Origin of the sequence: Rahnella contaminans (assembly GCF_011065485.1) — a bacterium.
GTDB classification, from domain to species: Bacteria; Pseudomonadota; Gammaproteobacteria; order Enterobacterales; family Enterobacteriaceae; genus Rahnella; species Rahnella contaminans.
Window position 1 is genome coordinate 14,779 of record NZ_JAADJS010000003.1, and the last position, 57,505, is coordinate 72,283.

Below are 57,505 nucleotides of genomic sequence, written 5' to 3' on the forward strand. Positions count from 1 at the left end.
GTCAGCCCGGTACCCATAACGTTATTGACCGTTTTGTTTTAAACTGGGCAATATTTTATATCGAGCCTCAGCGCCAGTTATGGAGCCACTGCTGCCAGTATATGCAACACCAGCCCGTGATAATGGATCCTATTGAACCTGGCCGCCCTGACAACTGGAAACCGCGAAAAAGTATGTGCTGGCCGGTAGATCTGGAAATGAAATCAACAACCGATCCAGATACCACGCAAGGATAAATCAGAACGAAGAAGCATCAAATAAGTATGAGCCTCATACCCATCATCTGAATAATATTTAACTCAACTTTTTATATTTAAGTTCACCCATTGTTATTACATCTTAATGTAAAACAGCGGCTGCAATTATTACCTATCAATCCGAGCCTCTAATGTCCGTAAAATTAAATACCATTCCAGGCCTGTCATTACGTACCGCCCCGCCCAAACCATTACGCTGGCTTGGTGTGCTGGTGGGTTTCGTTGCGTCGGGAATATTGCTCATGCGGTTTTTGGGGAAGCTGATAGGCGAAACTTCTTTCTGGTGGTTTGCTATCGGGATCCCTGCCCTATTTTGGGTTGTACTCATGGGGTTACGCCTGGCGGTGTACATGATGCAACAAATCCATGCTAACGCCTGGGACAAACGGCGTGAACAGGTCATTTTGCAGGAAGTGCGGCGGGGCCGGCGAGCGTTTCAAATACTGGCGTCGGTATCCAGTACGGCGCACGCAGGTATCCGGGATTTCTCTGACATCAGTGAGTCTTTGCTGCGTAATGAAAACAAAATCGTTCCCCAAACTTCCTGGAATAGCGGAACCAACATCCGCCATAGCCGGTTACCCGTGATGGAAGGGGTTTCTGCTGAAGCGCAAATTCTTTCCGCGTTTTCGGGCCTGCTGAATACACTCTCAAAGACCTTGATTCAGCTGCCGCCTGACAAGCCCGTTGCTGTTTTGCTGGAATCTACCTCCTCGGAATCGGGATCGCGAATTCGTGAACTCTGGCTTCAGGCCTGGCAGAAATCCGCTTTTCCGCATCCGACACAGTTTCTGGATAATCATGGTCTTGCAGTACTTGATCACTGGCTCGATTACCGCATTAAAGACAACGCAGTGTTACTGGTGGTTGCCTTGCAATTAGCCCCGGAAGAGCCTGCCATGACCGGCGAAGCTGTCGTTGGGGTACTACTCGGCAACCGCCTGACACAACATGATCTGCAACCACAGGCTCTGTTGCACCGCCCCGAACGCAGTTTGCCAGAAGAAGACGCATTGCACTCAGGCGTTCTGCAGGCGGCCGACTGGGTACCGTTGCATGATGATGCCATTAAGCACCTCTGGCTGACCGGCATTCCCACGGGGTCCGAGGCTGACCAAAGTATCATCACCGCTCAGGGCAAGCCTCCGTTGACCAGCATTACCGCAGGTCCGGCACTCCACAATATTAATGAATTCCTGGGAGACCCCGGCCTTTCAGCCCCCTGGCTGGCCATTGCTACTGCCGCACAGGCTATCAGCCGGTCTCCCGCACCACACATGATCATCAGTGGCGAACCAGACAGTAACGCTGTCTGGTGTACCGTCGTCTCCCCCCTCGCTTCTCACAAGGAGAATACAGCGTGAAGCGCATTGCCTTACCCGTTAAAAAACCAGAGGTCTGGTTCTGGATAATTACCCTGCTGTTGCTACTTGCCGGTGTCGTTCTGTGCTGGCTGGTCTGGCAACACCCTGAAGCGGTGGGTTTAATCCGGGAAACGCCAGAGCGTGACCGCTGGCTGACCGGGCTGGTGGTGGGTACCAGCGTTGTGACTCTCTGCGCCCTGCTCTCTTTTGTTAGTCTGCGGTTGTCCGGCAAGAAAGGGTTTGACGAGACGCGTCAGCACGCCGAAGGCGATGACGCCCCTGCTCCGGTAAAAATGGAAAAAGCCGAGGATAAATCGCAGACGGAAGTGAGGCTGCTTAAAACCCGCCTTCGCCGCCGCTACGGCCTGTTCTGGCGCTACAAAGTTCGTCTGCTGATGGTCGTCGGTGAAACACCAGAGATTACCGCGCTGGCTCCCCGTCTGGCGGAACAGGGCTGGCTGGAAGGTCAGCGTACCGTGCTGTTGCACGGCGGCAGTTTGCACCAACCGGCGGATGCAACCCGTCTGGCTGAGCTGCGTAAGCTGCGCCGCAGTCGTCCGCTGGACGGCGTGGTCTGGGCACTGACGCAGTCACAAAGCCGGGGGGCACAGTGGATGGATGACGGCCTGCGCTCGCTGGAAAAATCCGGTGAGGCGTTACGTTATCAGCCGCCGGTGTATCTGTGGCAGGTCTGCGACAGCCGCTGGGGGCAGGACGGCCGCGTCACGCAGCCGGTCGGTGCCATATTGGCCGCAAGCGCCGGTCCGGACACCCTCGAACGCCAGCTGCTATCCCTGCTGCCTGCCCTGCGCGAACAGGGGATGCAGCAGGTGTTCGCCGAACAGCGACACGATTTTTTGCTGCGACTGGCGCACTCACTGGAAACGACTGAAGCCATGCGCTGGCGTCAGGTATTAACACCCTGGTTTGCCGATTACGCCTCACGTATTCCGCTGCGCGGGCTGATGTTCAGCCTGCCGGAAACTTCCGCAACGGCGGAAGGGGTGCATGAAAAAACCTGGACGGCACCGGCCAGCTGGCAGGGCGTACTGGATGACTGTCTGGCTGCACGCGGCCGCCGCGTGGGTCTGCCGTGGGAGCAAGGTGTGTGTTACAGCCTGCTGGCCCTGATTGTGCTGTGGGGCGCGGGCAGCGTGGTGTCTTTTGCGGTCAACCGCCACCAGATGGTGAGCGCGGCTGAGCAGGCGCAATTGCTTTCAAAGCCAGAACCTGTCTCGGATGAACAGCTGATTGCCCTGCAGGCGCTGCGTAATAATATCGGCCGTCTGCAAACGCGAATTGCCCGCGGTGCGCCGTGGTATCAGCGTTTCGGGTTAGACCACAACCGGGAGCTTCTGACAACATTGATGCCGTGGTATGGCAACGCCAGTAACCGTTTGATCCGTGATGCGGCCGTGCAGAGTTTGCAGCAAAAACTCAACGCACTGGCGAACCTGCCGGCCAACAGCCCGCAGCGCGCCGTGCTGGCAAAACCGGGCTATGACCAGCTCAAAGCCTATCTGATGATGGCGCGTCCGGAAAAAGCTGACGCTGCATTTTACGCGCAGGTGATGAAAACCGCCGAACCGCAGCGGCCCGGTGTGTCTCCGGGCTTGTGGCAAAGTCTGGCACCAGACCTGTGGCAGTTTTATGCCACCAACCTCCCTGCCCAGCCCGCGTGGAAAATCACACCGGATACGCAGCTGGTCTCGCAGAGCAGGCAGGTATTGCTGGGTGAAATCGGTCAGCGCAATGCCGAAAGCACCTTGTATGAAAACATGCTGCTGTCGGTACGTCGCAACTATGCCGATATGACGCTGGTAGACATGACCGGCGATACCGATGCGCAGCGTCTGTTCCACACCGACGAAGTAGTACCGGGGATGTTCACCCGTAAGGCGTGGGATGAGCAAATCCAGCACGCCATCGACAAAGCGGTCACCTCCCGCCGTGAGGAAATTGACTGGGTACTGAGCGACAGCCGCCGGGCAATCTCCGATGACATCTCGCCGGAGGCACTGAAAAAACGCCTGACCGAGCGTTACTTCACCGACTTCGCTGGCAGCTGGCTGAACTTCCTCAACAGCCTGCGCTGGAATGAGGCGAAAAATCTCTCCGACGTGATCGACCAGCTGACGCTGATGAGTGACGTGCGACAGTCACCGTTAATCGCGCTGATGAACACGCTGGCATGGCAGGGGCAGGCCGGACAACATGATGAAGCATTATCGGACTCGCTGGTGAAATCCGCCAAAGCGCTGATGAACAAGGACGCGCAACCGGCCATCGACCAGCACGCCAACGGACCGGTCGGCCCGCTCGATGAAACCTTCGGACCGTTGCTGGCCCTGATGGGCAAAGGTAGTGCGCAGAACATGATGTCGTCAGACAGTTCGCTCAGCCTGCAAACGCTGCTCACCCGCGTGACCCGCGTGCGCCTGAAACTTCAGCAGGTGGCTAACGCCAATGACCCGCAGGAAATGACGCAGGTACTGGCGCAGACCGTGTTCCAGGGCAAAAGTGTTGACCTGACCGATACCCAGGAATACGGCAGCCTGATTGCCGCCAGCCTCGGTGAAGAGTGGAGCGGCTTCGGGCAGACGATGTTTGTGCAGCCGCTGACGCAGGCGTGGGAAACGGTGTTACAACCGTCTTCTGCCAGCCTCAACGACCAGTGGAAAAACGCCATTGTCGCCAACTGGAAATCCGCTTTTGATGGCCGTTATCCGTTTGCCATTAGCAAGAGCGACGCTTCCCTGCCGATGCTGGCGGAATTTATCCGTAAGGACAGCGGGCGTATCGACAGCTTCCTGACCCGCGAACTGAACGGCGTGCTGCATAAAGAAGGCACGCGCTGGGTGCCGGACAAAGTGAACGGCCAGGGGCTGACCTTTAATCCGGCCTTCCTGGATGCGATCAATCAGCTGAGCCAGATATCTGACATCTTGTTTACCGACGGGAGCCAGGGGATGCGCTTCGAACTGCTGGCCCGGCCGGTGCCGGACGTGGTGGAAACCAATCTGTCGATTGACGGACAAAAACTGCATTACTTCAATCAGATGGAAAGCTGGCAGAGTTTCCGCTGGCCGGGCGAGACGTATAAGCCGGGCACAATGCTGACCTGGACGTCCACCAATGCGGGTGCCCGCCTGTACGGCGATTATCAGGGCACCTGGGGGCTTATCCGCTGGCTGGAACAGTCGAAGCAACAAAAACTCGATGAGGGTCGTTATCAGCTGACCTTTACCACGCCAGACAAACAACCGCTGCAGTGGATATTGCGTACTGAGCTCGGCAAAGGCCCGCTTGGCCTTCTGCAACTGCGCAACTTTACGCTGCCGGCGCAAATTTTCCTGATTCAGGATACGCCGGTACCGGCTGAAAAACCTTTTGATCCCGATGCAATCGCCGAGGAGCCGTAATGGCCACATTAACTACCCTGCTCACCGCCTGTACGACTGAGCCTGACGCACTTTTACAGCAGGCGCAGCAACAGGCCGCACTCTGGGATAACTGGCTGCAACCGGTGTCAGCAGACACACCGGCCGGGACAGATCCCGGCTACGACGATGACTTCCAGCAGATGCGCGAAGAGGTCAATAAGCTTTCCGGCGCGGATACCGCACTGACCTGCGAACTGGCAGAAAAACTGCTGACCGCGCACTGCAAGGATGTGCGCGTTGCCACGTACTACGTCTGGGCGCGTCTGCACCGCGACGGTGAGGCGGGACTTGCCGACGGCCTGTCCCTGCTTGCCGGACTCATTACCCGCTTTGGTGAAACCCTGCATCCGCAGCGTGCCACCAGCCGCAAGGCCGCGCTGGAATGGCTCTCCGGTTCACGCGTACTGGACAGCCTGTCGCTGTACCCGGAAGTTGATACGACGGATTTTTCCCGGATTGCCGGGGCACTGGCGTTAATCGAGCAAGGGTTAAGCGCCTGGGATGCGGCGTCCCGTCCGGGCCTCGGCGCCCTTTACGCCGCGCTGGAAAACCGTCTCGCACAGTCAGGCGGTATGGGCGCTGTCGTGCCGCAAAACAGCAGCACGTCTTCCCCCTCCTCCGCGTCAGAAAGCACCAACACATCGCCGACATTGCGCCCGGTGCAGTCAGGCCGCGACCTGCTTGATCAGGCGAAAACACTGGCAAAGTACCTCCGCGACCAGCCTTCGGGCTGGCTCTCAGGCCACCATCTCATCAAAAGTATCCGCTGGGACACGGTGCATGAATTGCCACCGCTCGATGCCACCGGACGCACCCGTCTCCTGCCCCCGCGTCCGGAATATCGGGCCCAGCTCAAGCGTCTTTATCTGCAGCAAAGCTGGACTGAACTGCTTGAACAGGCGGAATCGATGTTCTCCGAGGGTGTAAACCACTTCTGGCTGGACGTGCAATGGTATTTGCATCAGGCGCTGACGAAGGCCGGTGCGCCATTTGACGGCTGGGCAATGTGCGTCACGCAGGATTTAAGCCTGCTGCTTTCGCGCCTGCCGGGGCTGGAAACCCTCTCCTGGAGCGACGGCACACCGTTTGCCGATGAAGTCACATTGGGCTGGATAAACCAGCAGGTGTTGGAATCCTCTTCCGGCTGGGGTAGTGAACCGTCTGCCGCCGTCGCCTCCGGCGAGGACGATATCCTGCAGCTTGAGGCCGAGGCGCTGACAATGGCCGACAGCGACGGTATCGAAAATGCGCTCAACTGGTTGCAGTCGCGTCCGGGTATTACCACTGCAAGCCACCAGTGGCTGCTGCGCCTGGTGATGGCTCGTGTCGCCGAACAATATGGCAAAAACGACATGGCGCTTTACCTGCTCGGCGATCTCGACGCCGCCAGCACAACGCTGACTCTGCCGCAGTGGGAGCCGGGGCTGGTATTTGAAGTAAAGGCGCGCCGTCTGAAGTTGCTGCGCATGAAAACCCAGCGCGGCGACGGCGATAAACTCCGCCTGCTGGCCGACATGGACACCCTGCTCAGCGGGCTGATAGCCCTCGACCCTGCCCGCGCCGCCGTGTTGTGCGGCTAAAACACGTAAAGGAATATTTTCATGGCAAAAGGCTACTACCTGGTCATTCAGGATAAGACCACCTGCGGCGGCGTTATTCTGGCCGGTGACCCGACCCATAAGCTGATGGGCAAACCCATCGTGCGTGAGCAGGATCCCGTCACCTGCGGTCAGCATCCGGGTGTATTCACTATCGTCGGCAGTGTTCCCGAAGATACACTCAACGGCCGCAAGTTCGCCGGAACGCTGCACAGTAAAAGCAGCTGTCCGTGCAAGTCGCGTCTTATTCCGTCGGTGATGATAAAGACTTATGAGAAATAACATCGCCCGCAGGTAAGCATTCACACGGTCAGCGCGTTTCGACTCAGAGCCATACCTTCCTCTCTATCAATCTTCAGGTCAGCCGTTGTCCGGGTGTATTTCCCCGTATAACCGCCGACCAACGGGCATATACAAATAAGACAATTATGGACGACTTAACCTTACGTTATTTTGACGCCGAAATGCGTTACCTGCGCGAGGCGGGCGAAGAGTTTGCCCGCGCGCACCCGGACCGGGCTGCCGGACTGAATCTGGACAAAGCCGGCGCCCGCGACCCCTACGTGGAGCGCCTGTTTGAGGGCTTTGCCTTCCTGATGGGGCGTCTGCGTGAAAAGCTCGATGACGATTTACCCGAGCTGACCGAAGGGCTGGTCAGCCTGCTGTGGCCGCACTATCTGCGCACCATCCCTTCCCTTTCTATTGTGGAGTTCACCCCGCAGTGGCAGGGCATGAAGGAACACATGGCCGTCAGTAAAGGCTTTGAAGTTCTTTCCCGGCCGATGGGTGAACGCGCAACGCGTTGCCGCTACACCACCACGCAGGATATTGAACTGCTGCCGCTGTCGCTGACCCGCGCAGTTCTCGATACAGAGCCGGATGGCCGGTCGGTGATCCGCCTGCGCTTTAACTGCGGGGAACTGGCTGACTGGAGCAAACTCAACCTGAGCCATCTGCCGCTCTATTTTGATGCCGATGCACCGCTGGCCTGCGCGTTACATGAAGCACTGACCCTCAACGTTGCACGTCTCTGGATACGTCTGCCGGGACAGGCTGACCGTCAGCCGCTGGACGGTTACTTTTCCCCGCAGGGATTCAGTGAAAAAGATACCTTGTGGCCCGGCGGTGACAGCGCCTTCAGCGGTTATCAGCTATTGCTGGAGTATTTCACCTTCCGCGAAAAGTTTATGTTTGCCGGCCTTAAAGGGCTGGATACCGTAAATCTGCCCGCGGAGCTTGCCTGGTTTGAGATTGACGTGGTGCTGGAAAAACGCTGGGAGCACGATTTTTCGTTCTCTGAAAAACATCTGCGGCTGCACTGCGTGCCGGTCATCAACCTGTTCCCACTGGAATCAGACCCGCTGTCACTCTCGTCCTTGCAGACCGAGTACATGCTGCGCCCGATGCGCGTTCAGGATGGTCACACCGAAATTTATTCGGTCGACTCGGTAATTTCCTCCAAACATTCAGGTCATCAGGTTTATGTGCCGTTCACCAGTTTCCGCCACAAGGGCGGCATGCTGCGCCACGACGCGCCGGAGTATTACTACCACACACGCGTCAAGCGTGGTCCTTCCGGCCTGCACGACACCTGGCTGGTGCTGGGCGGTGAGGCGTTTGATAACCACACCGTGCCGGAAAACGAGAATCTGTCCCTGAGCCTCACCGGTACCAACGGCCAGTTGCCACGCAAATCGCTGCAAAGCACCGTGCTGGATACGGCGGTTAAATCCACCGGTGCTAACGTGCGGGTGCGCAACCTGTCCGCGCCGACCATGCCGTGTTATCCGCCGAACCGCGACCGTTTCCACTGGCGGGTGCTGAGCCATCTGGGCAGCAGCTTCCTGTGGATGATGGACAATGCTGAAGTTCTGCGTGGCACGCTTGCCCTCTACGACTGGACCGAAAGCGAGATGAACCGCCGCCGTCTGGAGGCCATTGTTGACGTCAGGCACAGCGAGATTGAGCGTTTCGAGCGTGGCTATCTGCTGCGTGGGGTGCATATCGAAATTACCCTCGATAGCAACGGTTTTGCTGGCAGCGGCGACATCTGCCTGTTTGGTGAAATGCTCAGCCGTTTCTTTGCGCTGTACACCGACATTCATCTGTTTAACCGCCTGACACTGATACTGCAACCGACCGGAGAACGCCTGGAATGGGAAGAGAACCACAAAACCCGCATCCGCACTTCCGGCTGAATGACCGGGTTGAACGGGACATCGGGCGGTTTAACTTTTACCGCTTTTGCCAGTTGCTGGAGCGCTCCGGTAACCCGCCTCTCGGCAGCACCGCCAACCCGGCGGACGACCCGGTGCGATTTCGTCCTCATCCGGGGATGGGGTTTCCGGTCAGCGAGCTGAAAGCGCTCGAGCGGGATGCCGAAAATCCGGACGCACCGCCGACCGTACGTACCACCTTTATGGGGCTTTACGGCGTAGACTCGCCGCTGCCGACGTCCTACATCGACGACATCACCCAGCAGCGCGATGGCCATGAGGCGCTGGAGGGATTTCTCGATATCTTTAACCACCGCATCATGACGCAGTTTTACCGCATCTGGCGCAAATACTCTTACCCGGCAACGTTCGAGGCGGGCGGCGCAGACAACACGTCGCAAAGCCTGCTGGGCCTGATTGGCATGGGTATCCCCGGTACGCAGCGCCACCTTGCCACACCGACATCGCGTTTTCTGGCGTTGCTGGGCGTCATGCGCCAGCCGGGAAGAACGGCGGAAGGCGTGCAGGCGCTGGTCCGGCTGCTGGCTCCCCGCACGCGTGCGGACGTGACGCCACACTGCCTGCGCAGCGTGCGCATCACTACTCCGATGTCGTTTGCGGACGAAGGTGCCCGCTGGCTTGACGGCGATACCCTGATGGGCGATGAAGGTACCGACGCCAACAGCCAGCTGCTGATTTCCCTGCACACCGCGGACAGCGCTGAGGCCGCAGACTGGCTGCCGGATGGCGCGCTTTACGCAGATTTTCAGGTATTACTGCGGGTTTATCTGGGCTGGCGTTACGGCGCACGCCTCGAGCTGACCGTCCCCACCCACCTGCTGCCCGCGCCCGTTCTGGGAGACAATCCGTTCAGGCTCGGGCTGACCGGTGTCCTGGGTCTGGACGATGAGGCTTCTGACGATATTCCCGAATACTTTACCGTGGAGCTGGGCCACTACCGTGGCATGCTCCCTCACACGCCTCAGGAAGGAACACGACGTGTTATTCAATACCGCATGGAAAAATAAATTCTGTCTGCCTGCTGTCGTCCTGCTGCTGAGCGGCTGCGGACTGACACAGGTCGTGACAGACAGCACCGTTTCTGCAACAAAATCCATTTTTTATAAGCAGATAAAAGTGCTGCATCTGGATTTCACCGCCCGTGAGGCACTGAATACCGACGCCAGCGAGGCCAATTCAGCGTCGCAACCTGTGCTGGTTCGCGTCTATCAGTTGCGTGATGACAAACTGTTCCAGAAAACGGTCTATCAGCAACTGGCAGGCGACGGCGATGATGCGCTGAAAGACGATCTGCTGGCCAGCCGCAACGTAGTGATCAAACCCGGCACGGCAGCGTCACTGGACATGCCAATGGAAAAAGACGCCAAATTCGTGGCCGTCGTCGGTCTGTTCCGAAACCCGGATCTTGCAAAGGATCAGTGGCGGCTTGTTCTGTCCCGCGAAGAACTGGATCCGGATAAAGCGCGAACCATCGAACTCGGGAATAACAACCTCACGCTGATTGCGGTGAAAGACTGATGCCAGACTCTCGCGCCCCCTCTCTTTATGAGCAATTGCTCGGCAATTTTGCCGGCGGCATTGAACTTCATCAGGTCAGCGAAGCCAATCAGGTCATTCTGTCCGTACTCGACAACATGCAGCGGGTCCTTAACTGCCGCGCAGGAACGATTTCGCATCTGCCGGATTATGGCCTGCCGGACATGAGCAAAATCTTGCAGGGGATGCCCGGTACTGCGCACTCCCTGCTGACCACGCTCTCCGCCACGCTGCTGAAATACGAGCCGCGGATCCGAAAGCTGAACGTGATTTTACTGCCACAGTCCACACCCGGGCATCTTGAATACGCCATCGACGCCGAGCTGAAAGAGCTTGGTCTGGTACGGTTCGGGACGGAATTTATGCCGGAAGGCCGCGTGCTGATGCGCCATATGAAACAGCAGAATTATGTTTAATGGCCGTCTGCCATTGGCGATAACAGAGGAAATATGTCAGCTAAAGAACGTTTTTTGAAAAAGCTACAGGACAAACAACCGGGTCGTACCGTGTTTGAAAATAAAGGTCAGGCTGATATCGCTGAGTTTCAGCAACAGATGAGTCAGCTTCAGGAGAACGTGGAAACATGGCTGGCCGGTACCGGCATCCAGGCGGAAAGCACCTCCGTTTCATTGGTTGAATTTCTGATAGGCGGAAAGGCATTCAACATTCCCGGCATCCACCTGCGTTATGAAAACAGGAAGGTGAAATTCACGCCTGCCTTTTTATACGGTCAGGGTGTGACGGGCTGCGTGGAAGTCAGCCTCTGCGCTGAGGGCGCTCCTGTCCCTCTTTGCCGTTTATTCATGCGTTCCGCAGAGCGCAATCACTGGACGTGGCGTCCGGCGGGCAGGTCCACGCAGCCCGGCGAAACGTTCAGCGAAGAGATCTTTTTCAACATGATTGAAGGTTTATTGTCCTGACCTTTAACCCTGCCGCCTGAATTCTTTAATGCACTGGCCTTCGGGAATACCTGAAGGTCTTGTGCTGATCCGCTATGTGAAAGAGCAGAATTACGTCAGTTAAGGAAAACAACCATGTCTATTGAACGCCAGCTGCGCACCGGGGGCGACCCGCGTGCGCTGGCTGATTATGCCGTTTTACGCGAAGAACTGAGTAAGCTGACACACCCGGCGCGTCCGGATGTGAACTGGAAAAAAGTGGAACAGCTGTGTCTGAGCCTGTTCCAGCAAAACGGCATCGAGCTGCAAACTGCATCGTGGTACACGCAGGCGCGGGCGCAACTCGTCGGGTTGTCCGGGCTGAATGAAGGGCTGGCGATACTCGAGGCGCTGATCTCCCGCCAGTGGCCGGGGCTATGGCCGCAGCCGGTTCATGCAAGGATGGAAATTCTGACCGGGCTGAGCCAGCGCTTGCAGCAATCCCTTCGGGGAATGACGCTGGAATACCGCGACCTGCCGCAAATTTATGAGGCGGAAAAACTCATCAATGCGCTTTGCGACGTGTTACAACGCCTTGAACTCAAACACGCCAGCCAGCTTGCCGTGCTGAGCACCTATATGCAGGGTGCCGCGATGCGCCTCGAAAACATGCACGCCTCGACAGACTCTGCTGTTGTGCTGCCCGCTTCCGCCGAAGAAGTTGAAAGAACATGGGAGACCCAGGCCAGAGAACCCTGGGTTTATGTTGCTCAGGCAGAACCCGAGCTTCCGCAGGTGGTGATTGCGCCCGCTCCGGCGGCAAAGCGTCCGTTACAGTGGAAAGGATTTGTGGCGGGAATTGTGGTCACCGTACTGGTTGGCAGCGGCGTGGTGGCAGGCGTGAACGCGTTTTATCATCCATCTGCCAGCGAGCGGCTGATAGCGTCAATGACGAAGACGCCAAAACCTCTGAGCGCTACGGAACTGCAAGCCCTGAAAAATCGCGAGGCAGAATCACTGAACCGCGAGGCGCCAGAGATCATTGCCACCACCCGTCAGCAAACCCGCCATCTGGCCGCACTTTCGCCGCGCTGGGCGCAGGACACCGGTTCGCAGCTGATTCAGCAAACCCGGTTCCTCTGGCCTGACAATCCAGAGACGCAAAAGCTGACGCAGGAATGGAACGAGCAGCTGACCGCTAATGCTATACCGCTGGAAAACCTTAACGGCTGGCATTCGGCCAACGCGCAGTTGCAGCAACTGGCAGATAAGCTTAACGGGCTGGATGAACAGCGCGGCAAATATATGACCGTCTCGCAGCTCAAATCGTCGGTTTTTGCCATTCAGCAGGCGCTGAACAGCGCTACGCCGGTCGAAGAATCGTTGCGTAAATTAGCCGACGCCAGACAGCAGAAAGATGCCATATCTCCTCAGCTGCTGATGCAACTGGATAATCAGTTCACACAGCTTCTGAACCGGTATGCACTGCTGGAACCCACCGCTGCGGTGCCTGAAACGCAATAACGAGGATTTATACGCCGCCGGCCCATACCGCTGCGCTGACGGCGTTTCCTTCGTGATACGTAAATGTAAACAAATACTACAACCATTACCTGTTTTGACGTCATTTCGACCAAAACCGATGACATAAATTTACATTGCATTAAAATCAGAATGCGCTGATGCCGTTGGCGATTTAACTTTTTAGTTACCAATATGGCACACAACAAGTCATTACTGGACGCAGGGTAATTACATTCAGAAAACATCAAAACTCTTTGATCCAGATCAATGCAACATCATGTCCGCGTACTTTTCAGGGTTACTCTTCCCTCGGGCGCTTCGGGCTGAAATTAGTTTCCCTCCCCGCTCCTATTCCCCTGCCGCAAAAGTGTTTCAGCCGGTAATTTCCCCACGAAACCGTCCCTGTTAATACCTTTAACCCCTGTGGTTAAATCGGCCCCTCGCGAAAACCCAGCTGTACCACCCTTTCATTCAAGACTTCACCTGCGAATGTCAGAAATTGCCGGTTCCCGTACCGGTATTAATGTCTGGAAGGGTTACCTGACACACAAAAAGAGGTTGTTATGTTTGGTCTTGATGCGCTAGAACTGGCCCGGATCCAGTTCGCGTTCACCGTCTCTTTTCACATCATTTTCCCCGCTATCACCATCGGGCTTGCCAGTTTTCTGGCAGTTCTGGAAGGCATGTGGCTGAAAACGAAGAAAGAGGCTTACCGCGACCTGTATCATTTCTGGTCGAAAATTTTTGCCGTGAACTTTGGCATGGGCGTGGTCTCCGGCCTGGTGATGGCTTACCAGTTCGGCACCAACTGGAGCATGTTCTCCTCGTTCGCCGGGAGCATTACCGGCCCGTTGCTGACCTATGAAGTGTTAACCGCGTTCTTCCTTGAAGCCGGTTTCCTCGGCGTGATGTTGTTCGGCTGGAACCGCGTCGGCCCCGGTCTGCACTTCTTCTCCACCTGCATGGTGGCGCTCGGTACGCTGATGTCCACCTTCTGGATCCTCGCGTCCAACAGCTGGATGCAGACACCGCAGGGCTACGAAATTGTTAACAATCTGGTCGTGCCGGTCAGCTGGATGAAAATCATCTTCAACCCGTCTTTCCCGTTCCGTCTGATGCATATGACCACCGCCGCCTTCCTGGCGTCTGCGTTCTTCGTCGGTTCTGCGGCGGCCTGGCATTTACTGCGTGGGCGTGATACCCCGGCAATCCGCACCATGCTGTCGATGGCGATGTGGATGGCGCTGATTGTCTCCCCGATTCAGGCATTTTTGGGTGACGCCCACGGCCTGAACACCCTGAAATATCAGCCGGCTAAAATCGCGGCCATCGAAGGCCACTGGGAAAATAAAGACAATAAACCCTCCCCGCTGGTGCTGATCGGTTACCCGGATATGAACCGCGAAGAAACCCGTTACGCGATTGAAATCCCGTATCTCGGCAGCCTGATCCTGACGCACAGCCTGACGCATCAGATCCCGGCGCTGAAGTCTTTCCCGAAAGAAGATCGTCCGAACTCGTCCGTCATTTTCTACACCTTCCGCATCATGGCCGGTCTGGGCATGCTGATGATTTTGCTGGGTGTGCTGAGCCTGATCCTGCGTCGTGGCGGCAAAATGTATACCTCTAAAGCGTTCCTGCGCTTTGCCTTCCTGATGGGGCCTTCCGGTCTGCTGGCACTACTGGCGGGCTGGATCACCACCGAAATGGGGCGTCAGCCCTGGGTCGTTTACGGCCTGCTGCGCACCAAAGATGCGGTATCGAACCATAACGTTCTCCAGATGAGCGTCAGCCTGATCCTGTTCATCGTGATTTACTGCTCGGTGTTTGGTGTCGGTTACGGCTACATGATGCGTCTGATCCGCAAAGGTCCGCAGGCGCATGAAGGTGAAAGCGTTGACCACGGTGGTCCTGGCCAGCACCGCACGCCTGCGCGTCCGCTGTCTGCTATTTCGGAATCACTGTCCGACGACTCTAAGGGAGCTTGATAATGGGTATCGACTTACCGCTGATCTGGTTTTTGATCATCATCTTCGGCGTGATGATGTATGTGGTGATGGACGGCTTCGACCTGGGCATCGGTCTGCTGTTCCCTCTGGTGAAAAAAGAGCACGACCGCGACGTGATGATGAACACCGTTGCGCCGGTCTGGGACGGCAACGAAACCTGGCTGGTGCTGGGCGGTGCGGCGTTGTACGGCGCATTCCCGCTGGCGTATTCGGTGATTCTTGATGCGCTGTCCATCCCGCTGACCCTGATGTTGTTCGGTCTGATTTTCCGCGGCGTGGCGTTTGAATTTCGTTTCAAAGCCAGCCCGGCCAAACGACATGTGTGGGATAAATCCTTCATCTGGGGATCGGTTATCGCGACCTTCTGTCAGGGCGTGGTACTGGGCGCCGTCATCAATGGTATTCCTGTGGTTAACCGCACGTATGCCGGTGGGGCGCTGGACTGGCTCACGCCGTTCACCCTGTTCTGCGGGTTCGCGCTGGTCGTGGCGTATGCCCTGCTCGGCTGCACCTGGCTCATCATGAAAACCGAAGGCGAATTGCAGGTAGCGATGCACAAAATCGCTAAACCTCTGCTGGTGGTTTTCCTGCTGGTGACGCTGGCAGTCAGTCTGTGGACACCGCTGACGCATAGTGATATCGCCACCCGCTGGTTCACTCGCCCTAACCTTTACTGGTTCCTGCCGGTACCGGTTCTGGTGGTATTAGTCTCCGCGTGGATGTTCCGTGCCATCAGCAAAAACGCGCATCACGCGCCCTTCCTGCTGACGCTGGCGCTGGTGTTCCTGGGCTATACCGGTCTGGGGATCAGCATCTGGCCGAACATCATTCCGCCGTCCATCTCCATCTGGGAAGCGGCGTCACCGCCACAAAGCCAGGGCTTCATTCTGGTGGGCGCGCTGTTCATCATCCCGATCATTCTGGTGTACACCTTCTGGAGCTACTACGTGTTCCGCGGAAAAGTGACGCCGGATCAGGGTTATCACTGAGGAATTTCGTATGAATCTCATCAGAAAAATGGATGACAACAACATCACCAAAGCCCCGTTCTTAAAACGCGTTGGCTGGATGGCCGTCATCTGGGGTGGAAGTGTGTTAGCGCTGTTTGTCGTCGCGACAGTATTTCATCTGCTGATGTTTGCAGCGGGAATGCGGGAGCACTGATGCAGAGGGCCGCTGCATTCGTGGCGGCCTTTTATTTATTTCTTCAACACCAGTTCCACGAAATCACAGATATCTTCCATGGCTTCCTGCCTGACCTCCGCTGAGGGCATGACGATCAGCTGATCGGCGTAACCGTTGAGCATCGCGGAAAGCTGGCGGGTGACGCGTGCGGCGTTGGTGGATCGAAATATCCCCGCTTCAGTACCTGCGCTGATGATTTCAGCCAGCAAATCCAGCCATTTCCTCACCATCAGTTGCGCCAGTGCGGCGTAAGCCTCGTTGTGCGCCGCCAGTTGCCACAGCGAACCGTAAAGTCGCCAGATGTCACCCTGCGTATCCGGCAGATAACTGTTTACCAGCGTGTGGAGTTTTTCCTGCGGCGGCAGCGCCACGATTTCTGCGGTGAACTCCTTGAGTTCCGCCAGCATTACCTCCGTCAGCGCTTCGATACACAGCGTCTGCCAGTCGGGAAAGTAGTGATAAATATGACTGCGCGAGATCCCGACGTATTCCGTCAGTTCGCGCGTCGTCACTTTCTCAATCCCCTTTTCGATAAAGAGGCTGATTGCGCCGTCGAGGATTTTCGCCCTCAACGCTTCCCGATTTTCTTTCATCATCAATCCTGTGCTGGCATTGAGCAACCGCTCAGGCCGCAGTTTATCAGGAAGACTGGCGCACGCCCACCGGCTTACGCAGGACGATTTTCAGCACCACCACGGTGGCGATCACCAGCGTGGCGGCAGAAATCAGGACCGCCAGAAACGCCTGATCAAACGCCGTACGCGCCAGCTCGCTGATTAACGTCGCATGCTCCGGGCTGAGATGGCTGGCGATATTCAGCGCTTCATCGAGGCTGTCATACGCGCCGTCGCCGGTCACAATACCGGCCGGCAGCGTGAGGCTGCGGCTATAAACTGCCGTCATCAGGCCACCCAGCAACGTCACACCCAGCACGCCGCCCATTTCCCATGACACGTCTTCGATCGCCGCGACCATCCCGGCTTTCTCTTCCGGGGCGTTCAGCATGATGGAGGTCGAGGCCGCCGTCACCGCGCCGCCGAGGCCGAAACCTAAAATAAACAGGCTGGCAAGCTGCATCGCGGTGCCGCCTTCAAACAGCAGCGCGTGGCTGACAATTCCCGCGGCGGAAAGCGCGAAACCCCCGAGCATGATTTTGCGGACGCCGTATTTTGGCATCAGCATTCCGGCCAGAGGCGATGCCAGCGCGGAGGCTACCGGAATAGGCAGAATAAACATCGCGGCCATAAATGGCGTCAGCCCGAGCACCAGTTGCAACCGCTGGCTCAGTACCAGTTCGATGCCGATCAGCGCAATCATCGAGGTGATCGCCACGCCCACGCCGCAGGCAAAAGCGCGGTTGCGAAACAGCGAAAAATCGATCATCGGCTGCACGGCGCGTTTTTGCCTTCTGGCGAACAGCCCCAGAAACAGTACGCCTGCAAAGGCCGGGAACAACACGCCAGTCCATGAAGAGTTCATATTGCTCAGCTCTTTCAGCGCATAAATCACGCCGACCAGCCCGAGCATCACCATCGCCGATCCGGTGAAATCACACGGACGTTCCGGGTTGCCTTTGCCGCGCGGGATCAACGCCAGCGCGCAAGGGAATACGGCCACCACAATCGGCACGTTGATCAGGAACACTGAGCCCCACCAGAAATATTCCAGCAACACGCCGCCAATCACCGGCCCGAGCGCCGCCGCGCCTGATGCCACCGCCGACCAGATACCAATCGCCAGCGCACGTTCGCGTTCATTGGTAAACACATGGCGCACAATCGCCAGCGTCGCGGGCATCATCATGGCCGCGCCAATCGCCAGAAACACGCGGGATGCGATCAGCCATTCCGCGGACGGCGCAAAAGCCGCGCACAGCGACGCCAGCGCAAACACCGGCAGGCCGCTCATAAACAGATTTTTATGCCCGAGACGGTCACTCAGCATACCCGCGCCGGGAAGCAGCCCGGCGACGACCAGCGGATATGCATTCACGATCCATAATTTTTCGGATGACGACGCCCCGAGCGCCAGCGTAAGACGCGGCAGCGCCGTGTAAAGCACCGTCATATCAATGATGATCAGGAAAAGGGTGCTGGTGACAATGGCGAGGATCAGCCAGCGGTTTTGGACGAACATATACAGCCTCAGAAAGTTTTTGAGCACTTGCTCAAGCGCGAAAGGTACTTGAGCGGGCGCTCAAAATCAAGCGAAGCCAGCGTAATGGTTGAGGATCGGTTGACACAACGGCGGGCAGAAACGCAGAACTCAGCGGCAAGAAAAAGCCCACCGGAAGGTGGGCAAAAGGGGTAAACAGACTTTTATCTCAGTTTTCTTATTATTTCCCCGGTGAGGCGAAATTACTCTTTAACAGTGTCTTCCAGCGTGAAACGGCCCAGCGGGTTCTGATGGAAGTCTTTGATATTTTTACGTGTCACGTTGCGGTACGGGCTGTAATACAAATCTATCCAGTTCACATCCGCTTTAGCCATTTTCTGTAAATCGATATACATCTGCTGGCGTTTTGCCGGATCCATTTCCACACGGGCGGCGGCCACCAGCGCTTTCACTTTATCGTTGTGATAACGCGTCATGTAGTTGTTGTTGGAATCATGTCCCAGCACAAACGTGGTTTTCTGATCGGGATCGAGGATGTCATTCGTCCAGTACATCACCGAAATGTCGTAATCACCCGCGACTAATATGTCCCAGCTCTGGCTCGGATCCACTTTTTGCAGACTGGCCGTAATGCCCGCTTTTGCCAGCTGTTGTTGCAGCAAAACGGCGATTTGCTCGTCCACTTCATCCCCGGCGTTCACCAGATATTTCAGCGTCAGGTTTTTCACGCCTGCCGCCGCCAGCAGCTGTTTGGCTTTCCCGGGATCATAAGGACGTTGTAAGTTACCGGCGTAGTGATACAACGCGCCGTCAGGAATATAGGAATTGGCGATTTTGCCGTAGCCGAACGTCACGGTGTCGATAATCGACTTTTTATCGATGGCGAAATCCAGCGCCTGCCGGACTTCAACTTTGCCCAGATCGCCGTGTGAATGGTTAATCAGCAGATGATCTTCTCGCGTTGAAGTGTCCAGTTCGACGGCCAGTTTCGGGTCTTTCTGCAACGAGGAAATGCGTGAGAACGGAATCGACAGCGCCGCATCGATTTCGCCCGCCTGCACTTTGAGCATGCGGGTATTGTCGTCAGGCAGCGTCAGCCACTCGACGCCATCAAGCTTTACCTTCGCGGCATCCCAGTAATACGGGTTTTTCACCAGCTCGACTTTCTCGCCACGCGTCCACGCTTTCACGCTGAATGCGCCCGAACCCACCGGATGTTCGGCAAAATCATCCGCGCCCTGTTTGGTCAGCGCCGCCTGTGAAATCACCGACGCATTGGGCAGCGCCAGTTGGGAAAGAAACGCTGCCGACGGCGCTTTCAGCGTGATGACCAGCGTGTGCGCATCGTCCGCTTTCAGCGTATCAATAATGCTGTACGAATCTTTCCACAGTGAACCGGCGTCATCGCGGATACGCGTCAGGCTGAACACCGCATCCGAAGCCGTGACCGGCGTGCCGTCTGAGAATTTTGCCTCGCGCATTTTCAGCGTATACGTTTTGCCGTCCGGCGAAATCGTCCAGCTTTCCGCCAGCCCCGGCAGCAGTTTGGTGCCTGTATTGTCCACGCGAACCAGCGGATCAAACACGTTCGAGAACACCCAGTTATCGGCGTTTTGCGCCGATTTGATCGGGTCAAACGTCGTGCTGTCCTCACGACGTCCGATGGTCAGAACCCCGGCCGCCTGCGCCATTTCGCTGACCAGGCTCAACGCCAGCAGCACCCCGGCGGCCACAACGTTAAAATGCTTTTGCTTCATGTCACATTCCTTCAGTCATCGGAAAAATCCTTTCGCTACCGGGCACATCAAGCACACAGGCGAAAGCATGATCGGCAATATGCCGGGTTTCGGGTGCCGCGCCCTGCCTGCACGCAGGAAGCGCGCGGGCACAGCGTGGATGAAAAGCGCAGCCCGCAGGCAGCGAAACCGGGCTGGGCGGCTCGCCCTGTAACGGGTTCTCCGGCAGCGGGCGGTCGGGGTCAATCTCGGGGATAGCCGCCACCAGCGCGGCGGTGTAAGGATGGCGCGGCGTATTAAACACCGTTTGCGTCGGGCCGCTTTCAACAATCCGCCCCAGATACATCACCGCCACGCGGTCGCAGAGACGCCGCACAATCGCCAGATCGTGCGCGATAAACAAAATTGCCAGCCCCATGCTCTCGCGCAGATCCATCAGCAAGTTGATGATTTGGGCCTGAATCGACACGTCGAGCGCCGCGACGCATTCATCGGCGACAATCAGCCGTGGCTCAATCGCCAGCGCGCGGGCAATTCCGGCGCGCTGACACTGCCCGCCACTCAGCGCCTGTGGTCTCCGCGACGCATGTTCAGCGCTCAGGCCTACCAGCGTCAGCAGCTCGTTAATCCGCGCCGGGATCGCTGCTTTCGCGACTTTCTGATGTACACGCAGCACTTCGCCAATGCTCTCGCCCAGCGTCTGACGCGGGTTCAGTGAGGAAAACGGATCCTGAAAAATCATTGCCGTTTGCTGACGAAGCCGGGCAATATCCGGTTTCACGCCGCCGGTGATCAGCTGCCCGTTAAAGCGCACACGCCCTGCACTGGGGTTTTCCAGCTGCAACATCGCGCGCCCCAGTGTGCTTTTTCCGCTGCCCGATTCGCCCACCAGCCCCAGCGTTTCTCCGGCATTGATGTACATCGACACACCGTTCACCGCCTGCACGACGCGCTTTTTACGCCCCAGCCCGCCGGATACCGGAAACGTCACCGACAAATCTTCGGCTTCCAGCAGCGGGTAAGGCCGCACATCCGGCGCAGCCGTCCGGTCAGAAAGTGGATTCATTTTCCCTCCCGGATATCACCAGACTGAGAACCCGCAAAGGGTGATGGCAGGCCGCAACGTGGCTGCGGGCAAACTCAGCGGTCTGCATCGCGGGCTGAAGGTCATGGCACTGCGCCGTGGCGTGTGTACAACGCGGATGAAAACGGCAGCCGGTCGGGAAACGCGCCGCAACCGGTGGCTGGCCGGGCAACGTGATCAGCCGCCCCGCCCCGCCTTCGCTGGCGGGCTGACAGTCAATCAGGCCGCGGGTATAAGGATGCAGCGCCTGCGCCAGTACCTGACGTTTTTCGCCGGTTTCACACAAGCGCCCGCCGTACATCACCGCGATGCGGTCGCAGGTTTGTGCTACCACGCCGAGATCGTGAGTAATGAGAATAATGGCGATACCCAGCCGCTCGCGCAGATCGCAAAGCAGCCGTAAAATCTGCATCTGCACGGTGACGTCCAGCGCCGTAGTCGGTTCGTCGGCAATCAGAATTTTGGGCTCGCAGGCCAGCGCCACGGCGATCATTGCGCGCTGACGCATACCACCGGAAAACTCATGCGGATAGTTGTCCACGCGACGCTGCGGATCGGGAATGCCCACCTGCCGCAGCCACTCCACGGCCTGACGCTGTGCCTCGCGGCGGCTCGCCCCAAAATGCAGGCGGCGGCTTTCTGCAATCTGCTGCCCGATGGTCATCACCGGGTTCAGATGGCTGGCCGGGTTCTGGAAAATCATGCCAATTTCCCGCCCGCGAATGGCTGTCATGCGTTTATCATTGAGCGTCAGTAAATCGGTGTCATTCAGGCGGATTTCTCCGGCGCGGATGTTCAAGCCTTCGCCCGGCAGCAGGCGCATCATTGCGCGGCAGCTCAGCGTTTTGCCCGACCCGCTTTCGCCCACCAGCCCGAGGATTTCACCGGCACTGAGCGTGAGGGAAAGCTTATCCACCAGCGCCACGCCCTGCCGGTCTTCAATGGTTAAACCGCGAACTTGCAACAGCGTCATGGGCGCTCCCCCAGTTTGTCACCTAAACCGTCGGCCAGCAGGCTGAAACTCATCGCCAGCACGACAATCGCCAGGCCCGGAAACGTGGTTATCCACCAGGCGGTGGTGATAAAACTTTGCCCTTCGGCGACCATCACGCCCCATTCGGCCAGCGGCGGCTGAACGCCTAAACCGAGGTAACTCACCGATGCACCACTGAGCAACACCAGCACGCAATCGGACATTGAGAACACCAGCGAACTGGTCAGCGCATTGGGTAAAAGATGCAAAAGCAAAATGCGCGGATGGCGGTAACCCAGGCTGCGCGCGGCCAGAATAAAATCCCGGTGTTTAAGCGTCAGCACCTGCGAGCGTACCAGCCGGGCGTAAGACACCCAGCCGACCATCGCCATCGCGATATAAAAACTGCTTAACCCCGGCCCGAGAATGGCGATGATAGAGAGCATCAGCACCAGAAATGGAAACGCCAGCACCACATCGATAACGCGCATGAAAAACGTATCTACCGCGCCGCCAAGATAGCCGGAAAAAGCGCCGATAAGCGTGCCAAAGGTGAACGGAAAAATGACGCCGATAATGCAGATTTGCAGATCAATCCGCGCGCCCCACATCACGCGGGAAAGAATATCGCGGCCAAAATTATCAGTGCCAAACGGATGCGCAAAAGTCGGCGGCGACAGCGTGACGGCAGCGTCCTGCGCAATCGGGTCGAACGGGGCAATCCACGGGGTAAACAGCGCAATCAGCAGCCACGCGCTCAGCATCAGAATACCCAGCCGCAGCGCCTGCTGACGCGGCAACCCGCGCAGATGAAAACGGCCGAACCGCTGCGTGGCTATTTTTTCGGTCATGCTCATAGTTTCACCCTCGGATCTAACGCCACCGTCAGCAAATCAGCCACCAGATTGACGGCCACCGTCGCCAGCGCAAACACCAAAACCACGCCCTGCACCACCATGTAATCGCGGCTGATAATGGCTTTCACCAGCAACTGTCCCATGCCCGGAATGGCAAAAACGCTTTCAATCACTACCGTGCTGCCAATCAGCCAGCCGATATTTACCGCCAGCAGATTGACCGTCGGCACCAGAGAATTGGGCATAACATGCCGCCAGAAAATCCGGTTCTCGTTCTGCCCGCGCGCCCTGGCCGCGGTGACATAATCGTTCTGCAATTCCATCAACAAACTGGCGCGCAGGTTGCGGGTCAGCACCGCCGACAGCGCCAGCGCCACGGTCAGACAAGGCAAAAACAGATGATGTAAACGCTCGCCGAAATCGCTGCCGTAGCCCGAAACCGGAAACCAGCCGAGCGACAGGCTGAACAGCAAAATCATCATGATCGCCAGCCAGAACGCCGGTAATCCGAGGCCAACGGTGGAAAGCAGACGGATCATCTGATCCGCCAGCCGCCCACGGTTTCGCGCCGCCGTTGCCGCCAGTGGCACCGTAAACAGCATCGCCAGCATCACACTGCCCAGCACCAGATACAGCGTCGGTTCGATGCGCGACATGATCAGTTTCAGCGTATCCACGCGGTAAATCAGCGACTTCCCCATTTCGCCGTGCAACAGGTTGCGTAAGAAGTAGAGATATTGCTGCCAGACCGGCAGATCCAGTCCGTACTGCGCACGAATGCGGGCGATGGCTTCCGGCGTGCTGCGTACGCCCAGCAGGATCCTCGCCGGATCGCCGGGAATGGCGCGCACCATGACAAACGTCAGAATGCTGATCCCCAGCAAAACCGGCAGCAGTTGCAGCGGGCGCCAGAGCAAAAATCGGTAACGGTGCATGGCAATCCTCTTAATGACTGTTTTTGGTGCAGAGCAGGCGTCATTTCCCCTGTGGCTCTACGTTAGCCGCAGCAAAACCTCACCGGTAGTTAGCAAAAATACTAGGTTTATCCCGTCGGCGATTTGGCATTGCGATTGCATAACTTTTTCTTAACAACCGGTCAGCAGCAAAATCGGTGCCCGATCAGCACATTCGTGGCGGAAAGAGGAACTTGCGGAGATGAATTTATGAAACTCGCGGTGAAAGAAAGTGCCGCGCCGTTGCGGGAAACCACCGTGGATGGCGCGTTTAACCACCTCTTTGCGCAGACGTCGCGTTTGGGGTTCGATGCCCTGATCTACGATTACACGCCGGTGCCGCGCTCGCTGGAAGGCGAGCTGATCACGCCCTCTTTGCTGCGGATGTGTAACGTGCCGGGTGACATGCAGAAATTGTGGCTGGAAAGTGGCTATTATCAGGTCGATCCGGTGCAGCATTACGCGCTGGAAAGTTGCGCGCCGTTTGTGTGGTCCTATCAGCGGCCGGACAACACGTCCCTGCAAAACCGCCTGAGCGATCTCAACAAACCGGTCACGCATTACATGTGTGATAACAATATGCCGTGCGGCGCGACCGTACCCCTGCATTTGCCGAACGGCGGGTTTGTCACCGTGACCGGCATACACACAGGCGCGGGGCATGAACTGGATATTCAGGATGTGCTGGCGGAGCTGAGCCTGCTGGCGCTGACGTTTCAGGAGTACGTCTTTCCGCTGTTCGACGACAGCGTGCTGACCTGCAAACATGTGCGGCTGAGCAAGCGCGAGCGCGAATGTCTGGCGTGGGCGGCGGAAGGGCTAACGGCCAAGGAAATCGCCCGCAAACTCAGCCGCTCGGTGGCCACCGTAACACTGCATCTCAACACTGCCGGTCGTAAACTGGGGGCCAGCAACCGCGTCCAGGCGGTGGTTCGCGCGCTGCATTATCGCCTGCTGGACAGCTGACCGCCCAATTTCCTATCTTTTTTACTAGCTGTTCAGCACCGCCCCGATGTTTACCCTGAGAAGATTATTCACCGACAGGGGAAACAAAATGGTCAAGATCACTGAAGGCTACGCGCCGTTTCAGGAATACCAGACCTGGTACCGCATCAGCGGCGATCTCAGTCGCGGCAAGACTCCGCTGGTGATCGCCCACGGCGGACCGGGCTGCACGCACGATTACGTCGACGCCTTTCGCGACATCGCCCGAACGGGTCGCGCGGTCATTCATTACGATCAGATCGGCAATGGCCGTTCGACGCATCTTCCCGATAAACCGGCCGGTTTCTGGCAACCATCGCTGTTTCTGGCTGAGCTGGACAATCTCCTGCGCAATCTCGGCATCGAAGAAAACTACGCCCTGCTCGGGCAATCCTGGGGCGGAATGTTAGGTGCCGAACACGCCGTCACGCAGCCGGCCGGCCTGAAGGCACTGATCATCGCCAACTCACCCGCCTCGATGGAATTATGGCTGCAAGCCGCCGCCCGCCTGCGCAGCGAACTACCTGACGGTGTGCAGGAAACCCTGCTCGCCCACGAACAGGCCGGAACGATCGACAGCGAAGAATACAAAGCCGCCTCGCAGGTTTTCTACACGCGCCACGTCTGCCGTCTCGACCCGTGGCCGGAAGAGGTTAAACGCACCTTCTCCGCGATGGACGCCGATCCGACGGTTTATCACGCCATGAACGGCCCGACCGAATTTCACGTCATCGGCAGCATGAAAGACTGGACGATCGTCGACCGTCTGCCGGCGATCAACGTACCGGTCTTGCTGATTTCCGGCCGCTACGACGAAGCCGCCCCCGAAGTGGTTCAGCCCTTTGCCGACGGGATCAAAGACGTCCGGTGGGTGATTTTTGAGAATTCAAGCCACATGCCGCATGTGGAAGAACGGGGAGCGTGCATGGAATGCATTCAGGAGTTTCTGGATTTGCAGGAGGCAGCTGCAAAGGGCTGCCTTTAAAGGCGGTCTGGTGTAAGTTTCGGTGATCGCTCAAGATCAAGACCTTGGGCTCGCCGCCCAAACAGCTTTGAAGCAGCAGCTTGGCGTAAGTTTCGGTTTTTCAATTGCAGTGATCACTCAAGGTCAAGACCTTGGGCTCGCCGCCCAAACTGGCCCAAAGGGCGCGTTAACGCGCGCGCCCTCTGGACACCCGCGCTTTTTAACTGCGCGCTGCCGCTAGTAAAGTATGTTTCAGCAACTCCGGCTATTGCCGCAAACGCCGCCGCTGCGCGGTTCTCTCGCCTCGGGTTCGAACCTGCTCGAAAAAAGACTCTCGCTGTTTCTCACCACTCACCCGACGTCGTTTTGAAAGCGGCCAAAGGCGATGTACTTCGGAAGATTTATGCAGGCTGATTTTGATTTGCTCCTTCCCCTCTCACGAGGGGAAGGCCGGGATGGGGTGTTGGTTTTAGCGACTCAGTTGCCTGCTAAACCCCCTCCCGGCCTCCCCCTTCGCAGGGGGAGGAGCAAGCCAATCCATTGTTATATCGTGAAAAAGCCTCCAGCCGCTTTCAGAAAGCTTGCTGAATGAGTGTTTCGAGACCAAAAGGCTTGAGCCGAGCGAAGCGAGACAACGTCACGAAGTGACGACCCGAAGGGCAAGGCCGCAGGCCGGGTAATACCGAAATGAAGGTACCGCGCAGCGGCAAGTTTTCGCGGCAATAGCTGCGGTACCTGAAACATAGCCAGCGAGCGATAGCGCGTGTTGTAAAAAGACGCGGAGATTCCAAAGAGGCCCCGTCCTGGGCCTCTTTGGTCGGTTTCGGCGCGAGCCGCTGAGTAATCACCGCAATTGAAAAACCGAAACTTACACTAAGCTGGCGCGTAAAGCCCGTTTGGGCGGCGAGCCCAAGATGTTGAATTGAAAAACCGAAACTTACGTCAAGCTACCGTTTCAGAGCGGTTTGGGCAGCGAGCCCAAGGCGTTGACCTTAAAGCCCAAGCTCTACTTTGTCACCAGAACCGGTTTCTCCCGGTAATCCGCCGGGAAGACTTTCTCTAAATCTTTAATCTTCGGCAGATCGTTCACCACAATGTACGGATAGTCCGGATTATCATTCAGGAAGTTCTGGTGATAAGCCTCCGCCGGATAGAAGTGCGCATTGCTTTCCACCTTCGTCACCAGCGGATCGCTGTAGCTTTTGCTGGCGTTCAGTTGCGCAATATACGCTTCCGCCACTTCCGCCTGCGCCGCGTTCATCGGGAACACTGCCGAGCGGTACTGGCTGCCGGTGTCCGGCCCCTGCCGGTTCAGTTCGGTCGGGTTATGCCCCACGGAGAAGAAAATGTGCAGCAGTTCGCCGTAGGTGATTTGCGTCGGGTCAAACGTCACTTTGACCGATTCCGCATGGCCGGTATCGCCGCCGCTGACCTGTTCGTAGCTGGCGGTTTGCGCGTCGCCGCCCGCGTATCCGGACACCGCGCTGGTCACGCCTTTCACATGCTGGAACACCCCCTGAATTCCCCAGAAACAGCCACCGGCAAACACGGCAGTTTCACTGTGTGATGTGCCCGCCGGTTCGTCATGTGCCGGTGCGGGGATCACCACCGCCGGTTCAGCGCCGCCCCAGGACCAGGCGGTATTCTGAAAGACAAAGGCAGACGCCAGCACCAGACCGGCGATCACGCTGATATTGCGTAACGACTTCACGCTTTTTTCGGATGTTTTCACAGTTGTTTTCATAACAGCCTCGCGGGAACTAAACTTTTGGACTGAACGTCATCGCCAGCCCGTTCATGCAATAACGCAAACCGGTGGGCTGCGGGCCGTCGTCAAAAACGTGGCCAAGATGGCCGCCGCAGCGACGGCAATGCACTTCGTCGCGAACCATGCCCAGTGTTGTATCCCGGTGGGTCAGCGCCGCGTCCGGCAGCGGTTTCCAGAAACTCGGCCAGCCGGTGTGGCTGTCGAATTTGGTCGCCGAAGAGAATAAAGGCAGGGCACAACCCGCACAGGCAAACTGCCCTTCGCGGTGCTCATTATTGAGCGGACTGGAATAAGGGCGCTCGGTACCGGCTTCACGCAATACGTAATACTGCGCTTCGCTGAGGCGCTGGTGCCACTGCGCATCGGTCAGTTCGATTTCGAACGTTTCGGTTTTTTTTGCCTGCGCGTCGGCCTTGCGGGTAATGATCCCGGGGAAAAGCCCCATCACGGCAATCGCCGAGACGGCGGTGCTGCCTAAGAGGAAATTACGTCTGTTGATCATCATCGTCACCGTTGCGGTTACTGTCGATGACATCAGATTACCGGCGGATGTCTTACCGAATCCTCCCGAAAAGTTAACCATTTTGTGATAACTGACGAATGCCGGGAAAGAGGCATTAACACGCTTCTTCCTCCGGCGGTGGTATTACCGTGCGCTTCACTGACTCTCTGGCTTTTTATGCTGAAGGTTATGCCACGCCCGAATCTTTAAATAACCGCGCGAAAAGTTATGTACGGTTATAGACCCAGTTCTGCCTGCACCTGTGTACCTTCACGAATAAAGACCGGAATAGCGCTGAGCGGCGCATCAGCCATGATTTTCTGTCCGCCCGGATAACGTTCACCGTTCAGGGCTATCCAGTTTTCACCGGCGGGCAGCCAGACTTCACGCTTGCGCTGACCGGCATGTAAAACCGGCGCGACCAGAATATCAGCACCCAGCAAATACTGATCTTCCACCTGCCAGCTTTCGGCCTGATCCGGGTACTGATAGAACAGCGTGCGCATCGCGGGATCGCCCTTCTCATGCGCTTCATCCATCACGCAACTGATGTATGGCCGCAATTTTTCACGCAGGAACAAGCCGCTTTTCATCAGTTCATAATTTGCCTCGCCGTAGCTCCACACTTCATTGGGCGCACCGCTGTTACATTGCGCAATGCCATTCCGCCACGGTTCCGGCGGCTGAATTTGCGGTTCGCGATACCCGTGCAGACGCATAACCGGGCAGAAAACGCCCCACTGAAACCAGCGGATCAGCAGTTCCTGAAACGCCGGATCATTCACGTTTCCGCCCTGAAAACCGCCGATATCCGTCGTCCACCACGGAATGCCCGCCAGCCCCATATTCAGACCGGCGGCAATCTGATTGCGCAGCGCGTGGAACGAGGAATGAATATCTCCCGACCACGCCAGCACGCCATAACGCTGGCTTCCTGCCCAGGCGCAGCGCACCAGATTGACGATTTCGCGCTCGCCTTCCTGCTGTAAACCGTCGTAAAAGCCCTGCGCGAATTTCTGCGGATAAATATTGCCAACTTCCAACACCGGCCCGAGATAATAGCGATAGTTATCAAAATCATAGGCGCGATACTCCGGTTCTGCTTCATCCAGCCAGAAGGTGCGGATCCCCAGATCAAAATAATTTTTCTTCACCTTATCCCAGACAAATTGTCGGGCGCCGGGATGTGTCGCATCAAAGAAGGTACAGTTGCCGAGGAAGTCCAGATTCACTGACACACCGCGATCGGTATTCACCAGATAACCTTTTGATTTCATCTCCTTATAGTTATCAGTGCGGCTGTCTACCGTCGGCCAGACCGACACCATCGTTTCAATACCCAGTGATTTCAGCTCAGCCACCATCGCTTTCGGATCCGGCCAGTCCACCGGGTCAAAACACCATGTGCCCTGATTTGGCCAGTGGAAGAAATCAATCACAATGACCGAAATCGGCAGTTTCCGGCGCTTGTATTCGCGCGCGACTTCCAGCACTTCCTGCTGTGTGCGGTAGCGCAATTTGCACTGCCAGAAACCGGTCGCGTAATCCGGCATGCGCGGCGCGGTGCCGGTCGCACGGCCATATTGATGCATGATTTCCGCAGGCGTGTCTCCGGCGGTGATCCAGTAATCCATCTGCTCTGTGACCTGCGCCTCCCAGCGGGTGATGTTCTTGCCAAACGTCGCCTCGCCAATCGCCGGGTTATTCCACAGCAAACCATAGCCGAGGCTGGAGAGCATAAACGGCACGCTGGCCTGTGAATTGCGCTGTGCCAGTTCCAGCGTGCACCCTTTCAGGTCCAGACAGTTTTGCTGGTACTGCCCCATGCCATAAATCTTCTCCTCGGGGTGCGACTCAAACCTGACCGTCAGCTGATGCTTTCCGCCGGGAATCGCTTTGAATTCGCGCGCATCCATTTTCAGCGCACTGATGTACTTATCCTGACTTTTTTCCGTCGCGCCAATCCCCACCGTCGAACGCTGACGCCAGAACTCTTCCAGAATGAGCTCGCCGCGTTGGTTATAAAATGCCAGCTGGCCTTTAATGTTAACCGTCGCCGTGATATTGCCGTTGCACAGGGTCAGTGTTTCGGTGCCACGGGAGATATCAGCCTGAGGTTGTCCATTCTGTGGGAGCAGTGCCCAGAGGTGGTCATTGAGCGCAGGACGACAGGTCGCGCGCACACGCAGACTGTTTTCACCCCAGGGTTCAATCACCAGAGTTTGCTGATCGAAATGCCAGAGGATACGGTTTTTTTCGGCGATTAATTCGCTCATGCGGACTCCTGAGTATGCAAGGTAGCCTGACGTTCAGGCTCGTGTTCCGGGGTGATTTTGGACTGATTAATGTGTTTCATGGTGGCGTCGTTGAGTTTGTACCAGCGCATCGACAGCGCGCTGAACATCGACAACACGCCCGGCACCAGCGAGAACAGCGCGATAATGGACAACATCGCCGCAGTATTTTGCTGCGCAGCGTGCGGAACATAACCGCTCATGCCAAGTGTCCAGCCGACGACGGCCCCGCTGACCGCCATTCCCATTTTGAGGATCGCCAGCAGCGTGGAAAACACGGTGCCGTCCATGCGTTTGCCTTGTTTGTATTCACCGTAATCCACCACGTCCGACATCATCACCCACATCAGCGTGGTGGTGACCTGATAGAAGGTCGAGACCAGCAATGTCATACCGACCAGCAGGGAAATCCATGCCGGAACGAAGAAAATCGCCATGCTCAGAAGACCGGTTAGAACGGCGCACAGCGTGAAAGCCGACAGTTTGCTGCGGCTTCGGGTCAGCGGTTTGACCAGCGCGCTGCCGAGGCTTTTTCCAACAATATGCGCGGCGAGGAGCCACATAAAATAGCTGGCGTTGCCCAGATAATACGTCACGTAATACATCATCGCGCCGAGACGAACGACGCCGAAGGAGATATTAAAGAAGATCAGCGCGGCCACTACGCGCCACTGGTCGTTACGCACCAGGTCGCGCAGATCTGAGAGGAAATTCGCATGCGTCGGCGGCGCGCTGATACGTTCCTTTGTATTGAGAAAACAGAGTAAAAACATGACCACAGCGATCGAGGCCATGATTGCCATTGCGCCGAAATACCCGTCGAGTTTATTGCCGCCGCCCATCATTTCTGCCAGCGGCATCATCAGGAATGTCGACATCGCGCCACCGAGCGTGGCGAGGAAAAAGCGGTAAGACTGTAGCGAAATACGCTGGCTGTTATCCGGCGTAATGATCGCGCCCATCGAACAGTAAGGGATGTTGATGGCGGTATACATCAGCATCATCACGCAGTACGTGACGCTGGCGTACACCATCTTGCCGGTTAGTGTGAGGGATTCCGGCACGGCATACACCAGTAAACAACTCGCGCCAAACGGGAGCGCCAGCCAGAGAATATAAGGTCTGAACTTGCCGAAACGCGTTTGCGTGCGGTCAGCGATCAGCCCCATCGCCGGGTCAACAATCGCATCGGCCACGCGGGCCACAAGGAACATAGTACCGACAAACACCGCCGGTAAACCCACCACATCGGTATAGTAAAACGTCAGGAAAATAATCACGTTATCCAGACCTATATGGCTCGCCATATCCCCCAGACCGTAACTGATTTTTTCTTTTACGGATAATTTCGCTGTCATTTTTCGTCCTGTCTTTTATCGGGTTAAACTCAAAAAGTCAGTCCGTCCGGTGGCCTGAGGACTTGTTATAAAGTGGTTAAAAGCGAGTCACAATTATGAGATATGATTAATTTCTTATGATTTTTAATTTATGTGATACCGGTAACATGCGGGGAATAATGAAGGTACCGCGCAGCGGCAAGTTTTCGCGGCAATAGCTGTTGTTCCTGAAACATAGCCAGCGAGCGATAGCGCGGGTTGTAAAAAGACGCGGAGATTCCAAAGAGGCCCCGTCCGGGGCCCAATACTATTCCCCTAAAAGCGGCGGCACCGACGGCACCATCGGTGCATTATCAATATCCGCTTGCGTCATCCGGAACGCCTCCGGGTAATGCTCCCGGCTGGTGCGCCGTAACGGCTCCGTTGACCGCCAGGTGTATAAACAACGCTGGCACTGATGCACCGTCCAGACCCCTTTCACCGGCGATACCGCCATCAGCTCGATATGCTCACCGGCACAACGTGGACAAATCATAATCACTCCTTAACTCAGTCAGTTAGTGCTCAGGCCTGACGGCCCGCCAGCAGGGAATTCAGTTTCACAACCCAGTCTTTGGTTTCTGGCAAATCACGTACCGGCTGGCTGTAATGCCCGCGGTTATCCGGCGCGACCGGCGTGGTAGCATCGATGATCAGTTTGTCGGTGATCCCCGCAGGAGACGAACCCGGATCCAGCTCCAGCACGGACATGTTCGGCAACTGAACCAGGTCACCCGCCGGATTCACTTTCGCGGAAAGCGCCCACATCACCTGCGGCAGGTTGAACGGATCGACATCCTCATCCACCATAATCACCATTTTCACGTAGCCCAGCCCGTGCGGCGTGGTCATGGCGCGTAAACCGACCGCGCGCGCAAAGCCGCCATAGCGTTTCTTGGTGGAGATGATCGCCAGCAGCCCGTGCGTGTACATGGCGTTAACGGCCTGAACTTCCGGGAATTCAGCTTTGAGTTGCTGATACAGCGGCACGCAGGTCGCCGGGCCCATCAGGTAATCGATTTCTGTCCACGGCATCCCGAGATACAGGGATTCAAATACCGGTTTGGTGCGGTACGACACTTTATCAATGCGCACCACGGTCATGTTGCGGCCACCAGAATAGTGCCCGGTGAACTCCCCGAACGGCCCTTCGATTTCACGTTTACGGCCTTCGATAACCCCTTCGAGGATCACTTCTGAACCCCACGGAACGTCGAAACCGGTCAGTGGCGCGGTGGCGATCGGGTACGGCGCCTGACGCAGCGCACCGGCCATTTCGTATTCAGACTGGTCGTATTTCAGCGGCGTTGCGCCCATCAGCGTAATGATCGGGTCGTTGCCCAGTGTGATAACAATCGGTAAATCTTCGCCGCGCTCTTCGGCTTTATGCAGATGCAGCGCGATATCGTGCATCGGCACCGGCTGGAGGCCGAGTTTGCGTTTGCCCTTCACTTCCATCCGGTAAATGCCGACATTTTGTTTGTCAAAACTGTCCGGGTCAGTCGGGTCGCGGGAAACGACGCAGGCTTTGTCGAGATAGAAACCACCGTCGCCGTCGTTCAGGCGGAAAAGCGGCAGGATGTCGAACAGGTTAATGTCTTCGCCATCGACGGTGTTTTGCGCCCAAGGCGGATTATCGCGGCGCTCCGGTTTCACCGGGAAGGTATCCCAGCGGCGGATGTATTCGGCAATCTGTTCGTTGGTCGATGTATTGGGCGGCAACCCCATCGCAATCGCATGGTTTTGCCAGGAACCGAGCGTATTCAGGGCGATACGGGCGTCGGTAAACCCTTCCACATTGTCAAAATACAGCGCGGGCGCGCCTTCGCCGATACGACCGGTGGCGTTCGCCGCCGCGGCCAGATCGGGCTCTGCTTTCACCTGTTCGGTGATTTTCAGCAGTTGTCCGTTTTCATCCAGTGCGCTCATAAAGCTGCGCAGATCATCAAAAGCCATCTCGACTCTCCTGTTTCGGTGAAGGATTACTACGTGTTTTAAAACTTAAAAATTGAACGCTATAACGTGACGTCGTCACTTTTTGGCGATAACCCGGCCCAGCGTTTTGCGCGGTGATATTCAAGGCCAAACTGGTCAAGTACGCGGGTCACGATATGGTCGGTAACATCCTGAATTGTCTCGGGATGGTTGTAATAAGCAGGCATCGGCGGCACGATCGCCACGCCCATTTGCGACAGCGCGAGCAGGTTTTCGAGGTGAATGGTGCTGAGCGGCGTTTCACGCGGAACCAGCACCAGCTTGCGGTTTTCTTTCAGCACGACATCTGCCGCACGGCCGACCAGCCCTTCGGCATAACCGGCGCGGATCCCGGCCAGCGTTTTCATGCTGCACGGAATAATAATCATGCCGTCGGTTTTGAATGAACCGGAGGAAATCGTGGCCGCCTGATCGGCAGAATTATGTGTAAAATCAGCCATTTCAGCGACTTCACGAGCGGTATAAGGCGTTTCCAGCTCAAGGGTCGTTTTCGCCCATTTCGACATCACCAGGTGCGTTTCCACTCCGTCGATTTCCCGCAGCGCTTTCAGTAACGCGACGCCCAAAGGTGCGCCCGTCGCGCCGGTCATCCCCACAATCAGTCTCATACCACCCTCACTCACGTTAACCTTTTTTGAACATATTGTTCGTATACGAACTATTTTTACCTTATACTCATTTTCAAATCCCCGCAATGGTCTGTCGCATTCGAGATCCATAGATTGCTAAGATAGGGCGAAACCATAAGAAAGCCGGGAACGATGATGAGCACACAATTGAGACAGGAAGCCTTTCACCTGATGCGTAAGGTATTCCAGCAACACACCGCGAGATGGCAGCAATGCATTCCGGATCTGACCAAACCTCAGTACGCGGTATTGCGCTCAATTGCTGAAAACCCGGGTATTGAACAGGTGCAGCTGACCGACGTTGCCATCAGCAGCAAGGCCACGCTGGCGGAAATGCTTTCACGACTTGAGTCGCGCGGTTTGTTAATCCGTGAGGCGGATCCGGCGGACAAACGCCGGCGTTTTATTACCCTGACCGGGGAAGGTAAAGCGGTTCTGGCCAAAACCCAGCCGCTCGGCCAGCAGGTAGACACTGAGTTTTTGGCAAGACTTTCTCCTGATGATCAACAGCAGTTGGTTCGCCTGCTGAAAGCGATGATGGAGGAGTAACGGAGAGTTTTATGATTGAAGAAGTCGTGTTGCTTGATGTTAAAAATCAACCGGCCGGTACCATGGATAAAGCGCTGGTGCACAACGCTCAGACGCCATTGCATCTGGCTTTTTCCTGCTACATCCACAACGATCGCGGCGAGTTGCTGATCACGCGCCGCTCCCTGAACAAAATCGCGTGGCCTGGTGTCTGGACGAACTCCGCCTGCGGGCACCCGCTTCCCGGCGAATCGTTGCAGGCAGCCGTTTACCGTCGATGCCAGTATGAACTGGGTTTATCGGTTGAAAAAATCACCTCGCTGATCGGAGAATTCCAGTACATCGCGACCGATGCTTCCGGGATTGTTGAGAACGAGTTCTGCCCGATTTTTTCCGCATTTTGCCGTATGGTTCCCGAGCCACGCGACACGGAAGTCATGGATTTTCAATGGGTAAAACCGGAAGATTTGCTGAACAGCGTGCGTGCAACACCCTGGGCGTTCAGCCCGTGGATGGTGTTACAGCTGGGTCAGATTACGGAGAAAAACCTGAGCCTGCTGGGGTGAACGTAAACGCACAAAACGAACATGCTGCCAGTCAGGATCCTCAAGCAATGCCTGATACTGGCGGCGGTTTTTGGCGAAGGTTTTCAGCGTCCACAAAATAATGGAATCCCGGCTGAAAAAACTTTTGCGGAACGTCTCACGATTTCCCGTTCCTGCCCAGAGTTCCTGCTGATGCCATGCGCGTGTGGCGGCACGTTTCACCGCCTGAAACAACGTCCGCCCGAACGAGTAATCCACCCAAATAATCAGATCTATTTCCCGCCATTTCACGGGCTGCGTGCGTTTATAATTGCCGTCCAGCACCCACCCTTCGCTGGCGGAAAGTCTTTCGCCGAGCCGGGCGAAAAATTCCTCATCCGGCGTGCCCTGCCAGTCTGGCCGCCAGAACAATGCGTCCAGTTCGACATACGGAATGTTCAGCTTCTGAGAAATACCGCGCGCCAGTGTTGATTTCCCGCTTCCGCTGGTACCAATGACATTGATTTTCACTGAAGAATTCTCCGCTCGCTGTTTTTCTGGCCAAAAAGGGCGCGTATTCTGCCGCGAAATTAACCCGATGTATAGCGAGGGATCGTTGAAAATTTGTTGCCACAATGAGCAGAAAACAGATTCATCCTACACACAACCTTCACATTAAATGATTATTATAGAGCTCATCTGTAGCCTGCTACAGATGACTTAAGGTTTTCCCCTTGTAACTCATTCCAATGCCCGTTTCCCCTGACGGGCATTCTTTTATCTGCGATTTACTGCAAGCTTTTACGCCCCGAAAGGTAGCGGACGCCCTGATCGCCGAACTCTTCCTCGTGCATTTCATTGGGTTGAAGATGAAAAATCTCTCCGGCGCAATAAGTTCTGAACCCGTTTTGGGTGGTAATAGTGATTTCACCGCTGAGGATAAAAGCCATGGCTTCGAACGGGTGAGCGTGTTTTTCAAGACGGATTAGCGGTTCCCGCTCGACCAGTACCGGCTCGTCAAAACCATTATCGACGAGCAGCAGCCTGAATTCATTTTCTGTCATAGGATCACCTGAGGGTTAGTGCGGACTTTCTGATAATACCAGATGGGAGTTAGCTTAACAGACGGCGGGAACGGGGATCAGGTAGAAAGAAAAACGGCCCGCAAAATTGCAGGCCGCTGAGTAATACATAATGAACAACATTTAACAAATCAAAGGGCTTTCAACGTCGCGGCAATCACGTCTTTTGCCGGTGTCGTCGGGCGACCGATCAGTTTGCTCAATGTATGGGAATCATCAAACAGGCCGCCAATCGCTGCGCCAGCATCAGAATCTGCCAGCATATTTGCCAGCCAGTCCGGCAAACCTGCGCCGATCAGCGCTTTCGCAAATTCCGCTTCCGGCAGGTTAACGTAATCCACTTTTTTACCGGACTGCTTCGCAATTTCTGCGGAGAATTCAGCCAGCGTATACGCCTCATCACCGGCTAATTCGTAAACCTTACCCGCCTGATTATCGAGGGTCAGCACTGCGGCGGCGGCTTCGGCATAATCCTGACGTGCGGCAGAAGCAATACGCCCTTCGCCGACAGCGCCGATAAACGCATTGTGTGCCAGTGCAGGCGCTATGCTTGCCGCGTAGTTTTCGGTGTACCAGCCGTTGCGCAGCAGTACGTGAGGCACGCCGGATTCGCGCAGTGCTTTTTCCGTCGCGCGGTGTTCCACGCCCAGGCCCAGCGGGCTTTTATCTGCATGCAGCAGGCTGGTGTATGCCAGTAACTTAACGCCTGCGCGCTTTGCGGCAGCAATCACCGCGTTGTGCTGCGCTTCACGCTGACCGACTTCGCTGGAAGAAATCAGCAGCAGTTTTTCCACGCCTTTAAATGCGGAATCCAGTGTTGCAGGCTGGCTGTAATCGGCCTGACGCACTTCCACACCTAAATCAGCCAGGTCTTTGGCTTTTTCCGGGCTGCGCACGGCAGCAATAATCTGATTAGCAGGCACTTTTTTCAAAAGTGCGGCAATAACGAGGCGGCCTAACTGGCCGGTAGCACCGGTGATTGCAATCATTTTGTTTCTCCAAAAAGTGTTTTATTCAACATGAGGCCCGAAAGACGCTGGCTCTGAAAACATCCTATGCGATATACTAACTTTTCGTAAGTACGCACCAAAAGGTTAGTATGAAAATAATTCCTTCCGACAAAACGACTGAGCGTCTTCCCCTCACGGAACAGATCCGCCGGGGCGAAGTGCTCGACCCAAACTGCCCTTCCCGCGAAATCCTCCGGCACATCACCAGCCGCTGGGGTTTACTGATTTTGCTCGCCCTGAGTGACGACACGCTGCGTTTCAGCGAACTGCGCCGCAAAGTCGGGGGCGTCAGTGAGAAAATGCTGGCGCAGACATTACAGTCGCTGGAAGAAGATGGCTTTGTTGACCGCCGTTCATTTCCGGTCGTGCCGCCGCACGTTGAGTATAGTCTGACCCCGCTGGGTATCGAGGTGAAGGATCAGGTTTCCGGGCTGGCGAACTGGCTGGAATCGAATTTGCACCGCGTCATGAAGCAGCGCAGCCTGCGCGTGGTTGGCGAAAATGAATAACAAAAAAACTTAACAAGAAGGCCAAAATTCTCACCTATCATTGATTCAACTCGCCAACTAATATCATTTCATTGACCCGATAAATGATTTTATTTTCAACAGGTGAGGTGGTTAATGTCCCAGTCTCAAACCCACAAGCAACACGTCACGCTTGTCATTACGCACAAAGTTGCGCCTGCCCGTGAAGCAGAGTACGAAACCTGGCTGAATAAAATCATGCCGCAGGCGAGTACTTTTCCGGGCCATCTGGGTGTCAACGTTATCCGCCCGAGCCGCAGCGGCGATGCCTACACCATTCTGGTTCGCTTCGACACGCTGGAAAATCTCAACGCCTGGCACAAATCAGACCTGCGCAAGCAACTGGTGGATGAAGTCAGCCCGCTGCTTTTACAAAGCGACAGCACGGAAGTGCGTCCCGGTGCCGAATTCTGGTTCACCCCGCCCAGCGCCACGGTTCGTCCTCCGGCACGCTGGAAGCAATATCTGCTAACCCTGCTGGTAATTTACCCGTCAACGCACATCGTTCCCTGGTTTTGGGGTCTCTTTTTGCCGCAGCTCAAAGGCACGGAGGGCGGCCATTTACTCAATGACGCGTCCGTCGTTGCGCTGGTGGTATTCCTCTGGATGCCGATTATTACCCGAGTTTTCCATTCATGGCTGACGCGCACAACCGCGCAATGACAGGAGCTTTTCTAATGACTCGTTTTGCTTCCCTGATCTTAACTAACGGTAAATTCCACACGGTCGACCGCGAAAAACCGCTGGCGAACGCTGTGGCAATAAAAGACGGCAAATTCCTTGCCGTCGGCACAGAAAATGAAGTGATGCAGTTCGCCGATGCGGGTACGCAGGTGGTTGATTTGCAAGGTCACACGGCGGTTCCCGGCCTTAACGACTCGCACCTTCACCTGATCCGCGGCGGTCTGAATTACAATCTCGAATTACGCTGGGAAGGCGTACCTTCTCTGGCCGATGCGCTGCGGATGCTCAAAGATCAGGCCATGCGCACCCCAGGCCCGCAGTGGGTTCGCGTCGTGGGTGGCTGGACTGAATTTCAGTTCGCCGAACGCCGCATGCCCACGCTTGATGAAATCAATCAGGCTGCGCCGGATACGCCGGTTTTCATCCTGCATCTCTATGATCGCGCCCTGCTCAACCGCGCCGCACTGAAAGTGGTCGGTTACACCAAAGACACGCCAAACCCGCCGGGCGGTGAAATTCAGCGTGACAGCAACGGCAATCCGACAGGCATGCTGATTGCCAAACCGAACGCGATGATTTTGTACTCGACGCTGGCAAAAGGTCCGAAACTACCGCTGGAACAACAGGTGAACTCCACGCGCCAGTTTATGCGCGAACTGAACCGCCTCGGGCTGACCAGCGCCATCGATGCGGGCGGCGGTTTCCAGAACTATCCTGAGGATTATCAGATCATTGATGAACTTCATCAGAAAAATCAGCTGACCGTGCGCATCGCCTACAACCTGTTTACCCAGCGTCCGCAGCATGAGCTGGATGATTTCAAACTGTGGACTGATATGCTCAAACCCGGTCAGGGCACAGATTTCTACCGGCACAACGGCGCAGGCGAAATGTTAGTGTTCTCAGCGGCGGATTTTGAAGATTTCCTGCAACCGCGCCCGGATTTACCGCCGGGTACCGAAGTTGAGCTGGAGCGCGTGGTGCGTCATCTGGTGGAGCACCGCTGGCCATTCCGTCTGCACGCCACTTACGATGAGTCGATCAGCCGTATGCTGGATGTGTTTGAAAAAGTGAACAGCGATATTCCGTTTAACGGCCTGCACTGGTTCTTCGACCACGCAGAAACCATCACCGAACGGAATATCGAGCGCGTCAAAGCACTCGGCGGCGGCATTGCAGTACAGCATCGAATGGCATTCCAGGGGGAATATTTCGCAGACCGTTATGGCATTGAAGCCACCAAACACACGCCGCCGGTGGCGAAAATGTTGTACGCCGGACTACCTGTCGGGCTGGGCACCGACGCCACCCGCGTCGCAAGCTACAATCCGTGGACGGCGCTGTACTGGCTGGTTTCCGGCCGCACGGTCGGCGGAATGGCGATGTACGATGATGACGCCAGAATAGACCGCGAAACCGCGCTGATGCTGTGGACGCAGGGCAGCTCATGGTTTTCCAGCGAGCAGGGTAAAAAAGGACAGATTAAAGCCGGACAATTGGCGGATCTGGCGGTGCTTTCTGAAGATTTCTTCAGCGTGCAGGAAGAACTCATTAAGGGCATCGAATCGGTGATGACCGTGGTTGACGGCAAAGTGGTTTACGCGGCAGGCAGTTTCTCACCGCTTGCCCCACCTGCAATTCCGGTTTTACCAGACTGGTCACCGGTCACGAAAGTGCCGGGCCATTACCGGTCAGCGCCGCCGCAAGGTGCCGCGCGCGTCGGGCTGGTACGTCAGGCTCATCAGTGCGCCGGACCCTGTGGCGTGCATAAACACAGTCACGATATCGCCCGCGGTTCGGATGTGCCGGTTTCTGACGACAACGCCTTCTGGGGCGCATTGGGATGTTCGTGTTTCTCTTTCTGATGGTGTTGTTTTAGCAAATACACCCCTTACCCGGCCGGGTAAGGGGTCATTCCGTTTTAAACCTGCGGCTGCGCAATCACTGGCGGTAACCAGCTGCGGTAGCCAAAGGCGCGGCGACCGACGACGATCAGCACCAGCCCTAATGCCAGCGCGAAAGCCAGGATAATGGCGATGATTTGCAGTGGCATAAAACTGCCCGCCAGCGCCGTTACCGCCAGACCACTGACCGGCACCGAACACATATTCATCAGACCAATCAGCCCCATGGTTTTGCCCAGATGCTCTTGTGGAATAATCTGGCTGCGTAAGGTACGCAGGTAAACGCTGAATGCGCCGTCGAAGGCCATCAGCACCGCATAACCCACCAGATACATCGCGAAATCGAGTGACAGCGACATCAGCGCGCCAGACAAAATCATCCCGCAAAATGACAGCGTTCCCAGCGTCGAGAGACCAAACCGTTTGGCAATACGCGGCACAAAGATAAACGTCACAATGGTAACCAGCGCGGCAGAAGTTTGTAATACGCCAAAATAGCTTTCCGGCAGGTGGAATTCTTTGAGGATCACCGCCGCACTCACCACCAGCGCCGCCCCGTAGACCAGATTCACCACCCAGGTCAGCGCACACAGATGCAGCAGGATTTTATTTTGCTTAAGCACCTGAATCGCCGTCAGGTTCGACTCCACAATCGAGCGGAAACTCATCTTCTCAGCAACCACCAGATCGTGTGTTTCGAGGAACAGATAGTTGATGGCCGAGATGGCAAACAGCACGGCGGCACAGGCTAAAATTGCCCCGACGCCGCCGTACACCGAAATGGCCACCGCCAGCGCCGGGCCGAGCACTTGCGTAATCTGATCTACGCCTTGCAGCATGGAATGCGCTTTCGGCAAAGTACTGGCCGGAATATGGCGCGGCAACAGCGCTTCAGTGGCGACAAAGTTGAGCACATAGGCGACTGACAGCAGTGCCATCATGACGGCCAGCACCGGAAACGTGGCGCTGGGATGAAAAGTCAGGGTCAGGAAGGCCACCACCATCAATACCGAACGCCCTGCTTCTACGTTGAAGAAGATAAAGCGCGGTTTGATACGGTCTGCCAGAAAACCAGACAGCGGGAAAAACAGAATGCGCGGCAGCCATTCAATGACGAAAGCCAGCGAAGAAAAGGTCAGAGATCCGGTGGCTTTCAGAATCGCCAGCGGAACGGCAAACAGCAGGAACTGATCGCACAGTGACCCGGCAAAGCGGGAAAAGACAAAACGTTTTAATCCAAAACGATCACTGTTCATATCATCACTATCCTTAAAAGAGTTCAGGGGCCACCGGCGCAGGCACGGCGGCCCGGTTAATATCAGGCCTGACGGAGCGTAAACAGCGAACGCGCGTACTGATCGGCAATCGTTAAATGCTCATCAAAACCTGGTTCCGCGGCACGCTGAGGCCAGAAATACTCCACCGAACCTTCGCGGGTTTTCCACGACACCAGCTTTTTCGACGTATCCAGCGGCTTAGCCGTGATCTGCATATTCACTACGTGGTCTGGCAAGCTGGTGGGCAAAGTGACTTTTTCTATCACACCTTCGTCGGCTTTAATGAAAGCCACGGCGCTGAGACCGCGGGGCTTCAGGGTGTCAGGCAGGGGTTTAAGTTTGTTCAGATGGCTGAGCACGTGCAGTTCATAAGGATTGATGCCGTAAGTTCTTTCCAACAGATCCATGATGGTATCGCCACCGGTGCGCGCCCCCACTTCAATGATTTTGATTTCACCCGCCGGAGTAATACGCGCTTCAAAGTGCGCCACACCGTAGCGGATCCCCAGCGCATGGCAGGCACGTTCGGCGATGTCACGCAGTTTCTGATTGTCACTGTGCAGCGACGGCATGCTGTGGCCCACTTCGACGAAATTCGGCTCTTCGCCCAGGTATTTGTCGGTCACTGCCATCGCGCGATGATAGTCGCCCTGATTGATCACCTCGACGCTGACTTCCTGCCAGGCCGGAACATATTCCTCGACCTGGAAGAGATCTTCCGGCGCAAAAGATTCACCGTTCAGTGAAATCACATCGGTTACACATTTGCCGAATACTTCTTCGATTTCGTCTTCGCGGCTGATTTTTAATACGCCCAGGCTGCCCGCCATTTCACGCGGCTTAATCACTACCGGCAGACCAATCTCTGCGATCAGTTTTTTGAGTTCGTTTAAGGTGCGAAACGCTGCGAAGCGAGGCACCGGCAGGCCAGCGGCTTGCAGGATTTGCTTCATGACAAACTTGTCGCGGCAGTTGGTGATCGTCTGGCTGTCGTTCCCGTGCAGCTGGTAATGCCCGGTCAGCAGGCTGGCGGCGCGCACCGTGAAGTCGTTCATCGGGATCACCGCCGCAGGGGTTTCACCGGTCTGGCGTTCATGAGTCTGGACCGCGCGCAGCACAGCCTCAGCGTCCGCGACGTCGCCCGGCAAAAAACCGTCGAAGAATTTGATTGTCGGCGTGGTGCGGTTTTTCGCCATGGTCAGAACCCGCATGCCGCCAGACGCCCGTAAGGCACCGGCTAAAACACGCTCACGTAAAGCAAACTCACCGCCGAGGATCAGAATATAGGTGTTGTTCATGTTAAAACTCCTGCAAGTCATAAGTGGCCGTTATGCCGGCCATCGGATTAAAGCTCTTTACCAATCGTCCAGCCGCCATCGATAACCAGTGTTGAACCGGTCACAAATCGCGCTTCTGGCGAGGTGAGATACATCGCCGCTTGTGCCACATCCTGCGTTTCGCCCAGCACCGGCAGGTACTGACCGCGCTGGATCTTCTCCATCTGCGCCGGATTGTCGTAATAAGGCTCCGTCAGCGGCGTGCGGATAACCCCGGGCGCAATGGCATTCACCCGGATCTGATGTCTGCCGTATTCCAGCGCCAGTTGTTTCGTCAGGCCGATCACCGCGTGTTTTGATGAGACATACGCGGTGCGATCCGGCTCGCCCATCAGCCCCGATACCGAGGCGATATTGACGGCATTGCCCGGCAAGTTTTGGCGAACCAGTTGCTGGCAAAAGGCCCGCCCGGCAACGAAGCTGGCGGTCACGTTGACGGCAAAAACGCGTTCCCACAGCGACAGCGATAACTCATCTATACGGCAGATTTCGCGGGTGCCGGCACAGTTAATTAAGACGTTATTTCCGCTGGCGTACTCTGCCGTTTCAAACAAGGCATCGAGGCGTACGGAGTCGGTAATATCCAGCTGATGGTGAGAGTAGTCAGGTTCATCGGTGAAAACGGACGGGGCACTGTCAATGCCTTCGACCACGTAACCGGCAGCCAGATAGGTCGTCACCATCGATTTGCCGATCCCACTGGATGCGCCAGTAATAAAAGCTTTATGTTTCAGTCTCATGCCGCCTCTCCCTCAGTACGCTGGAACGTGACCAGGATAATGTCGCGCACCGCAGTCTCTCCGGGTTCGCGGCAACCGACCGGCGTCACGGCATGGTATTTGTCGTGATTCACCACCAGCGTGTCGAACAAGTTCTCAAGGCGCAGCACCCGCTCAATGTTTTTAGGGTTCGGCGCAATCAGATTGTCGCCACCGAGCATGTTGGCGGAGGCGTGGATCAGATGTACGAACACCACGTCTTCATCATCTTTATGCAGCCACACGGGCGAGCTGTAGGCGGGTGCGTCGCACTGTGCTTCGTAGCGGAACAGATGAATGCCGACGGTCAGTTCTTCGAGCGCCCCGATACGTTCATAGGCTTCAACAAAAGCGATATCGTCTTGCAAAATTGCCTGCATCAGACGGTTTGCGGTGATATTTTCCGGCAATAAAGGATATTGACGAATAATACCGCCGGTATCCGGATTGTATTTTTTAGTTTGCTTATAGGCTGTGAAATGACCGAAAAACAGTTTCCCTTCTGCGTCGCGACGGCATTGCGCATATCCGCGCCAGCGGTTGCCCGGAGAATAAGGATCCAGCGTCAGACTTTCGTACGCCAGTTTTAGCTGTTCCAGATCAGAAAGAAAAATATCTTTATTTTCGTAATGGGTATCAGGCAATGCCTGATAATAACTGCCGGGAATAAAAGCGTATCCTCCGGCGGCAAGATGATTAACATGTTTCATATCAGACTCATTATTAATTCAGAATACAGAGAGAATAAATTGCCGCTGTTAATGCATTCCGGCTATGTCCAATACACCACTTTGCTATTATTAAGTCTGCCAATAAAGCGCCCGGCGGTAAGGCGACTTCCCTGACTCACACTGCTTACACCGTGCAAATGACAGGCGTTCATAAAGTAAATATCACCGGCGTTCAGTTGCACGGATAACGACTCCACGCCCTGGAGCAGATGGGGTGGATATGGATAACCGGTGTCCGTCACACCAAAGCGTGCACGGCAAAGTTCGTCCGGGTCGAGGTTCCACATTTTCAGCTCGCCGCCGCCCTGCGCCGCTTCCAGACACACGTTGAAAGCAGTCACTGTCATTGCATTGGCAATTTCAAAGTTATCCTGAAGCGCAAACTTAAGCTGGGCGCGGTCTTCATGCGGCATCAGCGACATAGCACCGTTATCCAGCCAGCGCCGGAATGTGGCAAAACAGGCGTAAGTATTTTTATAACGCGCCGGACCAAAGTGAATGCCTTCCTCGAGGAATAAATCTTCCAGCGTGCGGTTAAGGAACAGGGATTCTGTGGCATATGTGTCGGTCACCGACATCAGTTCGGCGACGCTGGCATTCACCCGGTTCACTTCCGCCATATATTGTTCGCCATTACGTGAGAACTGCGTAGCGCCTATCTGGTTGGTCAGTACGAAACCGTCATCCGCACGGTTTCCACCGCCGTTACGATTCACCATCTTATTGAAGTTTTCAGCCACATCCTGGCAAATCTGTTTATTCGCGAAATTACGAATAACATATAAAACATTGCCCTGATGATGGCCATGCAGAATAATATTTCTGATAACGCTGGCATCGACATTATCGGGCTGCGTCTCTAAATAACCGAAATTATTTTTCACCAAGCCAGACAAAATCATTTCTTGCTGTTTTTCAGCCAATAGTTCACTCATGATGTTCCTGCCAAAGAATATTTAAAGGATAACCGCGCAAAAATAACGTAACAGAATTAAGGTAAATATAAATCAGAGACTATATAAATAAAGGCGAATACAACATCCCACCCTGCGACCATAAATTATTATCCCGACGCGCCTGATTCAGCTCTGAGTATTTCCCCAGATTGCGCTGGAATATCTCGCCGTAGTTGCCTACCTGATGAATAATCTCACGAATAAATTCAGGGCGCAGGCCCAGATTCTTACAATTCTGTTCTGACGGGTACAGGAAGGTCTTCAGATAACCCGTCGCCTCCTGACTCATTTCATGAATATTCTTGCTGCTGACTTGCAGGTTTTCCGCTTCAATCAGCGCACGCATGATCCAGGTTACCGCTTTCAGCCACTGCGGGTCATTCGATGCAACCGCCGGTGACATGGTTTCCAGTGAGATACGATCTTGCAAGATAATGTGCGCCTCTTTGTCCGTCAGCTGAGCGCGTTCACCGGCCAGCAGATAGGAGTCGAGACAATAGATATTGCATTCACCATGCTGATAAGCCTGGCGTGCCTGAGACGGCGAATCAAACAGACTGATTTCGCAGGACAGGTTTAAATTTCCAAAATAGCGCTTCAGATTTTCTTCGGTTGTTGAACCGCGCATGGCCGCTATCCGGCGCTTGCGGGTATAACTTGCCTGTTCGACCGGCTCGAGCAAATTACTGGCCGGCGTCATCAGTACTTCACCGTCAAACAGCATCGGGTGAACGAAAGTGACCTCTGATTCCGCCTCACGCTGGAAGGTAATACTGGAGTTAAACGAACCCAGATCAATCACCCCATCACGCAGCGCCCTGAAGCGGTCACCAGACTGCAAGGGCATGTAATGGATTTTTCCTGCATCGCCAAACACAGCGACCGCCACTGCCCGGGCTAAATCAATGTCGAAACCTTCCCAGCAATTCTTGACTGCGTTACGAAACGACAACCCTCTAAAACCCAGACTAACGCCAACATTTAGCACATCACGCTGGCGGATCATTTCAATTACCGTTTGGTTTGACATAGCTAACCCATTAAATAAATTGACTATTATGGCCGATTTGCACCAGATGATACCTCTGTTGAACATCATACGGCTTGATGCTAATTTGGCTAGATATCCCAGAAACAAAAGAGCTATGCGTGAAGAACACAAGTGAGTTAGCAGAACTGCTTCCCAGTTTGTCCGTTTTTATTCAGGTGGTTGAAAAAGGAAGCTTTTCATCGGCAGGAAGGGAGACTTCGCTGGCGCCCTCGTCAGTAAGCCGGATGATTGACAGGCTGGAAAAACGCCTCAATGTGGTGTTATTTACCCGCTCCACGCGATCGGTCACGACGACCGAGGTCGGGCTCGAGATCTACCGGCAGGCGCAGGCCGTATTATCCGCCACGCAGGCGCTCTTCTCTCAGGCAGACAGTTTCAGTGATACCCCTCAGGGGGTTTTGCGTATCACCGCGCCGAATACGCTGGGTAAAATTCTGCTCACCCCGTTTCTGCCCGCGTTTTTGCGCCGTTACCCGGAGATTAATGTCGAGCTGACGTTGTCTGACCGGGTCAGTAATCTGGCGCAGGACGCTTACGACCTGGCACTGCGTGTCACCGAAAGCCCGCCGGAAAATATGGTGGCCCGCGCCCTGATGCCGATCGATTACGTATTGGTTTGCGCCGCGGATTACGACGAAGTGCTGCCGGATTTCCCCGCCGGACTCATCAAACACAACATTTTTTTCCCTGATGAACGGCAATTTCGCGGCGCATGGCGCTTCTGGCAGAATGAAATCATGGAAAGTGTGACGCTGGTTCCGCGGCTGATGATCAATAACAGCGACGCCATGATCGACGCCATTCTGCAAGGCGTCGGCATTGCGCTGATCCCCACTTTTATCGCCAACCGGTATATCGCCAGCGGTAAATTGCGCCGCGTTTTACCTGACTGGCGCGTGGAAAACCCCCTGCCACGCAACACTTACGCGATCACCCTGCCCAACAAACTCCTGCCGCTTAAAACGCGGGTATTTATCGATGATTTTATGCAATGGATTAAAGCGGAAGGACGGATTTAGGTCAGACTCAAGGCGCCTCTTGCAATGGCCAATATTCAGCTGATAGGCAATATTGCAGACTGGGTTGATCGGTCGCCGTTACGCTGAAGTTGGCCTGTGGCGAGCTGTCGGTTTCAACCCAGAATTTTTGCATTATTATTAACGGGGGACGATCAAACCGCCTTCTAACCCTCTTGTAAAGACGACCTGCCAGAGCTGAATATCGCGAGATCTGAAAGCGCCTGCACATGAATTTAAATAATAGGTAAACATCCTTTTAAACCTTTCTGAATAATTTCCTTCGATATGCTTCCAGGAGGCCAGAAATCGTTCATTCCATGCCATCAGCGTTTTGTCATAATCTGGACCGAAATTATGTACATCTTCGATAACAAAATATCTTTCACTGGCTGAGGCGATATGTGCAAGAGAAGGCAGGCATCCGTTAGGGAAAATATACTTATTAATCCAGGGATCGACGTTGACCTCTGTTTTGTTAGCACCAATCGTGTGCAATAAGAAAATACCTTCTGGTTTTAGATTTTTATCCACCACTTCGAAGTAAGTCGCATAATTTTTAGGTCCTACATGTTCAAACATTCCGACAGAAACGATGCGGTCAAATTTCCTGTCAAGCTCCCTGTAATCCTGAAGCAGAATTTCGACATCAAAACTGGCGCAGCGCACTTCCGCCATTTTTTGCTGTTCAGCTGATATCGTAATCCCTGTGACTTTCGCACCATAATGTTCAGCAGCGTATGCCGCCAGCCCTCCCCAGCCACAACCAATATCCAGCAGACTCATCCCTTTTTCTAACTTCAACTTCTCACAAATCAATTTAAGTTTATTTTGCTGTGCCTGATATAAGTTATCTGCGTTTTTCCAGTAACCACAAGAGTATTGCATCCAGGGATCGAGCATCAGACAAAAAAGGTCATTACCAAGATCGTAGTGTTCTTTACCAACTTTCAGGGCTCCTTTTTTTGATTGAAAATTTATGAAGCGGGCCCCGGCCACTCTGATAATATCTTTCAAATTATCCGGTACGCGGGACTGTAAATCTGCATTAATGATTTTGGTAAAAAACACATCAAGTCGCGCACAATCCCACCACCCGTCCATGTAACTCTCACCCAATGCCAGCGATCCCCTTTTTAAAACACGTTTATAGAATTTTGGGTTTTTGACATGAATATCATGCTTCTCACCCCCGTCAATCTCGATCCCTGCGTCATCAAGGAGCTCACGGCAGATTCTCTGCCATTCGTTATAGTCCTTAGGTACGATCATATTTTTTTTCATTAGCGTGCCTTTTGAATAAAACCCCTAAAATTCATGATTTCTTCTTGCAATTATAAATAAAATCCCTGGATCGCTGTGTTATCTGCTGTATTTCCTTTGTTGTTAATCCCTGCCGATAAAGATGCATAATTTTTTCTTTATCTGACTCGACATTTTTATATCTGTCTGGATGGGACTTTAGTTTCTCCCTCTGAATGTCGATTTTTTGTTGAATAGCGCGCGTAAGACGATTCAAGTTACGCATCGCCTGATCTCTGTCGTGCTTACTTAACTTTGGATTAATCGAAATATCCTGCCAGATTGTTATTGCTCTTCGTAAGAGCCCCTTACTTTCCAGAGTACTGGCCTTGAATTTTAATAAATCCACACCATTCATATTTGCAACCTCTTCAATTCAATGAGAATCATTAATCTATTCATTCGCCAAAAATCTCCAACGTATATAGTCATAGACCCAGTTAAAAATTAACGTATAAGGTAAGAAAATAAATATTAACCCTATTTCAACCCCAAATGCCTCCGTCATCGTTAACTCAAGTAAAAACATCGCGACAGGAGTGAGTGAAAGAACAAGTACGGTTTCAAAGATGACGGCATGCAAAACTCTGATCGGGAAGCTTCTCTCAAATAAAAACTGCTTCTGAATCTCATCAAAAATCTTATTGAATACGTAATTCCAGACCGTTGCAGTTAAAGCAGAGATGAATGATAACGTTCCGGACTGTATCAAAGAAACTTTCAGACTGTAGGCGAGGAAAATGGCTATTACAACATTCCCAAGTACTTCGAAAAGAACAGCATGTAAAATCCTTTCCGGCGTACTCTTATTCAACTCCACTTTCATCTCAATGCGCCTCAAATTACACCAATAAATTTCTATTAATACGTTAGCTTGCTGATAACATCGCCACCATTCCAGCCCCAAACGCTAAACCCACTACAGCCGTCACAACCACGACGGTGGTAACTACACCTGTACCGACAGCAGCAGCTGTTTTTCCTTTGGATATTTCTTTACGCTTAAGTGAAACGAGATCCGACAAATTAATCACGAGTCCATCATCACTGATTAATGTTTGTGGTGTTGTTCTTTTCACAGTGAGTGTACCGCTACTTCCGTTACGCAATGAATATTGCACAACATCACCTCCGTACAAAGGTGGATCAATTTTATAATAGGTATAATCAGACGAAGCAGAAAAAGTGTGGACTTGTTGTTGACTCAATTCGAGTGACTTATAGCTTGAACAACCGGACACAGACAGTATTGCAACGATGACAGAAGAAAGTAATAAAGTATGTTTCATAATTTTTCTGATTTAATAAAATGACGTTACCGCATGCAGATAAAGAAAAAATCATTAAAAATGCGGGGAATTAATAGATAAATATATCCAGACGATCGCATTCCCACCACCCGTCTATATAACTTTCACCCAGCCCCAAAAGACCCTGTAGCATAATGCGCTTGAAGAAGCCGTGATGGCGTATTCTGATATCCCAGGGACGGATTCCCTCTATCCGAATATCAGCTTTCTGTAAAAGGTCCATTCCCATGAGTGGCCATGGGTCATACCTTGCATGCTGAGTAACGGAGGAAAAATATTTCAAAATTCACCTATTTAATCAATTACTTGCACAATTCATTGCGGACAGGGATTTCATTACCCACAACAATTCATGGGAATTATTATTATCTATAAATGTTGTAAATGTATTATCATGACAGGACAATCTTTATCGATAAGAAGTCTAAGCAAGATGTTCTCGGGGAATCGGCAATGAAAGCCTCAGTGAAAAGAAATTGGGTTTCATCGCAGGACTATCCAATGCCCAAGGTGCGCCGTCCTGTTCATTTTCGCTCTTATTTAATTAAATCAAATACGGGCGTCTTACCACATACTCATGAATTTGCACAATTTCACTGCGCCCGAAAGGGAAATATGCGTCTTGAGACTGCCGATAATTGCTGGATTGTCCCTTCACATTATGGGATCTGGATCCCCGCTTATATGGAGCATACCGTGTGGGCCATGGATGATGTATTCCTTGAAAGTCTGGATATCGAAACAGATGTCGTAGACGAGACCATCACCATGTGTAAAGCCGTGACCATCAGTGACGTTGCAAAAGAACTCATCCATTATGCATCCGAAACCATTCCGGAGTTATACGATGAACATGGGAAAGACGGCAAGCTGGTCAGTGTCTTGCTGGATATTATCTTTAATTTACCGCAAGTGGATTTTGTCCTTCCCTGGCCGCAAAGTCCGGCGTTAAACGAAATGTGCCGTACTATATTGGAATCACCCGGTTCTGAGCATTTTATTGAATTCTGGTCAGCCAGAGTGGGCATGTCTACGCGGAACTTTTCAAGAAAGTTTAAAAAGGAAACCGGTTTATCATTTAGTCTCTGGAAACAGAAAATGCGGATATTTGAGTCTGTGATCATGCTTAAACAAAGTAAAAGCGTCACGACAATAGCGCTCGAAATGGGGTACTCAAGTACAGCAGCGTTCAGCTATTCATTCAAAAGTGTTTTGGGCGTCCCTCCTACTGAATATTCCGTGTAAAGCAGGCCCCCGCCGATATCGTGTTTACCCAGATAGCATAACGAATGTGCGTAGAATGAAATTTGGACTGCCCCCCAATCCTTGCGTTTCCGGCAAACATCAGGGAGGCCTTAACTCGTTAACATTGAAGGGTTTGCTACAAAAACCTATAAATCCTTAAACGTCCCCAGCCTGAACCTGCGCTCTGCAATCGCCTGTTTCAGCGATGCGGACGTCAGAACATCCAGCTCAGCCAGCCGCGGATAGCAATATTTGCTCGCCAGGATCGTGTTATCGATAAACGAAGGATGGCACATGATTTCCACGGACTCGTCGCCGCGCGCGGTGGCCTGATCCAGCGTATTCAGAAACAGCGCTTCTGAAATCGCTTCGCCGTAGAAAGTGCTGTCGAAACCCTGCGTGCTTTTCGCGCCGCGCAGAACAATTTCGCCCTTCCTGATTTCATCGCGGTCGATGCGTATCGCCACGCCTTGTTCTTTCGCAAAAGCTTCCACAATCGGAAATATTGGCGCAAGCAGATGCACATGATGATGGCTGTCGATATGCGTGGGAAGACGGCCAAAAAGTTCTACAAACCGTGCAAACTGGGCTTTCAGCTCCTGCTTAATTTCATCAAGAGGCAGCGTGCCCTGCTCCGCCATTTCCCAGATCCATTTTCCCAGTTCACCGTTCTCGCGCACCAGACCGGGCATCGGAGAAAGCGGTTTTCCCAGCGTCAGGACAAAATGCATCCCGACGGCCAACCCCGGATTTGCCGCGCTCAGCGCCGCAGCGTGTCCGATGGTTGGCATATTCATCATCGCCGTGGTGGACGTCACGACGCCATTGCTGAACGCGTCGATAATCCCGTAATTCTGCGCTTTGCACAGCCCGAAATCGTCGGCGTTCACAATCAGTAATTTATCCATAAGCGTCCCTTTTTAACGCGCCCTCCTTTTTACGGGAGGGCGGCGGATTATTTCAGCGCGGCAATGGTATCGGCAAAGTTGGGCAGCAGCGCTTCATGGGCGAGCAACATTTCCCGCGCCAGTATTTCAGCATCTTTATCGGAATGAATCAGCGGGCTGAGGTTCAGCGCCAGCAGGACATCATTGAATTTTCCGCTCAGTGCCGCCTCGCTGGCCGCGATTTCGAAGCCTTTAATCGTGTAGATCAGGCCGAGCACTTTATCGTCAAAATGCGTGACCCGCGGATGCGGTTTCGCGCCGTCGCGGCCAATCGTGCAGGTCATTTCCACTGCCCAGTCCGCCGGAATATTATCAATATGGCCGTTGTGCGGGAAGTTGACGTACTGCTCGGTCTGCTTGTCGTTGTAAATCGCGCTGATCACTTCGCAGGCCGCGTCGGAATAATACGCGCCGCCGCGCAGTTCCAGCTCTTTCGGTTTGACGTTCAGCTCCGGATTTTTGTACAGATCGAAGAGTTGTTTCTCGACTTTCTGTACCACGGTTGCCCGCGCGCCGCCCTTGTAAAATTCGCCCATTTCAATCGCCAGCATCTCTTTCTGCTTGAAGTAATACAGCAGATACGAGCATGGCAGAAGGTTCAGCGAGCGGATCAACCCTTCGCTAAATGGTAAATCAAAGATATTTTTCACCGAACCGGCGGTCAGTGTGCCGGACGCCACGCCGTCGAGCAGCTCTGCAAAACGGGATTCGCCGTTAACCAGCACGTCTTTGATGAACACCATGTGGTTCAGGCCAAAGAGGTCGATCGACAAATCGTCTTCAGCTGACAGTTTCAGCACATCCTGAATGAACATTTTCATGCCAACAGGAATGTTGCAGACGCCGATGAATTTTTTGAATTGGGTGTGACGGAATACCGCTTCTGTCACCATGCCCGCCGGGTTAGTGAAGTTAATCACCCAGGCATCAGGGCAGATTTCTTCGACATCTTTGATGATGTCAAAAATCACCGGAATTGTGCGTAAGCCTTTAAATAACCCGCCCGCACCGTTGGTTTCCTGCCCCAGATAACCGTGGCTCAGCGGGATACGTTCATCAAGTTCACGCGCTTTTAATTGACCGACGCGCAGCTGCGTAGTGACGAAATCAGCCCCGGCCAGCGCTTCACGGCGATCCAGCGTTTTATGTATTTCAATTGACACACCCGCGCGTTCAACCATACGCACGCACAGATCGTAAATAATATCCTGTTTGGCTTTTCCGCCTTCAACATCGACCAGCCACAATTCGGTAATCGGTAACTCGTCGTAACGCTTAATAAAGCCTTCAAGTAATTCAGGGGTATAACTGCTTCCGCCACCAATGGTGACCACTTTCAGTTTTTTACGCATAGGGACTCCCGTGCAATAATAATGCACTGTAAATTACAAAACCGATTAATTTAAAAATCCAAATAAAAATGGATATTTAGTTAATGCTGAATAATTTCTTTCTGTAATGATTCGGCGTAAATGAAGTCAGCTTTTTGAAATTCTTAATAAACATACTCGGGCTGCTGTAACCGGACTCAAATGCAATATCGGTGACGGAGTAGTTCGTAATTTCCAGCTGCTTCTTCGCAAAATCAATACGAATCTCATTGATAATCTGCATCGGCGTTTTGCCGTAATGGCGCTGAGTGGCACGGGTCAGATATTCCTGAGACTTACCGGATAACTGCACCATATTGGATAATGCCTTGTCTCCGAAACGCGATTTATCATGCATTTTCTCAACCGCCATCGTCAGCCAGCCCGGAATATCCGCGGTCACTTCCGATTCACGATGGTGGCGCAGACGGTTAACGATATAAAACGTTACCATCTCAAGAAATTCATTAAACTCGCCGTTACGAAAGTTAAGGGACGCCGTGACGGACTCAATATAATTCAGAAATTCGTGGTTTATTTTATAAACCTGCGACGCAATAAACTGTGCCGGTAACAGGGTCAGATAATGCTGCTCAAAAAAAGCTTTACTGATGCCGACATTCAGTATTCTTGTCGCGCCAAATTCATAAAAGCTTTGATGATTCGAACCCAGAGGAATAAAAACAAAATCTCCGCGCTCCAGCAATACCCTTTTCCCGTTGACGTTCTGGTAATACCGCCCCGTCAGCACAACGGTAAATTCGTAGTAATCATGTTCATGCAGCCCGGAAATACTCTCTACTTTGTTGTAGATGAACATGTGGAAATTTTGACCGTCGAAGAGTTGATTTTCGCGCGCTGTCTTGATTTCCATGCTCAATACCTGTGGCTGCATCCTGGATCCCTACGTTATTTTATTTTCTCATGAAGCTCAATGAGTTCTGCAATCAGTTCGCGGGCCAGCATCGACGTCATCAGATGATCCTGCGCATGGACCAGCACCAGGCTGACTTTGGTTTTCCCTTCACCCTGATCACCTTCAATCAGTTTGGTCTGCACCAGATGCGCCTCGTTCAGCGCCATTTTTGACTGCGCCATCACCGCGCGCGCTTGCTCAAAATCGCCCTCTTTGGCTTTTTTCAGCGCCGCGTACGCCAGGCTACGCGCCTGTCCGGAGTTAATAATTAACCCCATCACCACTTCTTCCAGATCCTGCAATTCAGTTTCAGTCTCAACAATGCTGTCTAAATCAAACATGTTTATCTCTCCTTGAAAGTCCGCTGAATGGCGGGGCTGCTTTCGCCCCGCTTTCAGGTCAGATTAGAATTTCAGTGCGGCTGCAATATCTTCTTCGCTTTCTTCTTCTTCAATAATCGCCTGTGCCTTGTTGGAAAGAATCACGAAAGGCATGTAAACCAACGTGGCGACACCGAGGTTGAACAAGGCGACCAGCAGCGCCGCAATGCTGCCGTTACTGTTAAAGAAAGCACCCAAACCGGTCGGCATGGTCCACGGTGCAAGGTTGGTGACCGGCGGAATGATGCCCATGCTGTAGGCCGCCAGCGTGATAGCGGCCAGAATCGGCTGCACCAGCACGAACGGGATGAACATGACCGGGTTCATGATAATCGGCAGACCAAACAGAATCGGCTCATTAATCTGGAAGATACCTGACGGCAGTGCCAGCTTCGCCACCTGACGGTGATCCGCACGGCGTGATGCAATAAAGATGGCGATAATCAGACCCAGCGTTGCCCCGGAACCGCCTAACAGAATATAGGAGTCGAGCATCGGTTTGGCCCAGAAGTGGAAGGTCTTACCCGCTTCAATCGCCGCACTCACAGAACCGTACTCGGTATACAGCGCGATGTTTTCCAGCGCCCACGGAGTCATGATGCCGTTATCCAGCGCGGTCAGCGCCAGAGAACCATGCACACCAAAGAACCACAGCAGTGAGTTGAAAATTACATATGCCCAGCCCACCACGCTTCCCATTGACGCCAGAGGTTTGGAAATGGAATCCATAATAATCTGGTGGAAGTTGTGGCCATATAATCCGAGCAACCAGGAAATTACCCCGAAAATAAACAGAATAATAAAGCCCGGAATTAACGCGGAGAAAGAACGCGAAACGGAAGTCGGGACGCTGGCGGGCAAGGTAATGACCCAGTTGCGGCGAATAACAAACGTGAACATTTCGGCGACAACAAGCCCGATTACCATCCCCGAAATAATATTCGCGCCGCCCAGCCAGTTTGCGCCAACGGCATACGCTTCACCGACGCTATAAGGTGTAACGGTCATAAATGCGGCAACGGCTAATAATCCCGCCGAAAGTGAATCGACCTTCCGCTCTTCGGCTAACGCCATGCCGATAAAGAACGGCGCCATCAGCGACATTATTCCGAGCGTACCGTTATAAACGTTAATGCCGATAGTTTTTAATCCCGCCAGTGTTTCAATGGTTGACGGGTCTAAACGAACGCCTAAGGAATAAAAGAAGGAACCGGCACCAAAGTTCAGGAATACGTTATTAATTAAAACGAACATGGCGCCAGCCAGTGTCAGCGGCATTAATTTGATGAAGCCATTTTTGATGGCATTAATGTGGGGCTGCTTACCTATTTTTACCGCAAACGGGAGAAGTATCTTTTCAAGTGAATCAATGGCTTTGCTCATTGGCATTTTCCTTTAAAGCCGCCTTCCGGCGGCAAGGTATGAAATTCGCTCTTTGACTGGAGTTCTCTTTGACTTAAAAATGCTAATCACTGCTAATTTAAAATTGACGCAAAAGTTAAAACTTACTGCACTGCTGCTTTTTTGATCGCAGCAACCGCTGCTTTCAATACACCCAATCCATCAATTTTGCCGTAGAGGGCAGAATCAATCACTTCAACCGGCTTGCCCGGTAATACCTTCTTAATTTCTTCCAGCATATAACCAATTTGCGGGCCGAGGAGGATCACATCCGCTGCGCTGCCTTTTTCGGCCGCCAGGGTTTCAGGGAATGCTTCAATAATGACAGGCACTTCGTATTTCTCGGCCTGAACCTTCATTTTAGAAACCAGCAGAGAAGTGGACATTCCGGCGGAACAAAACAAATAAATGACTTTCTTTTCCATAATGAAAACCCTCGTATCCCGTATAGAGTGCAGGTCTGACAACGGATCTTTCTTTATCTGTCATTATTCAGTGTCAGCAGATAAAGAGAGATTGTTAATTGTTTCTGCTTGAGAGAAGTATACGGCAACACTTCCGGCAGGGATAATTCCGAACTTATAGAAATTGTCTCTCCTTGACCATCGCCCATGACTCCCTTCACGTTTTGGGCAAATAATTCGCGGAAATAATTAAGCTCCCCGTTTACAGGGGCACGACGACTGGTCGCTGAGGAGCAGAGGAAAGGATCAGAATTTCCCCCTCAAATTGATCTCTGTCTGATAACAGAGTTTTAACACTTTGGGTCTATCGCCCCTCATTTTCTTGTGAGAAACTGGTAATGATTGCGCAAACATTCGTAGTTTGAACTTGCAACCCAGTGAGCAATACCTTGAATAATATAATAAAGAATCACACAGGTCGTTCCCGTTCGGCCACGCTTGAAGATGTTGCCAGAGAAGCCGGTCTTTCACCGATGACGGTCAGCCGGGCGCTGAATAATCCCAAAGTTGTGCGCCCCGCAACC

57 protein-coding genes and 1 pseudogene (1 of these 58 cut by a window edge) are annotated in these 57,505 nt (G+C 54.1%); 25 read left to right on the top strand and 33 right to left on the bottom strand.

What is annotated here, in order from left to right; genetic code table 11:
* The 14 genes and pseudogenes from GW579_RS23760 to GW579_RS14920 form a co-directional block, all read left to right on the top strand.
* Positions 1-236, top strand: a 236-nt coding sequence (locus tag GW579_RS23760) for a DUF6708 domain-containing protein (protein WP_338105852.1), incomplete at its 5' end; no start/stop codon positions are given.
* Between the two features lie 152 nt (positions 237-388).
* Positions 389-1,621 (top strand): hypothetical protein, encoded by a 1,233-nt coding sequence (locus GW579_RS14860; RefSeq protein ID WP_165059780.1) that lies wholly within the window; start codon positions 389-391, stop codon positions 1,619-1,621.
* Positions 1,618-5,043: an ImcF-related family protein gene (locus GW579_RS14865; RefSeq protein ID WP_165059782.1), complete on the top strand. Its 3,426-nt coding sequence runs from the start codon at positions 1,618-1,620 to the stop codon at positions 5,041-5,043. Before GW579_RS14860 ends, GW579_RS14865 begins: the two co-directional genes overlap by 4 nt.
* Positions 5,043-6,644: a type VI secretion system protein TssA gene (gene tssA / locus GW579_RS14870; RefSeq protein WP_165059791.1), complete on the top strand. Its 1,602-nt coding sequence runs from the start codon at positions 5,043-5,045 to the stop codon at positions 6,642-6,644. Before GW579_RS14865 ends, tssA begins: the two co-directional genes overlap by 1 nt.
* 21 nt (positions 6,645-6,665) lie before the next feature.
* Positions 6,666-6,938: pseudogene (locus tag GW579_RS14875) on the top strand (PAAR domain-containing protein); the annotation flags it as partial.
* Positions 6,939-7,090: 152 nt separating this feature from the next.
* The gene (gene tssF / locus GW579_RS14880; RefSeq protein WP_165059795.1) at positions 7,091-8,860 is read left to right on the top strand and encodes a type VI secretion system baseplate subunit TssF; all 1,770 of its coding nucleotides are present in this window, start codon (positions 7,091-7,093) and stop codon (positions 8,858-8,860) included.
* Positions 8,818-9,906 (top strand): type VI secretion system baseplate subunit TssG, encoded by a 1,089-nt coding sequence (gene tssG / locus GW579_RS14885; RefSeq protein WP_206738939.1) that lies wholly within the window; start codon positions 8,818-8,820, stop codon positions 9,904-9,906. The genes tssF and tssG overlap by 43 nt, the downstream gene beginning before the upstream one ends.
* Positions 9,878-10,417, top strand: a complete 540-nt coding sequence (gene tssJ / locus GW579_RS14890; protein ID WP_338105853.1) for a type VI secretion system lipoprotein TssJ — start codon at positions 9,878-9,880, stop codon at positions 10,415-10,417. Before tssG ends, tssJ begins: the two co-directional genes overlap by 29 nt.
* Positions 10,417-10,851 carry a type VI secretion system baseplate subunit TssE gene (tssE, locus tag GW579_RS14895; protein WP_165059799.1) on the top strand — a complete coding sequence of 145 codons (435 nt, stop codon included), beginning with the start codon at positions 10,417-10,419 and terminating at the stop codon, positions 10,849-10,851. The genes tssJ and tssE overlap by 1 nt, the downstream gene beginning before the upstream one ends.
* Positions 10,852-10,884: 33 nt before the next feature.
* The gene (locus GW579_RS14900; protein WP_165059801.1) at positions 10,885-11,355 is read left to right on the top strand and encodes a hypothetical protein; all 471 of its coding nucleotides are present in this window, start codon (positions 10,885-10,887) and stop codon (positions 11,353-11,355) included.
* Between the two features lie 114 nt (positions 11,356-11,469).
* Positions 11,470-12,837 (top strand): VasL domain-containing protein, encoded by a 1,368-nt coding sequence (locus tag GW579_RS14905; protein ID WP_165059803.1) that lies wholly within the window; start codon positions 11,470-11,472, stop codon positions 12,835-12,837.
* Positions 12,838-13,400: 563 nt separating this feature from the next.
* A complete protein-coding gene (locus tag GW579_RS14910) occupies positions 13,401-14,825 on the top strand; it encodes a cytochrome ubiquinol oxidase subunit I (RefSeq protein WP_152326795.1) in 1,425 nt (474 codons plus the stop codon).
* Between the two features lie 2 nt (positions 14,826-14,827).
* Positions 14,828-15,835 (top strand): cytochrome d ubiquinol oxidase subunit II, encoded by a 1,008-nt coding sequence (cydB, locus tag GW579_RS14915; RefSeq protein WP_165059805.1) that lies wholly within the window; start codon positions 14,828-14,830, stop codon positions 15,833-15,835.
* 10 nt (positions 15,836-15,845) lie between these two features.
* Positions 15,846-16,010: a DUF2474 domain-containing protein gene (locus GW579_RS14920; RefSeq protein ID WP_152326793.1), complete on the top strand. Its 165-nt coding sequence runs from the start codon at positions 15,846-15,848 to the stop codon at positions 16,008-16,010.
* A gap of 35 nt (positions 16,011-16,045) precedes the next feature.
* On the opposite strand, the gene GW579_RS14925 is transcribed toward GW579_RS14920, so the two are convergent.
* The 7 genes from GW579_RS14925 to GW579_RS14955 all read right to left on the bottom strand — a co-directional run bounded on the left by GW579_RS14925 (position 16,046) and on the right by GW579_RS14955 (position 23,731).
* On the bottom strand, positions 16,046-16,624 hold the full coding sequence (locus tag GW579_RS14925) for a TetR/AcrR family transcriptional regulator (RefSeq protein WP_165060528.1): 579 nt from the start codon (positions 16,622-16,624) through the stop codon (positions 16,046-16,048).
* A gap of 46 nt (positions 16,625-16,670) precedes the next feature.
* Positions 16,671-18,167 (bottom strand): MFS transporter, encoded by a 1,497-nt coding sequence (locus GW579_RS14930; protein WP_152326792.1) that lies wholly within the window; start codon positions 18,165-18,167, stop codon positions 16,671-16,673.
* Positions 18,168-18,388: 221 nt separating this feature from the next.
* A complete protein-coding gene (locus GW579_RS14935; protein ID WP_165059807.1) occupies positions 18,389-19,903 on the bottom strand; it encodes an ABC transporter substrate-binding protein in 1,515 nt (504 codons plus the stop codon).
* Position 19,904: 1 nt separating this feature from the next.
* The gene (locus tag GW579_RS14940) at positions 19,905-20,948 is read right to left on the bottom strand and encodes an ABC transporter ATP-binding protein (RefSeq protein WP_165059808.1); all 1,044 of its coding nucleotides are present in this window, start codon (positions 20,946-20,948) and stop codon (positions 19,905-19,907) included.
* Positions 20,932-21,939, bottom strand: a complete 1,008-nt coding sequence (locus GW579_RS14945) for an ABC transporter ATP-binding protein (protein WP_152326789.1) — start codon at positions 21,937-21,939, stop codon at positions 20,932-20,934. Before GW579_RS14945 ends, GW579_RS14940 begins: the two co-directional genes overlap by 17 nt.
* Positions 21,936-22,796 (bottom strand): ABC transporter permease, encoded by an 861-nt coding sequence (locus tag GW579_RS14950; RefSeq protein ID WP_206738940.1) that lies wholly within the window; start codon positions 22,794-22,796, stop codon positions 21,936-21,938. The genes GW579_RS14945 and GW579_RS14950 overlap by 4 nt, the downstream gene beginning before the upstream one ends.
* The gene (locus GW579_RS14955; RefSeq protein WP_152326787.1) at positions 22,793-23,731 is read right to left on the bottom strand and encodes an ABC transporter permease; all 939 of its coding nucleotides are present in this window, start codon (positions 23,729-23,731) and stop codon (positions 22,793-22,795) included. The genes GW579_RS14950 and GW579_RS14955 overlap by 4 nt, the downstream gene beginning before the upstream one ends.
* A gap of 228 nt (positions 23,732-23,959) precedes the next feature.
* Here GW579_RS14955 and GW579_RS14960 point away from each other — a divergent pair, with 228 nt between their 5' ends.
* From GW579_RS14960 to GW579_RS23905, 3 genes are all read left to right on the top strand, one after another.
* Positions 23,960-24,715, top strand: a complete 756-nt coding sequence (locus GW579_RS14960) for a LuxR family transcriptional regulator (protein WP_165059810.1) — start codon at positions 23,960-23,962, stop codon at positions 24,713-24,715.
* 88 nt (positions 24,716-24,803) lie between these two features.
* A complete protein-coding gene (locus GW579_RS14965; protein WP_165059812.1) occupies positions 24,804-25,718 on the top strand; it encodes a proline iminopeptidase-family hydrolase in 915 nt (304 codons plus the stop codon).
* Between the two features lie 226 nt (positions 25,719-25,944).
* Positions 25,945-26,067: a hypothetical protein gene (locus GW579_RS23905; RefSeq protein WP_259229998.1), complete on the top strand. Its 123-nt coding sequence runs from the start codon at positions 25,945-25,947 to the stop codon at positions 26,065-26,067.
* A gap of 636 nt (positions 26,068-26,703) precedes the next feature.
* Here the strand turns inward: GW579_RS23905 and msrA are convergent.
* The 7 genes from msrA to GW579_RS15000 all read right to left on the bottom strand — a co-directional run bounded on the left by msrA (position 26,704) and on the right by GW579_RS15000 (position 34,240).
* Positions 26,704-27,441, bottom strand: a complete 738-nt coding sequence (msrA, locus tag GW579_RS14970; RefSeq protein ID WP_165059814.1) for a peptide-methionine (S)-S-oxide reductase MsrA — start codon at positions 27,439-27,441, stop codon at positions 26,704-26,706.
* Positions 27,442-27,457: 16 nt separating this feature from the next.
* Positions 27,458-28,000 (bottom strand): peptide-methionine (R)-S-oxide reductase MsrB, encoded by a 543-nt coding sequence (gene msrB, locus GW579_RS14975; protein ID WP_235937397.1) that lies wholly within the window; start codon positions 27,998-28,000, stop codon positions 27,458-27,460.
* A gap of 203 nt (positions 28,001-28,203) precedes the next feature.
* Positions 28,204-30,243, bottom strand: coding sequence for a glycoside hydrolase family 31 protein (locus tag GW579_RS14980; protein WP_165059816.1), 2,040 nt, complete (start codon positions 30,241-30,243; stop codon positions 28,204-28,206).
* A complete protein-coding gene (locus GW579_RS14985; RefSeq protein ID WP_152326783.1) occupies positions 30,240-31,619 on the bottom strand; it encodes a glycoside-pentoside-hexuronide (GPH):cation symporter in 1,380 nt (459 codons plus the stop codon). The genes GW579_RS14980 and GW579_RS14985 overlap by 4 nt, the downstream gene beginning before the upstream one ends.
* Positions 31,620-31,905: 286 nt before the next feature.
* A complete protein-coding gene (locus GW579_RS14990; RefSeq protein WP_152326782.1) occupies positions 31,906-32,133 on the bottom strand; it encodes a non-oxidative hydroxyarylic acid decarboxylases subunit D in 228 nt (75 codons plus the stop codon).
* A 29-nt stretch (positions 32,134-32,162) separates the two neighbouring features.
* Positions 32,163-33,593 (bottom strand): non-oxidative hydroxyarylic acid decarboxylases subunit C, encoded by a 1,431-nt coding sequence (locus GW579_RS14995; RefSeq protein ID WP_152326781.1) that lies wholly within the window; start codon positions 33,591-33,593, stop codon positions 32,163-32,165.
* Positions 33,594-33,652: 59 nt separating this feature from the next.
* Positions 33,653-34,240, bottom strand: coding sequence for a non-oxidative hydroxyarylic acid decarboxylases subunit B (locus tag GW579_RS15000; protein ID WP_152326780.1), 588 nt, complete (start codon positions 34,238-34,240; stop codon positions 33,653-33,655).
* 156 nt (positions 34,241-34,396) lie between these two features.
* On the opposite strand from GW579_RS15000, the gene GW579_RS15005 reads away from it, so the two are divergent.
* Positions 34,397-34,810, top strand: a complete 414-nt coding sequence (locus GW579_RS15005) for a MarR family winged helix-turn-helix transcriptional regulator (protein ID WP_152326779.1) — start codon at positions 34,397-34,399, stop codon at positions 34,808-34,810.
* 11 nt (positions 34,811-34,821) lie between these two features.
* Positions 34,822-35,355, top strand: coding sequence for an isopentenyl-diphosphate Delta-isomerase (gene idi / locus GW579_RS15010; protein ID WP_165059818.1), 534 nt, complete (start codon positions 34,822-34,824; stop codon positions 35,353-35,355).
* Here idi and GW579_RS15015 read toward each other — a convergent pair.
* The 3 genes from GW579_RS15015 to GW579_RS15025 form a co-directional block, all read right to left on the bottom strand.
* A complete protein-coding gene (locus tag GW579_RS15015; RefSeq protein ID WP_152326777.1) occupies positions 35,308-35,844 on the bottom strand; it encodes a P-loop NTPase family protein in 537 nt (178 codons plus the stop codon). The genes idi and GW579_RS15015 overlap by 48 nt on opposite strands.
* 257 nt (positions 35,845-36,101) lie before the next feature.
* Positions 36,102-36,377, bottom strand: a complete 276-nt coding sequence (locus GW579_RS15020; RefSeq protein ID WP_152326776.1) for a cupin domain-containing protein — start codon at positions 36,375-36,377, stop codon at positions 36,102-36,104.
* A 149-nt stretch (positions 36,378-36,526) separates the two neighbouring features.
* Entirely contained in the window at positions 36,527-37,384 is an 858-nt protein-coding gene (locus GW579_RS15025) for an SDR family oxidoreductase (RefSeq protein ID WP_165059820.1), read from the bottom strand.
* 110 nt (positions 37,385-37,494) lie between these two features.
* On the opposite strand from GW579_RS15025, the gene GW579_RS15030 reads away from it, so the two are divergent.
* From GW579_RS15030 to GW579_RS15040, 3 genes are all read left to right on the top strand, one after another.
* Positions 37,495-37,914, top strand: a complete 420-nt coding sequence (locus tag GW579_RS15030) for a winged helix-turn-helix transcriptional regulator (protein WP_165059822.1) — start codon at positions 37,495-37,497, stop codon at positions 37,912-37,914.
* Between the two features lie 114 nt (positions 37,915-38,028).
* On the top strand, positions 38,029-38,595 hold the full coding sequence (locus GW579_RS15035; RefSeq protein ID WP_152326773.1) for an antibiotic biosynthesis monooxygenase: 567 nt from the start codon (positions 38,029-38,031) through the stop codon (positions 38,593-38,595).
* A gap of 14 nt (positions 38,596-38,609) precedes the next feature.
* The gene (locus tag GW579_RS15040; protein WP_165059824.1) at positions 38,610-40,481 is read left to right on the top strand and encodes an amidohydrolase; all 1,872 of its coding nucleotides are present in this window, start codon (positions 38,610-38,612) and stop codon (positions 40,479-40,481) included.
* A 56-nt stretch (positions 40,482-40,537) separates the two neighbouring features.
* On the opposite strand, the gene GW579_RS15045 is transcribed toward GW579_RS15040, so the two are convergent.
* The 6 genes from GW579_RS15045 to GW579_RS15070 all read right to left on the bottom strand — a co-directional run bounded on the left by GW579_RS15045 (position 40,538) and on the right by GW579_RS15070 (position 46,609).
* Complete coding sequence (locus GW579_RS15045) at positions 40,538-41,776, bottom strand: MFS transporter (RefSeq protein WP_152326771.1); 1,239 nt, start codon at positions 41,774-41,776, stop codon at positions 40,538-40,540.
* 62 nt (positions 41,777-41,838) lie between these two features.
* A complete protein-coding gene (locus GW579_RS15050) occupies positions 41,839-43,095 on the bottom strand; it encodes an ATP-grasp domain-containing protein (RefSeq protein WP_165059826.1) in 1,257 nt (418 codons plus the stop codon).
* Between the two features lie 47 nt (positions 43,096-43,142).
* Positions 43,143-43,874, bottom strand: a complete 732-nt coding sequence (locus GW579_RS15055; RefSeq protein WP_165059828.1) for an SDR family NAD(P)-dependent oxidoreductase — start codon at positions 43,872-43,874, stop codon at positions 43,143-43,145.
* On the bottom strand, positions 43,871-44,602 hold the full coding sequence (gene hilB, locus GW579_RS15060) for a 3(1)-hydroxy-L-isoleucine 4-dioxygenase HilB (RefSeq protein ID WP_152326768.1): 732 nt from the start codon (positions 44,600-44,602) through the stop codon (positions 43,871-43,873). The genes GW579_RS15055 and hilB overlap by 4 nt, the downstream gene beginning before the upstream one ends.
* Before the next feature lie 62 nt (positions 44,603-44,664).
* The gene (gene hilA / locus GW579_RS15065; RefSeq protein WP_152326767.1) at positions 44,665-45,558 is read right to left on the bottom strand and encodes an L-isoleucine 3(1)-dioxygenase; all 894 of its coding nucleotides are present in this window, start codon (positions 45,556-45,558) and stop codon (positions 44,665-44,667) included.
* 79 nt (positions 45,559-45,637) lie between these two features.
* Positions 45,638-46,609, bottom strand: a complete 972-nt coding sequence (locus GW579_RS15070; RefSeq protein ID WP_152326766.1) for an amino acid ABC transporter substrate-binding protein — start codon at positions 46,607-46,609, stop codon at positions 45,638-45,640.
* A 77-nt stretch (positions 46,610-46,686) separates the two neighbouring features.
* Between GW579_RS15070 and GW579_RS15075 the strand changes: the two genes are divergently transcribed.
* A complete protein-coding gene (locus tag GW579_RS15075; protein WP_206738941.1) occupies positions 46,687-47,649 on the top strand; it encodes a LysR family transcriptional regulator in 963 nt (320 codons plus the stop codon).
* A 138-nt stretch (positions 47,650-47,787) separates the two neighbouring features.
* On the opposite strand, the gene cfa is transcribed toward GW579_RS15075, so the two are convergent.
* Genes cfa through GW579_RS15095 form a run of 4 tightly spaced genes read right to left on the bottom strand, consistent with a single transcriptional unit; the run spans position 47,788 to position 50,237 of the window.
* Positions 47,788-48,930 (bottom strand): cyclopropane fatty acyl phospholipid synthase, encoded by a 1,143-nt coding sequence (gene cfa, locus GW579_RS15080; protein WP_165059832.1) that lies wholly within the window; start codon positions 48,928-48,930, stop codon positions 47,788-47,790.
* A gap of 31 nt (positions 48,931-48,961) precedes the next feature.
* Positions 48,962-49,306 carry a hypothetical protein gene (locus GW579_RS15085; RefSeq protein WP_152326763.1) on the bottom strand — a complete coding sequence of 115 codons (345 nt, stop codon included), beginning with the start codon at positions 49,304-49,306 and terminating at the stop codon, positions 48,962-48,964.
* 36 nt (positions 49,307-49,342) lie between these two features.
* Complete coding sequence (locus GW579_RS15090; protein WP_152326762.1) at positions 49,343-49,774, bottom strand: PACE efflux transporter; 432 nt, start codon at positions 49,772-49,774, stop codon at positions 49,343-49,345.
* A 43-nt stretch (positions 49,775-49,817) separates the two neighbouring features.
* Positions 49,818-50,237: a hypothetical protein gene (locus GW579_RS15095; protein ID WP_165059833.1), complete on the bottom strand. Its 420-nt coding sequence runs from the start codon at positions 50,235-50,237 to the stop codon at positions 49,818-49,820.
* 474 nt (positions 50,238-50,711) lie between these two features.
* Between GW579_RS15095 and GW579_RS15100 the strand changes: the two genes are divergently transcribed.
* Complete coding sequence (locus GW579_RS15100) at positions 50,712-51,503, top strand: AraC family transcriptional regulator (RefSeq protein ID WP_165059835.1); 792 nt, start codon at positions 50,712-50,714, stop codon at positions 51,501-51,503.
* Positions 51,504-51,649: 146 nt separating this feature from the next.
* On the opposite strand, the gene chbG is transcribed toward GW579_RS15100, so the two are convergent.
* The 6 genes from chbG to GW579_RS15130 form a co-directional block, all read right to left on the bottom strand.
* The gene (chbG, locus tag GW579_RS15105) at positions 51,650-52,411 is read right to left on the bottom strand and encodes a chitin disaccharide deacetylase (RefSeq protein WP_165059837.1); all 762 of its coding nucleotides are present in this window, start codon (positions 52,409-52,411) and stop codon (positions 51,650-51,652) included.
* Between the two features lie 47 nt (positions 52,412-52,458).
* Positions 52,459-53,802, bottom strand: coding sequence for a 6-phospho-beta-glucosidase (locus GW579_RS15110; protein ID WP_152326758.1), 1,344 nt, complete (start codon positions 53,800-53,802; stop codon positions 52,459-52,461).
* A 76-nt stretch (positions 53,803-53,878) separates the two neighbouring features.
* Complete coding sequence (chbR, locus tag GW579_RS15115) at positions 53,879-54,715, bottom strand: transcriptional regulator ChbR (protein ID WP_152326757.1); 837 nt, start codon at positions 54,713-54,715, stop codon at positions 53,879-53,881.
* Between the two features lie 14 nt (positions 54,716-54,729).
* The gene (chbA, locus tag GW579_RS15120; protein ID WP_152326756.1) at positions 54,730-55,077 is read right to left on the bottom strand and encodes a PTS N,N'-diacetylchitobiose transporter subunit IIA; all 348 of its coding nucleotides are present in this window, start codon (positions 55,075-55,077) and stop codon (positions 54,730-54,732) included.
* A gap of 63 nt (positions 55,078-55,140) precedes the next feature.
* Complete coding sequence (gene chbC / locus GW579_RS15125) at positions 55,141-56,499, bottom strand: PTS N,N'-diacetylchitobiose transporter subunit IIC (protein ID WP_152326755.1); 1,359 nt, start codon at positions 56,497-56,499, stop codon at positions 55,141-55,143.
* A 122-nt stretch (positions 56,500-56,621) separates the two neighbouring features.
* Positions 56,622-56,942 carry a PTS sugar transporter subunit IIB gene (locus tag GW579_RS15130; RefSeq protein ID WP_152326754.1) on the bottom strand — a complete coding sequence of 107 codons (321 nt, stop codon included), beginning with the start codon at positions 56,940-56,942 and terminating at the stop codon, positions 56,622-56,624.
* Positions 56,943-57,370: 428 nt separating this feature from the next.
* On the opposite strand from GW579_RS15130, the gene GW579_RS15135 reads away from it, so the two are divergent.
* A protein-coding gene (locus GW579_RS15135) for a LacI family DNA-binding transcriptional regulator (RefSeq protein WP_165059839.1) crosses the window boundary here: on the top strand, positions 57,371-57,505 show its start. Its footprint extends 888 nt past the window's final position; the window shows 135 of its 1,023 coding nt (coding positions 1-135); the start codon lies at positions 57,371-57,373; the stop codon falls past the right edge of the window.

Coding starts and splice junctions, on each gene's coding strand:
- GW579_RS14860 (WP_165059780.1), top strand. CDS start 389: ATGTCCGTAAAATTAAATACCATTCCAGGCCTGTCATTACGTACCGCC.
- tssA (WP_165059791.1), top strand. CDS start 5,043: ATGGCCACATTAACTACCCTGCTCACCGCCTGTACGACTGAGCCTGAC.
- tssF (WP_165059795.1), top strand. CDS start 7,091: ATGGACGACTTAACCTTACGTTATTTTGACGCCGAAATGCGTTACCTG.
- tssG (WP_206738939.1), top strand. CDS start 8,818: ATGGGAAGAGAACCACAAAACCCGCATCCGCACTTCCGGCTGAATGAC.
- tssE (WP_165059799.1), top strand. CDS start 10,417: ATGCCAGACTCTCGCGCCCCCTCTCTTTATGAGCAATTGCTCGGCAAT.
- GW579_RS14900 (WP_165059801.1), top strand. CDS start 10,885: ATGTCAGCTAAAGAACGTTTTTTGAAAAAGCTACAGGACAAACAACCG.
- GW579_RS14905 (WP_165059803.1), top strand. CDS start 11,470: ATGTCTATTGAACGCCAGCTGCGCACCGGGGGCGACCCGCGTGCGCTG.
- GW579_RS14910 (WP_152326795.1), top strand. CDS start 13,401: ATGTTTGGTCTTGATGCGCTAGAACTGGCCCGGATCCAGTTCGCGTTC.
- cydB (WP_165059805.1), top strand. CDS start 14,828: ATGGGTATCGACTTACCGCTGATCTGGTTTTTGATCATCATCTTCGGC.
- GW579_RS14920 (WP_152326793.1), top strand. CDS start 15,846: ATGAATCTCATCAGAAAAATGGATGACAACAACATCACCAAAGCCCCG.
- GW579_RS14925 (WP_165060528.1), bottom strand. CDS start 16,624: ATGAAAGAAAATCGGGAAGCGTTGAGGGCGAAAATCCTCGACGGCGCA.
- GW579_RS14930 (WP_152326792.1), bottom strand. CDS start 18,167: ATGTTCGTCCAAAACCGCTGGCTGATCCTCGCCATTGTCACCAGCACC.
- GW579_RS14935 (WP_165059807.1), bottom strand. CDS start 19,903: ATGAAGCAAAAGCATTTTAACGTTGTGGCCGCCGGGGTGCTGCTGGCG.
- GW579_RS14940 (WP_165059808.1), bottom strand. CDS start 20,948: ATGAATCCACTTTCTGACCGGACGGCTGCGCCGGATGTGCGGCCTTAC.
- GW579_RS14945 (WP_152326789.1), bottom strand. CDS start 21,939: ATGACGCTGTTGCAAGTTCGCGGTTTAACCATTGAAGACCGGCAGGGC.
- GW579_RS14950 (WP_206738940.1), bottom strand. CDS start 22,796: ATGAGCATGACCGAAAAAATAGCCACGCAGCGGTTCGGCCGTTTTCAT.
- GW579_RS14955 (WP_152326787.1), bottom strand. CDS start 23,731: ATGCACCGTTACCGATTTTTGCTCTGGCGCCCGCTGCAACTGCTGCCG.
- GW579_RS14960 (WP_165059810.1), top strand. CDS start 23,960: ATGAAACTCGCGGTGAAAGAAAGTGCCGCGCCGTTGCGGGAAACCACC.
- GW579_RS14965 (WP_165059812.1), top strand. CDS start 24,804: ATGGTCAAGATCACTGAAGGCTACGCGCCGTTTCAGGAATACCAGACC.
- GW579_RS23905 (WP_259229998.1), top strand. CDS start 25,945: ATGTTTCAGCAACTCCGGCTATTGCCGCAAACGCCGCCGCTGCGCGGT.
- msrA (WP_165059814.1), bottom strand. CDS start 27,441: ATGAAAACAACTGTGAAAACATCCGAAAAAAGCGTGAAGTCGTTACGC.
- msrB (WP_235937397.1), bottom strand. CDS start 28,000: ATGTCATCGACAGTAACCGCAACGGTGACGATGATGATCAACAGACGT.
- GW579_RS14980 (WP_165059816.1), bottom strand. CDS start 30,243: ATGAGCGAATTAATCGCCGAAAAAAACCGTATCCTCTGGCATTTCGAT.
- GW579_RS14985 (WP_152326783.1), bottom strand. CDS start 31,619: ATGACAGCGAAATTATCCGTAAAAGAAAAAATCAGTTACGGTCTGGGG.
- GW579_RS14990 (WP_152326782.1), bottom strand. CDS start 32,133: ATGATTTGTCCACGTTGTGCCGGTGAGCATATCGAGCTGATGGCGGTA.
- GW579_RS14995 (WP_152326781.1), bottom strand. CDS start 33,593: ATGGCTTTTGATGATCTGCGCAGCTTTATGAGCGCACTGGATGAAAAC.
- GW579_RS15000 (WP_152326780.1), bottom strand. CDS start 34,240: ATGAGACTGATTGTGGGGATGACCGGCGCGACGGGCGCACCTTTGGGC.
- GW579_RS15005 (WP_152326779.1), top strand. CDS start 34,397: ATGAGCACACAATTGAGACAGGAAGCCTTTCACCTGATGCGTAAGGTA.
- idi (WP_165059818.1), top strand. CDS start 34,822: ATGATTGAAGAAGTCGTGTTGCTTGATGTTAAAAATCAACCGGCCGGT.
- GW579_RS15020 (WP_152326776.1), bottom strand. CDS start 36,377: ATGACAGAAAATGAATTCAGGCTGCTGCTCGTCGATAATGGTTTTGAC.
- GW579_RS15025 (WP_165059820.1), bottom strand. CDS start 37,384: ATGATTGCAATCACCGGTGCTACCGGCCAGTTAGGCCGCCTCGTTATT.
- GW579_RS15030 (WP_165059822.1), top strand. CDS start 37,495: ATGAAAATAATTCCTTCCGACAAAACGACTGAGCGTCTTCCCCTCACG.
- GW579_RS15035 (WP_152326773.1), top strand. CDS start 38,029: ATGTCCCAGTCTCAAACCCACAAGCAACACGTCACGCTTGTCATTACG.
- GW579_RS15040 (WP_165059824.1), top strand. CDS start 38,610: ATGACTCGTTTTGCTTCCCTGATCTTAACTAACGGTAAATTCCACACG.
- GW579_RS15045 (WP_152326771.1), bottom strand. CDS start 41,776: ATGAACAGTGATCGTTTTGGATTAAAACGTTTTGTCTTTTCCCGCTTT.
- GW579_RS15050 (WP_165059826.1), bottom strand. CDS start 43,095: ATGAACAACACCTATATTCTGATCCTCGGCGGTGAGTTTGCTTTACGT.
- GW579_RS15055 (WP_165059828.1), bottom strand. CDS start 43,874: ATGAGACTGAAACATAAAGCTTTTATTACTGGCGCATCCAGTGGGATC.
- hilB (WP_152326768.1), bottom strand. CDS start 44,602: ATGAAACATGTTAATCATCTTGCCGCCGGAGGATACGCTTTTATTCCC.
- hilA (WP_152326767.1), bottom strand. CDS start 45,558: ATGAGTGAACTATTGGCTGAAAAACAGCAAGAAATGATTTTGTCTGGC.
- GW579_RS15070 (WP_152326766.1), bottom strand. CDS start 46,609: ATGTCAAACCAAACGGTAATTGAAATGATCCGCCAGCGTGATGTGCTA.
- GW579_RS15075 (WP_206738941.1), top strand. CDS start 46,687: ATGCTAATTTGGCTAGATATCCCAGAAACAAAAGAGCTATGCGTGAAG.
- cfa (WP_165059832.1), bottom strand. CDS start 48,930: ATGAAAAAAAATATGATCGTACCTAAGGACTATAACGAATGGCAGAGA.
- GW579_RS15085 (WP_152326763.1), bottom strand. CDS start 49,306: ATGAATGGTGTGGATTTATTAAAATTCAAGGCCAGTACTCTGGAAAGT.
- GW579_RS15090 (WP_152326762.1), bottom strand. CDS start 49,774: ATGAAAGTGGAGTTGAATAAGAGTACGCCGGAAAGGATTTTACATGCT.
- GW579_RS15095 (WP_165059833.1), bottom strand. CDS start 50,237: ATGAAACATACTTTATTACTTTCTTCTGTCATCGTTGCAATACTGTCT.
- GW579_RS15100 (WP_165059835.1), top strand. CDS start 50,712: ATGAAAGCCTCAGTGAAAAGAAATTGGGTTTCATCGCAGGACTATCCA.
- chbG (WP_165059837.1), bottom strand. CDS start 52,411: ATGGATAAATTACTGATTGTGAACGCCGACGATTTCGGGCTGTGCAAA.
- GW579_RS15110 (WP_152326758.1), bottom strand. CDS start 53,802: ATGCGTAAAAAACTGAAAGTGGTCACCATTGGTGGCGGAAGCAGTTAT.
- chbR (WP_152326757.1), bottom strand. CDS start 54,715: ATGCAGCCACAGGTATTGAGCATGGAAATCAAGACAGCGCGCGAAAAT.
- chbA (WP_152326756.1), bottom strand. CDS start 55,077: ATGTTTGATTTAGACAGCATTGTTGAGACTGAAACTGAATTGCAGGAT.
- chbC (WP_152326755.1), bottom strand. CDS start 56,499: ATGAGCAAAGCCATTGATTCACTTGAAAAGATACTTCTCCCGTTTGCG.
- GW579_RS15130 (WP_152326754.1), bottom strand. CDS start 56,942: ATGGAAAAGAAAGTCATTTATTTGTTTTGTTCCGCCGGAATGTCCACT.